The sequence below is a fragment of the Vreelandella sp. H-I2 genome (genome assembly GCF_052959335.1).
In genome coordinates, this window is sequence record NZ_JBRAMC010000001.1 from 858684 (window position 1) to 916186 (window position 57503).

57 protein-coding genes (2 of these 57 cut by a window edge) are annotated in these 57503 nt (G+C 55.7%); 18 read left to right on the forward strand and 39 right to left on the reverse strand.

Features of this window, described 5'->3' with window-relative positions; genetic code table 11:
- Nucleotides 1–802, forward strand: the 3' portion of a protein-coding gene (gene ppx / locus ACUVOF_RS04080; RefSeq protein WP_447043143.1) for an exopolyphosphatase. Its footprint begins 752 nt before the window's first position; only the last 802 of its 1554 coding nucleotides appear in the window; its start codon lies beyond the left edge, outside the window; the stop codon is at nucleotides 800–802.
- On the opposite strand, the gene tilS is transcribed toward ppx, so the two are convergent.
- The 19 genes from tilS to ACUVOF_RS04175 all read right to left on the reverse strand — a co-directional run bounded on the left by tilS (nucleotide 777) and on the right by ACUVOF_RS04175 (nucleotide 21926).
- Entirely contained in the window at nucleotides 777–2075 is a 1299-nt protein-coding gene (gene tilS / locus ACUVOF_RS04085; protein WP_447043144.1) for a tRNA lysidine(34) synthetase TilS, read from the reverse strand. The genes ppx and tilS overlap by 26 nt on opposite strands.
- Nucleotides 2056–3012 (reverse strand): acetyl-CoA carboxylase carboxyl transferase subunit alpha, encoded by a 957-nt coding sequence (gene accA / locus ACUVOF_RS04090; protein ID WP_447043145.1) that lies wholly within the window; start codon nucleotides 3010–3012, stop codon nucleotides 2056–2058. The genes tilS and accA overlap by 20 nt, the downstream gene beginning before the upstream one ends.
- A gap of 101 nt (nucleotides 3013–3113) precedes the next feature.
- Complete coding sequence (gene dnaE, locus ACUVOF_RS04095; protein WP_447043146.1) at nucleotides 3114–6626, reverse strand: DNA polymerase III subunit alpha; 3513 nt, start codon at nucleotides 6624–6626, stop codon at nucleotides 3114–3116.
- A gap of 47 nt (nucleotides 6627–6673) precedes the next feature.
- A complete protein-coding gene (gene rnhB, locus ACUVOF_RS04100; RefSeq protein ID WP_447043147.1) occupies nucleotides 6674–7306 on the reverse strand; it encodes a ribonuclease HII in 633 nt (210 codons plus the stop codon).
- Nucleotides 7296–8468, reverse strand: a complete 1173-nt coding sequence (lpxB, locus tag ACUVOF_RS04105; protein WP_447043148.1) for a lipid-A-disaccharide synthase — start codon at nucleotides 8466–8468, stop codon at nucleotides 7296–7298. Before lpxB ends, rnhB begins: the two co-directional genes overlap by 11 nt.
- A gap of 17 nt (nucleotides 8469–8485) precedes the next feature.
- Complete coding sequence (lpxA, locus tag ACUVOF_RS04110; RefSeq protein WP_447043149.1) at nucleotides 8486–9253, reverse strand: acyl-ACP--UDP-N-acetylglucosamine O-acyltransferase; 768 nt, start codon at nucleotides 9251–9253, stop codon at nucleotides 8486–8488.
- Nucleotides 9250–9693, reverse strand: coding sequence for a 3-hydroxyacyl-ACP dehydratase FabZ (gene fabZ / locus ACUVOF_RS04115; protein ID WP_113268511.1), 444 nt, complete (start codon nucleotides 9691–9693; stop codon nucleotides 9250–9252). Before fabZ ends, lpxA begins: the two co-directional genes overlap by 4 nt.
- 159 nt (nucleotides 9694–9852) lie before the next feature.
- Complete coding sequence (gene lpxD, locus ACUVOF_RS04120; protein WP_447043150.1) at nucleotides 9853–10887, reverse strand: UDP-3-O-(3-hydroxymyristoyl)glucosamine N-acyltransferase; 1035 nt, start codon at nucleotides 10885–10887, stop codon at nucleotides 9853–9855.
- 52 nt (nucleotides 10888–10939) lie between these two features.
- The gene (locus ACUVOF_RS04125) at nucleotides 10940–11440 is read right to left on the reverse strand and encodes an OmpH family outer membrane protein (RefSeq protein ID WP_447043235.1); all 501 of its coding nucleotides are present in this window, start codon (nucleotides 11438–11440) and stop codon (nucleotides 10940–10942) included.
- A gap of 72 nt (nucleotides 11441–11512) precedes the next feature.
- Entirely contained in the window at nucleotides 11513–13864 is a 2352-nt protein-coding gene (gene bamA / locus ACUVOF_RS04130; RefSeq protein WP_447043151.1) for an outer membrane protein assembly factor BamA, read from the reverse strand.
- Nucleotides 13865–13964: 100 nt separating this feature from the next.
- Nucleotides 13965–15323 carry an RIP metalloprotease RseP gene (gene rseP, locus ACUVOF_RS04135; protein ID WP_447043152.1) on the reverse strand — a complete coding sequence of 453 codons (1359 nt, stop codon included), beginning with the start codon at nucleotides 15321–15323 and terminating at the stop codon, nucleotides 13965–13967.
- 49 nt (nucleotides 15324–15372) lie between these two features.
- Complete coding sequence (ispC, locus tag ACUVOF_RS04140; protein WP_447043153.1) at nucleotides 15373–16572, reverse strand: 1-deoxy-D-xylulose-5-phosphate reductoisomerase; 1200 nt, start codon at nucleotides 16570–16572, stop codon at nucleotides 15373–15375.
- A complete protein-coding gene (locus ACUVOF_RS04145; protein WP_447043154.1) occupies nucleotides 16569–17399 on the reverse strand; it encodes a phosphatidate cytidylyltransferase in 831 nt (276 codons plus the stop codon). Before ACUVOF_RS04145 ends, ispC begins: the two co-directional genes overlap by 4 nt.
- Complete coding sequence (gene uppS, locus ACUVOF_RS04150; protein ID WP_113268507.1) at nucleotides 17392–18180, reverse strand: polyprenyl diphosphate synthase; 789 nt, start codon at nucleotides 18178–18180, stop codon at nucleotides 17392–17394. The genes ACUVOF_RS04145 and uppS overlap by 8 nt, the downstream gene beginning before the upstream one ends.
- A gap of 92 nt (nucleotides 18181–18272) precedes the next feature.
- Nucleotides 18273–18830, reverse strand: coding sequence for a ribosome recycling factor (gene frr, locus ACUVOF_RS04155; RefSeq protein WP_447043155.1), 558 nt, complete (start codon nucleotides 18828–18830; stop codon nucleotides 18273–18275).
- Nucleotides 18831–18834: 4 nt separating this feature from the next.
- Nucleotides 18835–19614 carry a UMP kinase gene (gene pyrH, locus ACUVOF_RS04160; protein ID WP_113268505.1) on the reverse strand — a complete coding sequence of 260 codons (780 nt, stop codon included), beginning with the start codon at nucleotides 19612–19614 and terminating at the stop codon, nucleotides 18835–18837.
- A gap of 121 nt (nucleotides 19615–19735) precedes the next feature.
- Nucleotides 19736–20605 carry a translation elongation factor Ts gene (gene tsf, locus ACUVOF_RS04165; protein ID WP_447043156.1) on the reverse strand — a complete coding sequence of 290 codons (870 nt, stop codon included), beginning with the start codon at nucleotides 20603–20605 and terminating at the stop codon, nucleotides 19736–19738.
- A gap of 228 nt (nucleotides 20606–20833) precedes the next feature.
- Nucleotides 20834–21583, reverse strand: a complete 750-nt coding sequence (gene rpsB / locus ACUVOF_RS04170; protein WP_240716930.1) for a 30S ribosomal protein S2 — start codon at nucleotides 21581–21583, stop codon at nucleotides 20834–20836.
- A 136-nt stretch (nucleotides 21584–21719) separates the two neighbouring features.
- A complete protein-coding gene (locus ACUVOF_RS04175; RefSeq protein ID WP_447043157.1) occupies nucleotides 21720–21926 on the reverse strand; it encodes a hypothetical protein in 207 nt (68 codons plus the stop codon).
- A 2-nt stretch (nucleotides 21927–21928) separates the two neighbouring features.
- Here ACUVOF_RS04175 and map point away from each other — a divergent pair, with 2 nt between their 5' ends.
- The 7 genes from map (at nucleotide 21929) to ACUVOF_RS04210 (ending at nucleotide 29698) form a co-directional block, all read left to right on the forward strand.
- Complete coding sequence (gene map, locus ACUVOF_RS04180) at nucleotides 21929–22720, forward strand: type I methionyl aminopeptidase (protein WP_447043158.1); 792 nt, start codon at nucleotides 21929–21931, stop codon at nucleotides 22718–22720.
- The gene (locus tag ACUVOF_RS04185; RefSeq protein ID WP_447043159.1) at nucleotides 22720–25395 is read left to right on the forward strand and encodes a [protein-PII] uridylyltransferase; all 2676 of its coding nucleotides are present in this window, start codon (nucleotides 22720–22722) and stop codon (nucleotides 25393–25395) included. The genes map and ACUVOF_RS04185 overlap by 1 nt, the downstream gene beginning before the upstream one ends.
- An 89-nt stretch (nucleotides 25396–25484) precedes the next feature.
- Entirely contained in the window at nucleotides 25485–26681 is a 1197-nt protein-coding gene (gene dapC / locus ACUVOF_RS04190) for a succinyldiaminopimelate transaminase (RefSeq protein ID WP_447043160.1), read from the forward strand.
- Nucleotides 26682–26723: 42 nt separating this feature from the next.
- Nucleotides 26724–27068 (forward strand): Spx/MgsR family RNA polymerase-binding regulatory protein, encoded by a 345-nt coding sequence (locus tag ACUVOF_RS04195; protein WP_113268498.1) that lies wholly within the window; start codon nucleotides 26724–26726, stop codon nucleotides 27066–27068.
- 59 nt (nucleotides 27069–27127) lie between these two features.
- Entirely contained in the window at nucleotides 27128–28153 is a 1026-nt protein-coding gene (gene dapD / locus ACUVOF_RS04200) for a 2,3,4,5-tetrahydropyridine-2,6-dicarboxylate N-succinyltransferase (protein WP_447043161.1), read from the forward strand.
- Nucleotides 28140–29312 (forward strand): succinyl-diaminopimelate desuccinylase, encoded by a 1173-nt coding sequence (gene dapE, locus ACUVOF_RS04205; RefSeq protein WP_447043162.1) that lies wholly within the window; start codon nucleotides 28140–28142, stop codon nucleotides 29310–29312. The genes dapD and dapE overlap by 14 nt, the downstream gene beginning before the upstream one ends.
- Nucleotides 29309–29698, forward strand: coding sequence for a hypothetical protein (locus ACUVOF_RS04210; RefSeq protein WP_113268495.1), 390 nt, complete (start codon nucleotides 29309–29311; stop codon nucleotides 29696–29698). Before dapE ends, ACUVOF_RS04210 begins: the two co-directional genes overlap by 4 nt.
- Before the next feature lie 110 nt (nucleotides 29699–29808).
- Here ACUVOF_RS04210 and ACUVOF_RS04215 read toward each other — a convergent pair whose 3' ends face one another.
- Nucleotides 29809–30354 (reverse strand): cold-shock protein, encoded by a 546-nt coding sequence (locus ACUVOF_RS04215; protein WP_447043163.1) that lies wholly within the window; start codon nucleotides 30352–30354, stop codon nucleotides 29809–29811.
- A gap of 112 nt (nucleotides 30355–30466) precedes the next feature.
- Between ACUVOF_RS04215 and ACUVOF_RS04220 the strand changes: the two genes are divergently transcribed.
- On the forward strand, nucleotides 30467–30715 hold the full coding sequence (locus ACUVOF_RS04220) for a SlyX family protein (protein ID WP_447043164.1): 249 nt from the start codon (nucleotides 30467–30469) through the stop codon (nucleotides 30713–30715).
- 30 nt (nucleotides 30716–30745) lie between these two features.
- On the opposite strand, the gene ald is transcribed toward ACUVOF_RS04220, so the two are convergent.
- The 7 genes from ald to radC form a co-directional block, all read right to left on the reverse strand.
- Nucleotides 30746–31864: an alanine dehydrogenase gene (ald, locus tag ACUVOF_RS04225; RefSeq protein WP_447043165.1), complete on the reverse strand. Its 1119-nt coding sequence runs from the start codon at nucleotides 31862–31864 to the stop codon at nucleotides 30746–30748.
- A gap of 172 nt (nucleotides 31865–32036) precedes the next feature.
- Nucleotides 32037–32471, reverse strand: a complete 435-nt coding sequence (locus ACUVOF_RS04230; RefSeq protein WP_447043166.1) for an acyl-CoA thioesterase — start codon at nucleotides 32469–32471, stop codon at nucleotides 32037–32039.
- A 32-nt stretch (nucleotides 32472–32503) separates the two neighbouring features.
- A complete protein-coding gene (locus ACUVOF_RS04235) occupies nucleotides 32504–33694 on the reverse strand; it encodes a class I SAM-dependent rRNA methyltransferase (protein ID WP_447043167.1) in 1191 nt (396 codons plus the stop codon).
- Between the two features lie 87 nt (nucleotides 33695–33781).
- Nucleotides 33782–34621 (reverse strand): bifunctional DNA-formamidopyrimidine glycosylase/DNA-(apurinic or apyrimidinic site) lyase, encoded by an 840-nt coding sequence (gene mutM, locus ACUVOF_RS04240; RefSeq protein WP_447043168.1) that lies wholly within the window; start codon nucleotides 34619–34621, stop codon nucleotides 33782–33784.
- Nucleotides 34622–34778: 157 nt separating this feature from the next.
- Nucleotides 34779–34934 (reverse strand): 50S ribosomal protein L33, encoded by a 156-nt coding sequence (rpmG, locus tag ACUVOF_RS04245; RefSeq protein WP_007111734.1) that lies wholly within the window; start codon nucleotides 34932–34934, stop codon nucleotides 34779–34781.
- 53 nt (nucleotides 34935–34987) lie between these two features.
- The gene (gene rpmB, locus ACUVOF_RS04250; RefSeq protein WP_022520205.1) at nucleotides 34988–35224 is read right to left on the reverse strand and encodes a 50S ribosomal protein L28; all 237 of its coding nucleotides are present in this window, start codon (nucleotides 35222–35224) and stop codon (nucleotides 34988–34990) included.
- A 258-nt stretch (nucleotides 35225–35482) separates the two neighbouring features.
- Nucleotides 35483–36157 carry a RadC family protein gene (gene radC, locus ACUVOF_RS04255; protein WP_113268488.1) on the reverse strand — a complete coding sequence of 225 codons (675 nt, stop codon included), beginning with the start codon at nucleotides 36155–36157 and terminating at the stop codon, nucleotides 35483–35485.
- A 170-nt stretch (nucleotides 36158–36327) separates the two neighbouring features.
- On the opposite strand from radC, the gene coaBC reads away from it, so the two are divergent.
- The 5 genes from coaBC to slmA all read left to right on the forward strand — a co-directional run bounded on the left by coaBC (nucleotide 36328) and on the right by slmA (nucleotide 41206).
- Nucleotides 36328–37653 (forward strand): bifunctional phosphopantothenoylcysteine decarboxylase/phosphopantothenate--cysteine ligase CoaBC, encoded by a 1326-nt coding sequence (coaBC, locus tag ACUVOF_RS04260; protein ID WP_447043169.1) that lies wholly within the window; start codon nucleotides 36328–36330, stop codon nucleotides 37651–37653.
- A complete protein-coding gene (dut, locus tag ACUVOF_RS04265) occupies nucleotides 37650–38108 on the forward strand; it encodes a dUTP diphosphatase (RefSeq protein ID WP_113268487.1) in 459 nt (152 codons plus the stop codon). Before coaBC ends, dut begins: the two co-directional genes overlap by 4 nt.
- Before the next feature lie 74 nt (nucleotides 38109–38182).
- On the forward strand, nucleotides 38183–39568 hold the full coding sequence (locus ACUVOF_RS04270; protein WP_447043170.1) for a phosphomannomutase/phosphoglucomutase: 1386 nt from the start codon (nucleotides 38183–38185) through the stop codon (nucleotides 39566–39568).
- Between the two features lie 110 nt (nucleotides 39569–39678).
- Nucleotides 39679–40578 (forward strand): acetylglutamate kinase, encoded by a 900-nt coding sequence (gene argB, locus ACUVOF_RS04275; protein ID WP_113268485.1) that lies wholly within the window; start codon nucleotides 39679–39681, stop codon nucleotides 40576–40578.
- Nucleotides 40579–40597: 19 nt separating this feature from the next.
- Nucleotides 40598–41206, forward strand: coding sequence for a nucleoid occlusion factor SlmA (gene slmA, locus ACUVOF_RS04280; protein ID WP_113268484.1), 609 nt, complete (start codon nucleotides 40598–40600; stop codon nucleotides 41204–41206).
- Nucleotides 41207–41287: 81 nt separating this feature from the next.
- Here the strand turns inward: slmA and rpoH are convergent, their stop codons facing one another.
- The 4 genes from rpoH to ftsY form a co-directional block, all read right to left on the reverse strand.
- Nucleotides 41288–42154, reverse strand: a complete 867-nt coding sequence (gene rpoH / locus ACUVOF_RS04285; RefSeq protein ID WP_447043171.1) for an RNA polymerase sigma factor RpoH — start codon at nucleotides 42152–42154, stop codon at nucleotides 41288–41290.
- 212 nt (nucleotides 42155–42366) lie between these two features.
- Nucleotides 42367–43410, reverse strand: a complete 1044-nt coding sequence (ftsX, locus tag ACUVOF_RS04290; RefSeq protein ID WP_447043172.1) for a permease-like cell division protein FtsX — start codon at nucleotides 43408–43410, stop codon at nucleotides 42367–42369.
- On the reverse strand, nucleotides 43407–44075 hold the full coding sequence (gene ftsE / locus ACUVOF_RS04295) for a cell division ATP-binding protein FtsE (protein WP_447043173.1): 669 nt from the start codon (nucleotides 44073–44075) through the stop codon (nucleotides 43407–43409). The genes ftsX and ftsE overlap by 4 nt, the downstream gene beginning before the upstream one ends.
- Entirely contained in the window at nucleotides 44072–45412 is a 1341-nt protein-coding gene (gene ftsY, locus ACUVOF_RS04300; protein WP_447043174.1) for a signal recognition particle-docking protein FtsY, read from the reverse strand. Before ftsY ends, ftsE begins: the two co-directional genes overlap by 4 nt.
- Nucleotides 45413–45501: 89 nt before the next feature.
- Here ftsY and rsmD point away from each other — a divergent pair, with 89 nt between their 5' ends.
- Complete coding sequence (gene rsmD, locus ACUVOF_RS04305; protein ID WP_447043236.1) at nucleotides 45502–46122, forward strand: 16S rRNA (guanine(966)-N(2))-methyltransferase RsmD; 621 nt, start codon at nucleotides 45502–45504, stop codon at nucleotides 46120–46122.
- A gap of 134 nt (nucleotides 46123–46256) precedes the next feature.
- Nucleotides 46257–46451: a cell division protein ZapB gene (gene zapB / locus ACUVOF_RS04310; protein ID WP_113268479.1), complete on the forward strand. Its 195-nt coding sequence runs from the start codon at nucleotides 46257–46259 to the stop codon at nucleotides 46449–46451.
- 24 nt (nucleotides 46452–46475) lie between these two features.
- Here the strand turns inward: zapB and ACUVOF_RS04315 are convergent, their stop codons facing one another.
- The 8 genes from ACUVOF_RS04315 to ACUVOF_RS04350 form a co-directional block, all read right to left on the reverse strand.
- Nucleotides 46476–46925, reverse strand: a complete 450-nt coding sequence (locus tag ACUVOF_RS04315) for a GNAT family N-acetyltransferase (protein WP_447043237.1) — start codon at nucleotides 46923–46925, stop codon at nucleotides 46476–46478.
- The gene (locus tag ACUVOF_RS04320) at nucleotides 46915–47814 is read right to left on the reverse strand and encodes a hypothetical protein (protein ID WP_447043175.1); all 900 of its coding nucleotides are present in this window, start codon (nucleotides 47812–47814) and stop codon (nucleotides 46915–46917) included. Before ACUVOF_RS04320 ends, ACUVOF_RS04315 begins: the two co-directional genes overlap by 11 nt.
- Nucleotides 47811–48119 (reverse strand): BolA family protein, encoded by a 309-nt coding sequence (locus ACUVOF_RS04325; RefSeq protein WP_113268476.1) that lies wholly within the window; start codon nucleotides 48117–48119, stop codon nucleotides 47811–47813. Before ACUVOF_RS04325 ends, ACUVOF_RS04320 begins: the two co-directional genes overlap by 4 nt.
- Nucleotides 48120–48160: 41 nt before the next feature.
- Nucleotides 48161–49564 (reverse strand): MFS transporter, encoded by a 1404-nt coding sequence (locus ACUVOF_RS04330; RefSeq protein ID WP_447043176.1) that lies wholly within the window; start codon nucleotides 49562–49564, stop codon nucleotides 48161–48163.
- A gap of 216 nt (nucleotides 49565–49780) precedes the next feature.
- A complete protein-coding gene (locus tag ACUVOF_RS04335) occupies nucleotides 49781–50167 on the reverse strand; it encodes a hypothetical protein (RefSeq protein WP_447043177.1) in 387 nt (128 codons plus the stop codon).
- Nucleotides 50168–50250: 83 nt separating this feature from the next.
- A complete protein-coding gene (lysS, locus tag ACUVOF_RS04340; protein ID WP_447043178.1) occupies nucleotides 50251–51762 on the reverse strand; it encodes a lysine--tRNA ligase in 1512 nt (503 codons plus the stop codon).
- Between the two features lie 34 nt (nucleotides 51763–51796).
- Nucleotides 51797–52895, reverse strand: a protein-coding gene (prfB, locus tag ACUVOF_RS04345; RefSeq protein WP_447043179.1) for a peptide chain release factor 2 whose coding sequence is annotated in 2 segments (ribosomal slippage) — nucleotides 51797–52819 and nucleotides 52821–52895 — 1098 coding nt in all. Because the reading frame shifts where the segments join, the coding sequence is not laid out codon by codon here.
- Between the two features lie 182 nt (nucleotides 52896–53077).
- Nucleotides 53078–54385, reverse strand: a complete 1308-nt coding sequence (locus tag ACUVOF_RS04350; RefSeq protein ID WP_447043180.1) for an OmpP1/FadL family transporter — start codon at nucleotides 54383–54385, stop codon at nucleotides 53078–53080.
- A 277-nt stretch (nucleotides 54386–54662) separates the two neighbouring features.
- Here ACUVOF_RS04350 and ACUVOF_RS04355 point away from each other — a divergent pair, with 277 nt between their 5' ends.
- Together ACUVOF_RS04355 and ACUVOF_RS04360 are read left to right on the forward strand one after the other, a co-directional pair.
- Nucleotides 54663–55091, forward strand: coding sequence for a MerR family transcriptional regulator (locus ACUVOF_RS04355; RefSeq protein ID WP_447043181.1), 429 nt, complete (start codon nucleotides 54663–54665; stop codon nucleotides 55089–55091).
- Nucleotides 55088–57503, forward strand: the 5' portion of a protein-coding gene (locus ACUVOF_RS04360) for a heavy metal translocating P-type ATPase (protein ID WP_447043182.1). 170 nt of this gene lie beyond the right edge of the window; 2416 of the gene's 2586 nt are visible here — the first part of the coding sequence; the start codon lies at nucleotides 55088–55090; its stop codon lies beyond the right edge, outside the window. The genes ACUVOF_RS04355 and ACUVOF_RS04360 overlap by 4 nt, the downstream gene beginning before the upstream one ends.

Here is a 57503-nt window from a genome sequence, read left to right on the forward strand (position 1 = left end):
ACGTGGCGGCTTGAAGAAACTGCGCGAGCGCCTGCTAAAGTGCAAACAATTGGATAAAGTCGAGCTGGATGGCCTCAAAGCCGATCGCGCCAAAGTCTTCCCTGCGGGCGTTGCCATTCTCGGAGCGATTTTTGAAGCGTTTGATTTAACCCAAATGCGCTTCGCCGACGGCGCTCTGCGTGAAGGCGTACTTTACGACATGGCCGGGCGCAACAGCGCGGAGGATTCGCGCTCGAAAAGCTTGGAATCACTGAAGCGCACCTACGACGTTGATACCCGCCAAGGGCTCAATGTCGCCGATACCGCCGAGCGTTTGTTTAATCAGGTACGCCATGCCTGGTCGCTAAACCTTGATCAAGGCCGCTATTTACAGTGGGCCAGCCACGTGCACGAAATCGGTTTGGCGATCTCCCACAGTCAGTTCCACCGTCACGGCGCCTATCTGCTGGAGCACTCGGATCTAGCGGGTTTTTCACGCCCTGAACAGCGCCAGCTGGCGTTTTTAGTGCGCGCACACCGGCGTAAATTTCCACTCAAGGAGTGGCAGGCCCTGCCGGAAGCGCAACAAGAGACTACCCAGAAGCTCGCCCGGCTGCTGCGTTTAGCCGTTTTGCTCAACCATTCCCGCCCGGAAAGCGCGCCCTCGCTACCGGAAATAAGCGCTGACAGCGATAGCTTGACGATCACGCTGCCTGCCAGCGATGAACCCACCCTACTGAGTACCGACCTGGAGCAGGAGCAGGCGTTTATGGAAGCCGCCGGTTTTAAGCTAATCGTTAAGCAGGCAAAGTCAGACGGGTAAAGCGAACGCCCTCTGCCTGCCATAGCAGCTGAGCAGGGGGGCAAATCACCCCGATACACGCCTCACCCTGCATGATAACCACCAGCCGTTCTCGCTCCCAGGGCGGCATATCCGCCTCTTGTAGCAACCGCTTGAGATCGCGCCTTCCTCGCTTGGGCAGTTGAATAACCTCGCCGCCCTGACGCCAGGTCACCCTTACTAATGGGGAGTGCGGCTGAGGTAATACCACTTGCCAACCTAGCGGCCCGATGGGCGTCTCCAGCGGCGTTTGTCCATCCCAGCTAGACTCCCAAGCCGGTAGCGGCTCATACGGCACCATCAAATAGAGCCGCTGACGCCATAGGCGCGCCTGGGCGCCCGGCCACTCAACGCACACCTCGGCATCCGCCTTGGCATTCAATTGATTCAGCAGGCTCTCTAAACGCTTCTGGGGCGGTGTTGGCAGGCCTAGCTGTTGGCAAAACGTGCGCACCAGCAGCCGCTGACGGGGGTGGGAACACTCGCCTAACGCGACAGCATCGATGTAATGACCATCGACCAGTAAACGTTGCAGCTCTTCATGAGCGTATTCGCGCAGCAACACATCTGCTTCGCCAGCATGGGCAGCGCTGTTCGCTAGCACGCGATCTGCCTCAGGCCAGCGCTCGCGCATCGCAGGCAGCACCCGGTGACGCAGGCGATTGCGGTCAAGGCTTATATCGCTATTGGTTGGATCTTCACACCAGGTCACGGCGAGTGAATGCGCGGTTTCCTCTAGCGCTGGCCGGCGCACCGTTAGCCAGGGGCGCATCAGGGTAATACCCTGAGCGTCGCGTCGATAGGGCATGCTCGCTAGCCCACGCACCCCGCTGCCGCGCAGGGCGGCAAGCAGGAAGGTTTCCGCCTGGTCGTCTTGGTGCTGGGCCAGCCAGAGCGTATCCCCCGTGGGAATGGTCGCAAAAAAAGCCTCATAGCGGGCATTTCGCGCGGCGCCTTCGATGCCTTCGCCTTGCGTATCTACCGCCACATTGACCACTGATAGCGGCACGTTCAAACGCACACACATATCTCGGCAGTGCGCTTCAAACGCCTGCGCTGCCGCCTGTAGGCCGTGGTTAATGTGGATGGCCCGCAAAGGGCTACCTGCTTGTTCGCAGGCCTGTGCGGCTAACGCGAGCAGCAGACAGGAGTCCAAACCACCCGAGAGTGCCACCCAAATAGAGCGCCCCGGCGGGATTTCCGCCAGGGCGTCATTGAGCAAGTTTTGAAGCGTATTAAGCGGCTGGGGCGCCATAGCTCATCAGACGTTGATAGCGACGTTCCAACAGTGCGTCGGTGTCCATCGCCTGCAGACGCTCCAAGCTGGCGGTCAAAGCCTCTTTGACCCGTTCAGCGGTGGTTAGCGGGTGGCGGTGGGAGCCACCGAGCGGCTCTTTGATCAGCGAATCGACAAAGCCCAGCTCTTTCAGTCGCTCGGCGGTAATGCCCATGGCCTGAGCGGCATCGGAGGCTTTTTCAGCGCTTTTCCATAAAATCGATGCGCAGCCCTCCGGTGAAATCACCGAGTAGGTGGAGTACTGCAGCATTTGCAGCTCGTCGCATACCCCAATCGCCAATGCACCGCCGGAGCCACCTTCGCCCACCACGGTGGAGATAATCGGCGTTTTCAGCCGCGACATGACGGCGAGGTTATAGGCGATGGCCTCTGACTGACCGCGCTCTTCCGCGTCGATACCGGGGTAAGCGCCCGGCGTGTCAATAAACGTCACGATGGGCATTTTAAAGCGCTCAGCCATTTCCATCAGGCGGCACGCTTTGCGATAGCCTTCTGGGCGCGGCATACCAAAGTTGCGGCGCACTTTCTCTTTTACATCGCGGCCTTTTTGATGGCCAATCACCATCACCGGCGCATCGTTTAACCGCGCAATGCCACCCACCAGCGCGGCATCATCGGCGAAGTTGCGATCACCGTGCAACTCGTCAAAGTCGGTAAAAATGTGTTCGAGGTAGTCCAGCGTGTAGGGCCGCTGGGGGTGCCGTGATAGCTGAGAAACCTGCCAGGGAGTCAAATCCTTGAAGATCGATTCCGTCAGCTTGCGGCTCTTCTCTTCCAGCCGAGCAATCTCGTCGGAAAGGTTGACTTGGCTATCGGAGCTGACTAACCGCAGCTCCTCAATTTTTGCCTGAAGTTCGGCAATCGGCTGTTCAAAATCGAGATAATTAGGATTCATCGGCTCTGCCTGTAAGCTGCCTGTCAAAAACAAGCCTGATCAAAATAAGTATTATCGCACCCTGACCCTGCCACGCAAGGTGAGTGCCCTTCTGTCACACTTTATCGATAGCGTAACTGTACGCCTGTCTGGCCCTGGACATCCCGCAGCGCCAGCAGTAAGTCATCGCTCGGTGCGACTTTCCACTCATCGGCGAGTTCCAGCCAAGCCACTGCGGCCGGGTGGCGGTACTGCAGGCGCACCGGCAAGCCCTCTTGATCGCGATAAGGCGTTAGGCTGTCGCGCAGTGTTTCAATTAAGCGACCATTGATCTGCCCCGCGTCCAGCGCTAGTTCCACCGCCTGGCCGTAGCGAATACGCGCCGTCACCATCGGCGTGACGTCTTTACCACGTAGGCGCAGGCCACCAGAGAATTCATCGCTGGAGACCTCGCCCTCAACGATGAGTACCTGGTCAGCCTCAATCTGACCGCGCAGCTGTTCGAATAGCTCCCCAAACAGCGAAGCTTCAATACGTCCGGTGCGATCATCCAGAGTGATAAACGCCATAGTATCACCACGCTTGGACTTCATGGTGCGTACGCCGACCACTAGTCCAGCAACGCGCTGGGGGTCACGAGAAGGTTTTAAATCGCTGATCCGCGTGGAGACAAAGCGCTTTAACTCCCGCTCGTACTCATCAATCGGATGCCCCGTCAGGTAAAGCCCCAGGGTATCTTTCTCCCCTGAGAGCCGTTCGCGATCAGTCCACTCACGGGCGTTGATGTATTCGGCGTAAACGTTGCTGTCACCGTCACTTTCATCCGCCGCGGCGAACGCATCACCAAACATGTCGAGCATGCCCAGATTCTGATTGGCGTGGTTTTGGGCAGCGGCTTTTAGCGCGTCCTCCATCGCTGCGAACAGTACCGCACGATTGGGGCCTAAAGTATCCAGCGCACCGGAGCGAATCAGCGCCTCCAGGGTGCGTTTATTCATCCGTTTGGGATCAATGCGGCGGCAGAAATCAAAGATATCTTTGAAAGGGCCATCTGCCTCGCGGGCTTCGACAATGGCGCCAATGGGGCCTTCGCCCACGCCGCGAATGGCGCCTAGCCCGTAGACCACACGTGCATCGGTATCGACGGTGAACTTGTAGCCACCGACGTTGACGTTCGGCGGGGTCACGGTGAGCCGGAGGTTGCGGCACTCCTCGATCAGCGGTACCACTTTATCCAGGTTGTCCATTTCCGTGGACATGACCGCGGCCATAAAGGGCCCCGGATAGTGGGCTTTCAGCCACGCGGTTTGGTAAGACACCAGCGCGTAGGCAGCCGAGTGAGACTTGTTAAAGCCGTAACCGGCGAATTTCTCTACCAGGTCAAAGATGTTACCGGCCAGGTCTTTATCGATACCGTTGGCGGCGCACCCTTCCATAAAGCCGTCGCGCTGCTTGGCCATCTCTTCAGGCTTTTTCTTACCCATGGCCCGTCGCAGCATATCGGCCTGGCCGAGGCTGTAGCCTGCCATTACCTGAGCGATCTGCATGACCTGCTCTTGGTAGAGAATGATGCCGTAGGTGGGTGCCAAGACAGGTTTCAATAGCTCGTGCTGGTAATCGGGGTGTGGATAAGAGACTTCAGCCCGGCCGTGCTTACGGTTGATAAAGTCATCGACCATGCCCGACTGCAGTGGGCCGGGGCGGAACAAAGCTACCAGGGCGATCATGTCGTCCAAGGAGTCGGGCAACAGGCGCTTGATCAGTTCCTTCATGCCGCGGGATTCAAGCTGGAACACCGCCGTGGTTTCGGCGCGCTTGAGCATCTCGAAGGTCGGCGCATCGTCCAGCGGGATGCTATCAATGTTGAGCGGATCCTGGCCGTTAACGCTGCGCACCTTGTCGACCATCTCTAGTGCCCAGTCGATAATCGTCAGCGTCCTCAAGCCCAGAAAGTCGAACTTGACCAGCCCGGCCTCTTCAATATCGTTTTTATCGAACTGGACCACCAAGCCAGAGCCATCTTCATCGCAGAGCAGCGGTGAGAAATCAGTCAGTTTGGTGGGGGCGATGACCACGCCACCGGCGTGTTTACCTGTACCCCGGGTGGTGCCCTCAAGCTTGAGTGCCATCTCCCAGATCTCTTCGGCCTCTTCGTCGTTGCCGATAAACTCTTTGAGCGCGGGTTCCTGCTCAATCGCCTTGGCCAGGGTCATGCCCACTTCAAAGGGAATCAGCTTGGAGAGCTTGTCGCCCAGCGAATAGGGGCGCCCTTGAGCGCGGGCGACATCACGCACAACAGCCTTGGCCGCCATGGTGCCAAAAGTGACAATCTGGGAGACCGCATTACGCCCGTAGCGCTCGGCGACGTACTCGATCACTTTATCGCGTTTCTCCATGCAGAAGTCGACGTCAAAGTCGGGCATGGAAACACGTTCGGGGTTAAGAAAGCGTTCGAACAGCAGGTCGTAGCCAATCGGATCCAGATCGGTGATCTTTTGCGCGTAGGCCACCAGCGAACCAGCACCGGAACCACGCCCCGGGCCTACCGGCACGCTGTTATCCTTGGCCCACTGGATGAAGTCCATCACGATCAGGAAGTAGCCAGGGAACCCCATCTGGATAATAACGTTGAGCTCGAACTCCAACCGGTCGCGGTAGCGCTGGTCGATCGCCTGGTACTCTTCGCTGTCACGAGGATAGCGTTCAGCGGGAAACAGAAAGTCGAGGCGATCCGTCAAGCCATCGTGGGAGACCTTGCGAAAGAACTCATCCTGGGTCATCCCTTCGGGAATGCCGAACTCGGGCAGGAAAATCTCGCCCAGGCGCACGTCCACGCTGCAGCGCTCGGCGATCATCACGCTGTTTTCCAGCGCTTCGGGAATATCGGCAAACAGCGCCGCCATCTCGTCGGGGCTTTTTAAGTACTGCTCTTCGGTGTAGCGACGTTCACGGCGCGGGTCGTCCAGCGCCTTGCCCTCACCGATGGCGACGCGGGTCTCATGAGCCCAGTAATCGTCGCGCTCAAGAAAGCGCACGTCATTGGTCGCCACCACTGGGGTACCTGTCTCAATGGCCAGCTTGACGCTGGCGTGAACGCAGGCTTCTTCCAGCGGGCGCCCAGTGCGAACCAACTCTAGATAAAAGCGCTCGGGAAATGCCGCCTGCCACTCTTCGAGCAGCACTCGGGCATCCTGTGCGTGATCAGATAGCAAGTGGCGGCCAATCTCACCCTCCCGGGCGCCGGAAAGCGCAATCAGTCCTTCGCTCTGTTCCAGCACCCACTGCTTATCGAGAATGGCCCGCCCCTGGCGCTGGCCATGGGTCCAGCCTTTCGAGATCAACTCAGTAAGATTGCGATAACCAACGTCGTTCATGGCCAGCAGTGTCAGCCGGTAAGGGTGGGACTCGTCATGGGGATTCTGCAGCCATAAGTCGCTGCCAATAATGGGTTTTAAGCCCGCCCCTTGGGCGGCTTTGTAGAACTTCACCAGGCCGAACAGGTTGGTTTCATCGGTCAAGGCCAACGCTGGCATCGCCCGTTCAGCCGTGGTGCTGACCAGCGACTTTAGCTTAACCAGGCCATCGACCAGGGAGTATTCACTGTGCAAACGTAAATGAACGAACGGAAGTGTCATGGGACTCTCAACAAAACGCTAGGCAAACTAGGTGAAGAAAAAATACGTCAAAGCAGCGTCAGTTGACGCTGCACAGGCGCGAAGCTACGACGATGTTCGGCCAGTGGCCCGTGAGCTGCAAGCGCCGTCAAATGCTCTTTGGTCGGGTAGCCTTTATGACGCGCAAAACCATACTCAGGATAGCACTCATCCAAGACGACCATCTGCGCGTCGCGAGCGACCTTGGCCAAAATCGATGCCGCGGCAATGGCACAGTGGCGTGAATCGCCCTTCACCACTGCCTGGCCAGGCAGCAGATGGCCAGGTAACTTGTTGCCATCCACGAGTAGATATTCCGCCGCCGGTGCCAGCGCATCGATGGCTCGACGCATAGCTAAGTGGGTGGCGTGGTAAATATTCAACGCATCCACTTCGGCAGCGCTGGCTTCTGCCACGGCAAAGGCTAACGCCCGCTCGCGAATTTGTGTATCAAGCGCTTCACGCCTGCGCGCCGTCAACTTTTTAGAGTCGGTAAGACCGTCAATCGGCTGAGCGGGGTCGAGAATCACCGCCGCGGCCACCACGCTGCCGATCAGCGGCCCTCGACCTACTTCATCCACTCCTGCCAGCCGCTCGCCGCTATAGGCAATTTCGAGCAGCGGGAAATCCTTGTGCTCGATCAACCAATGCTCAATGGCCATCAACAGTCTCCAGGGGCTGACCTGCGGCCAAAAGGCTAATCGCCTCGGCGGCGCGTCGGCTGGCGTTGCGCTGGAGGGTGGCGTGCATCTCGGCAAAACGCGCTTCCAGGGCATGGCGGCTATCTTCGTCCGCCAGCATGGCGCTGAGCTGATCGGCAATCGCCTCCGGCGAGGCAGCGTCCTGTATCAGTTCAGGCACCAGCGTCTCCTGGGCAATCAAATTGGGCAACGACACCCATTGGGTTTTGACCATCCGCTTGGCCAGCCAGTGGGTCATCGGCGCCATTTTATAAGCCACTAGCATGGTGCGGTGGCACAGCATGGCTTCAAGCGCAGCCGTGCCAGAGGCCAGCAGTACCATATCACTCGCCACCATGGCTTCGCGGGCCTGACCGTCCAGTAGTTCAGTACGCTCCGCCAGCATGGGGTAGTTAGTCAGCAGTGCGCTGATTTCCCGGCGGCGATCAGCGGTGGCCGCAGGAATCACTACCTGCAGCGCAGAGTGGCGCTGACAGAGCAGCTCAGCGGCCGCAAGAAAGGTGTCGCCCAGAAAACGAATTTCATTAGCCCGGGAGCCCGGCAGCAGCGCCAACACCTGACTGTCCGGCGACAGTTCCAGCGCTTGGCGGGTGGCAACACGGTCATTCTCCAGCGGCATTTCGTCGGCCAGGGGATGGCCCACAAAGGCGACGGGCACCCGATGTTCGCGATAGAAGGCGGCTTCAAAAGGGAGCAGTGTGAGCATGCCATCCACCGATTTAGCGATGCCTTTTACCCGCCCCTGGCGCCAGGCCCAGACGGAAGGACTCACGTAGTGGGCGGTGGTAATGCCCGCTTCGCGGAGCTGACGTTCCAAGCCTAAATTGAAGTCAGGCGCATCAATGCCGAGCATAATATCCGGCTGCCAAGCCAACACTTCGGCTTTCAGGATACGCCGCACACGGATCAGTTCAGGAAGGTGCTTAAGCACTTCCACCAGCCCCATTACCGCCAGCGTTTCGAGGGGAAAGCGGCTTTTCATGCCTTCGGCCTGCATACGCGGCCCGCCGATACCACGAAACTCGATGCTTGGATGGCGTGCTTTGAGTTCACGCATCAGTCCAGCGCCAAGAATATCGCCGGAGAGCTCTCCAGCCACGAGGTAGACGCGTTGCAAAGTCATAAGAGCGCTAGCATGGGTTAGCGGGTAATGCCGCGGGTCGAACGCTCAATGGAAGCTGCAAAATGTTCGACTTCGGGTAAATGAAAGCGACTACGCATCTCAGCCAGCGCCTGCTCGGTCGTTAGCCCTTGACGATAAACCATCTTATAGGCAGCGGTTAAGGCACTAATCGCCTCGCGGCTAAAACCACGCCGCTTTAAGCCCACTAGATTGAGACCTCGCGCCTCGGCAGGGTTGCCATTAATCATAATGTAAGCGGGAGTATCTTTGGTGATAATCGAGCCACCACCCGCCATGGCGTGATCACCAAAATGGCAGAACTGATGCACTGCCGCCAAGCCCCCGAGAATGACATAATCACCAATGGTCACATGGCCTGCCAGGGTGACTTGGTTGGCCAGAATACAGTCGCTACCAATCACGCAGTCGTGACCAACGTGGACATAGGCCATAAACAGATTGCGCGAACCAACCGTGGTTTCGCCGCGATCCTGGATAGTGCCACGATGAATCGTAGCGCCTTCACGAATGACGTTATCGTCGCCCATGACTAACCGCGTCGGCTCGCCTGCGTATTTTTTGTCCTGGCAGTCTTCGCCAACGGATGCAAACTGAAAAATACGCGTCCGTTCACCTAATGTGGTGGGGCCTTTCACCACCACATGCGGGCCAATCACCGAACCAGCGCCAATACTGACATCTGGGCCGATGATGCTAAAAGGGCCTACCTCAACATCGTCAGCAAGACACGCCGTCGGGTCGACCAGTGCAGTAGGATGTATCAAGCCACCTTCCTCTCGGCACAAATAATTTCCGCTTCGCAGGCCAACTCACCATCAACCTTGGCGCGGCAGGCAAATTTCCAGATTCCCCGTTTCCCTTTAATAACGTCAGCTTCTAGCGTGAGCTTGTCACCCGGCATCACCGGTCGCTTAAAACGGACGTTATCACTGCCGACCAGATAATAGACGTAGCCATCAGCAGGTAGTTTATTGACCGTTTTAAAACCAAGAATGCCACATACTTGGGCGAGTGCTTCGAGCACTAACACACCTGGCATAATCGGATGATGGGGAAAATGGCCATTGAAGAACGGTTCATTAATGCTGACATTCTTGTACGCAACGATGGATTCGCCAGTGGTCAATTGCGTTACTCGATCCACCAATAAAAAGGGGTAACGGTGGGGCAAGTATTCGCGAATCTCATTAATATCCATAACCATCGTAGCGACCTCTAAAATGACAAAAAACCTGGAACTCATAAAGAGAGTCAGGCAAATACCAGCACGCAGACTGGCTAAAAGGCTGTAGATTATACCTCACTACTGCCTAGTTTTACGCCAGCAGTAGGCACTCCATTCAGCTGTTATCTACTATTCGCACTAATCGCGCTGCTTTTTTTCCAACCTCGCTAGACGTTTAGCGATGTCATCTAGCTGTTTAAAGCGGACTGCATTTTTACGCCACTGGGTATTGGCCATAGCACCGGTACCGGAGGAGTAAACCCCAGGTTCATGAATCGAGTTTGTTACCAAACTCATTCCTGTCACTTGAACACCATCGCAGATAGTCAGATGGCCAGCTAAACCAACCCCCCCGCCTAGCATACAATGCCTGCCAACTTTGGTAGAGCCCGCAATACCCACACATCCCGCTAACGCGCTGTGGTCGCCAATGATGACGTTATGAGCAATTTGCACCTGACTATCAATTTTGACGTCATCGCCAATCACGGTATCACCCAAGGCGCCACGATCAATGCTCGAACAGCTCCCCACTTCAACGTCATCTCCCAGCACGACACCACCCAACTGGGCAATTTTATGCCAGCCTGCGCCGTCATGGGCAAAACCAAAACCATCACCACCGATAACGCAGCCGCTTTGCAATATTCCCCGTTTACCAATCACCACGCCGTGGCACAGAGTAACATTGGCATGTAAACGCGTTGCTTCGCCGATGGTGCAGTCAGCCCCGACAACGCTGCCGGCCCCGATCACCACTCGGTCCTCCAGCACCACACCTGATTCAACCACGGCATGCGCTTGAATGGAGACATCTGCGCCTACCTGCACATCATCAGCGACAACCGCAGTCGGGTGAATACCCACCACGTCGCGAGCGGGTAACGGATCAAACAGCTGCGATAGTTTGGCGTAGCCTAAATAAGGGTTTTCGATCTCAAGGCGCGGTACCGGGCAGTGCTTGCCATGCTCAGGGTGCAGTAATACTGCCGCGGCCTTAGTCGATGCCAAATCTTTCAGATAGGCGCGATTGGCCAGAAAAGCCACTTGATCCGGCTGCGCTTCTTTTAGCGTTGCCAAACCACGTATTGGCTGTTGAGCATTGCTGCTAACGGCAATACCCAAGTGGCGCGCAATGTCTGCAAGGGTAAGGTGATAAGAAGCGTGCGTCATGGGGACCCAGGAAACTTTGGTGTGGCAGGGCCACACCAATCATCGTTTAAAATTAGTTCAAGGTATTAAAGATCTCAGTAACCTCATCGGTCACATTGGGCAGATCAACCCCTGAATGCAGTACGCCCTGGGGCTCGACCAGCACATCAATGCCGTGGCGTTCCAGCACCTCTGCGACGGCTTGTTCCAGTTTCGGTTCAGCACCCTCCAGAAACTGCTGTTCAGAGCGTTGCTGTGCCTGCATGACTTCCTGGCGCAGCTGTTCAAAACGGCTGCCTTTTTGCTGTAATTCACTCATCAGCGATTCGCGCTGAGACTGCGCCATCGTTTCGCCTTCGTTCTGCAGGCGCTGCTGGAGCTGCTGGAGCTCATTCCCCAAGCTCTGGGCTTCACGCTGTTGATTGCCGATTTGCCCTTCAAGACTACTCAGTGACTCTTGCGCAGATTGAGTATTCATCAATGCCGCTCGCCAGTCCAACACTGCTACTTCCGCGGCGTGAGCAGGCAAAATCATCGCGCCCAACAGGCATACAATCGCTGTCAGTTTACGCATCATGTTAACTCCTTAGATTACGCTAGGCGCGCCACCATGGTACGCGGTCTAGCAAAATTAGAACGACTGCCCTTAGAACGATTGTCCTAATGAGAACTGGAAGAACTGTGTATCGTCACCGCTCTCATCGTTTAACGGTTCCGCGACACTAAAGGTCAGCGGGCCCACGGGTGTCAGCCATGAGAGGCCAATACCGGCACTGTAGCGCAAATCGCCTAGATCAACGCCGGAGTTGCACTGCTGACGCCCTGCATCTTCTGCAAGCACATCGTAGCAAGAGGTCAGGAAGGTATTACCGCCATCCAGGAATAGCGATGTTTGCAGCGCGCGCTGATCTTCAATAAAGGGCAGCGGGAAAATGATCTCGGCGCTACCTTCTACTGAAACGTTACCGCCCAGGGTGCGGTCACGACCACCTTCTGTTGCTGGCGTGGTGCGCTGCCCAAGCGTATTCGAGGTGAAGCCACGCACCGAGCCTAGACCGCCCGCGTAGAAGTTTTCATAGAAGGGGTAGGGATCGTTGCCGCCCAGCGTATCGGCATAGCCGACGTTGCCGGTAAATTTGAACGCCCAGGACTCGTCATCGTTAATCGGGAAGAGCTGTTGAGCTCGCGCGCGCAGCTTGTAGTACTCCGCATCACTACCCGGCACACCGGTTTCCAGCGACAAGCGCTGATAGCTACCATCGGTCGGCATGATACCTCTGTTGAGGTTATTGCGCGTCCAACTGGCGGTTAGTTTTAAACTTTGCGCATTTTCACCCTGGTCATCGACGTAACGGCGAATTTCCGAGGCTGTGTCAGAGTAGGTTTTCACCGTCAGGTCTTCAATGCTGGCACCAAAATTGAGGCGAGACAGCTCGCTGACAGGGTAACCGAAGTTGATACCGGCACCGTAGGCGTCCGTGGAGTATGTCGAAATATCCGAATCGGCATAGTCAGTTTCGCGATAAAACAGATTATAACCACGCGAAATCCCGTCCAGTGTCCAGTAGGGATCGGTAAAACCAAAGTTAACGCTGGTGAAGGTATCGCTGCGCTGAGCCCCTACATTGACCCGGTTACCCGTACCCAAAAAGTTATTTTGTGACAAGCCGACGCCGTAAATAACCCCGGCACTCTGGGAGAAACCAACGCTGGCAGAGACCGACCCTGAGGGCTGCTCTTCAACATTATAAGTCACGTCAAGTAAATCCGGCTCACCAGGTACAGGCTGGGTATCCACTTCTACTTGGCTAAAAAAGCCCAGGCGCTCAAGGCGCTGACGCGATTGTGTAATGGCTTCGGTAGAAGCGGGTGCGCCCTCCAACTGAATCATTTCACGCCGCAGCACTTCATCCTGGGTAGTCGTATTACCGTAGAACTCGATACGACGCACGTAGGCGCGTTCACCGGGATTGACGGCAATCACCAGATCGACCGTTTCACCGTCCCCTGCCATTTCAGGCACGCCTTGAATATCAGCAAAGGCGAAGCCTTCGGCACCCAAACGCTGGCGCAGGGCCTCGGTGGAGGCATTCACATCGCCGCGGGAGAAAATCTCTCCCTCTTTAACGGTGAGTAACTGGCGAGCTTCGTTTTCACTGATCTGTAGATCACCCGCGAAACGAATATCACCCACCCGGTACTGGGCGCCTTCATCGACGTTCAGAGTAATAAAGATTTCGGACTTTTCAGGGCCAATCGACACTTGAGTAGAGGTGACATCGAAGTTGACGTAGCCACGATCCAAGTAGAACGAACGCAGCCGCTCAATGTCACCGGACAGTGCTTCACGGGAATACTCATCGCTAGAGAACCAGCCGAAAATGCGCCCGGGCCGATCATTTAGCTCAAATACCTCACGCAGCGTTTCGTCATCAAAAGCCTCGTTGCCGACAATATTGATCTGCCGAATCTTGGCGACTTCGCCTTCATTGATATTGATATTGACCTGTACTCGGCCTTCATCAACTTCTTCAACTTCGGTATCAATACTGGCGCTGTAGCGCCCTTGAGACTGGTAGACACCTTCCAGCTCGCGCTGAATCTCCTCGAGCGTAGAAAGCTCCAGCACCTGGCCTTCAGAGAGACCTGATTCGCGCAAGCCATTGCGCAGGTCTTCTTCAGATATCTGGTCGTTACCGCTAATCTGTAACCGCGCAATGGTTGGTCGCTCAACAACTTGAATAATGAGTACATCTCCCTCGCGTGCCAGAGAGACATCGTCAAATAGCCCAGTGGCAAACAAGTCACGGGCAGCGGCAGCCAGCTGCGCTTCGCTGACGCGCTCATTGGCACTCACAGGGAATGCATTGAAGACCGAGGCGGCGGAAACCCGCTGCAGTCCTTCCACTCGAATGTCAGAAACATCAAAGGATTGTGCTTGAGCGCCGCTAGCGCCCATCAGCAAGAGTGCCGCCATTCCAAGGGTCTTGATTTTCATGCAGTCAATTCGCTCGCGTTGGTCTGCCTATTATTCCAGAAAGGCACCATATACATTTGTGCAGGCAGATGACAAGGCATCCTGCGCGCTACACGCGTCATTACCACAGGCGCATCAGATCAAAATAGAGGGCCATCAACATCAGGGTGCCGACCATGGCAAGCCCAATGCGTAACCCTACGGCTTGGGTTTTTTCAGATACTGGTCGTCCACGCACGACCTCCATAAAATAATAAAGCAAGTGACCACCATCGAGCACGGGTATAGGCAGTAAGTTAAGCACCCCAAGGCTGATGGAAAGATACGCTAGAAAGCCGACAAACGCTTCCATTCCTGCACGGGCTGAATCGCCTGAGACCTGCGCAATGGTAATTGGCCCCGACAGGTTGGAGGGCGAAATAAGCCCAACCAACATCTTTCGAATAGCGTCGATAGTGAGTAGCGTCATCTCACCGGTGCGCGAAAGCGCCTGGCCTACCGCTTCGATAGGGCCGTAACGGATTTCACGCTGGAATTCTGCTGGCCACTCGACCTGCTCAGCGCCTGCACCGATATAACCAATTTCAACCCCGGTTTCCAAGCGGTTACGCCCAGGCGTTAAATTAACGGTTTCCTGCTCGCCATCACGCTCGTAGGTGAGTTGCAGTGTTTCGCCAGGACTACCGCGCACGATATTGACGAAGTGCATCCAATCATCCACTGGTTCGCCATTAACCGCCACCATCCTATCGCCAGCTTCTAGGCCTGCCTGTTCTGCGGCCTCCCCGCTCACGACTTGGCCTAAGATAGCCGGGAATTCCGGCTGCCATGGGGTAATACCGAGCGTTTGTAATGGCTGTGGCGGGTCTTGGCGAACCAAATAATCATTGACGGGCAACCCATAGCGCTGCGCGTCACTCGCGCCTTCAGGGCGGGCGTCGATATCCAACTCACCACTGAAGCCAATAATCGACACCAGCTTGAGGTTAACATCTTCCCACGAGCGCATCTCATCGCCCTGAATGGCGACAATTTCATGACCTTCGACAAGCCCTGCCTCCGCGGCGGGAGAGTCAGGCGCAACACTGCCTACCATCGGCGAAACCACCGTGGTACCGGCGACAAACAACGCCCAGTAGGCAAAAATCGCTAGCAAAAAATTGGCGACAGGCCCCGCGGCCACTATTGCAATGCGCTGCCAAACGGTCTTGCGGTTAAATGCCTGATCGAGCTGGCCTTCTGGCACAGGCGCCTCGCGCTCGTCCAACATCTTGACATAGCCGCCCAGCGGAATCGCCGCTATCGCATATTCTGTGCCTTGCCGGTCCACCCGCGACCACAGCGGCTTGCCAAACCCCACCGAAAAACGCAGCACTTTGACACCGCAGCGCCTAGCCACCCAAAAGTGCCCAAACTCATGGAAGGTCACTAACAAGCCCAGCACTACAATGACCGCTAAAATATTTTGTATCAGGCCCACTCCACTGTACTCCTTAACGCCCCGCTTTTACGACCAGCCCAGCGAATGCTTAAGCGGACCATCGTTTTACCAGTTCCAGCGACTGATGCCGCGCCCATTGATCGGTAGCTAAAACGCTTTCAAGGCTGTCGACACGACCTTCATAAGGCCGCGACAGGACTTCGGCCACCAGTTGCCCAATGGCTGTAAAGCCGAGCTGACGTTGGAGAAAAGCTTCAACAGCCACTTCATTGGCCGCGTTTAACACAACAGGTGCCATCTCCCCCTCCTGCATTGCTGCACGAGCAAGCCCCAAACAGGGGAAGCGGGCTTCATCAGGAGGTTCAAAATCGAGCCGTGCCACTTGGAAAAGATCCAGCGTTTCGACCCCGGCGTCAATTCGTTCAGGCCACGCTAGCCCATAGGCAATAGGGGTACGCATATCAGGATTACCTAACTGCGCAATCACCGAGCCATCGTGATACGCCGCCATGGAATGAATCACGCTTTGCGGGTGCACCACTACTTGTATCTGCTCAGGTGTTGCATCGAATAGCCAGCACGCTTCAATCAGCTCTAATCCTTTGTTCATCAGCGTGGCGCTATCCACTGAGATTTTACGCCCCATTGACCAGTTAGGATGAGCGCAAGCCTGTTCGGGAGTGACATTATTGATGTCAGCCTGGCTCCAAGTACGGAACGGCCCCCCAGAAGCCGTTAGTAGCAGTTGAGATATGCCGTGACGTGCCAAGCCACCACGATGCTCCGTAGGTAGACACTGATAGATGGCATTATGTTCGGAATCAATTGGTAATAGCGTTGCGCCCGCGCGCGTAACAGCATCCATAAACAGTGCGCCGCTCATTACCAGGGCCTCTTTATTGGCTAATAGCACGCGCTTTCCCGCCTCAGCGGCTGCCAGCGCAGGCAGTAAGCCCGCGGCGCCCACAATTGCCGCCATCACACAGTCTACGCTAGCGTCTCGAGCAACCTCGCAAAGTGCCTCTTGCCCTACGCTCACCTCGGTGGATTGGCCAGCACGCTTAAGCTCATGGCGCAACCAAACGGCATCGGCCTCCTCATTCAACACAGCGACAGCGGGTCGATGCGCCAAACACTGAGCAAGCAGCGATTCTTTCGAGGTGTGCGCGGTCAAGGCATGGACACAATAGCGGTCGGGGTGACGACTAATCACATCCAGCGTGCTTGTGCCGATAGAGCCTGTCGATCCGAGCACCGTCACGCGTTGCTTATTAGTGAGTTGGCTCATAGTGGCGGCACCCGAGCAAACACCTCAACCAGGACTTCCACATAAAACAGTGCAAACAGCGGAATCGCCGCCGTCAGGCTATCAATGCGATCCAGCACCCCGCCGTGGCCGGGGAGCAACTGGCTCGAATCTTTGATATTGCGATGGCGCTTGAGCATGCTTTCCAGCAGATCCCCTAGCACAGAGGCCAAGGTGACGACGGCGGTGATGAGTATCAGGGTAATGCCGCCAGCTAGGCCCAGCGGCAACCACAGTGCAAAGAGCATGGCCAAGATAGTGGTCGCAACTAGGCCACCAAACACGCCCTCCCATGATTTGCCAGGACTTACGTGGGGCGCCAATTTGCGCTTACCCCAATTACGTCCCACAAAGTAGGCGCCTATATCCGCGCACCAGACCAACAGCAGCACAAACAACAGCCAAGCCACACCAATATCACGCAGAACGTTAAAGCCCACCCAGCAGGGCAACAGCACCCATAGGCCCATCGCCAACCGCCGTCCAGTGGCCTGCCACTGGCCACCTGCTGCAGGGTAGCGGGTTACCCAGTAGAGATTCACCAGCCAGCCAGCGGCGGAGAGCCAAAGCGGCCATATCGATGTGGCCGCCCCGGTCAGCCACATGATCAGCATTAGCGCCGCCATCACGGCCACTAGCTGGGCACGCTGCGCCGTAACGGAAACGCCCGCCAGATTGGCCCACTCCCAGGTAGCAAGTAGCACCATCAACGCCGTAAATAGCGCGAAAGCGCCGCCGTCTAAACCAAACAGGCCAACCAGCACCAGGGGTGCTAGCCAGGCTGCGGTGATAATCCGCTGTTTAAGCACCCTGCGCCTCTATTTGTTCATCCGTCATGCCAAAGCGACGACGGCGCTGACAGAAGTCGTTTAATGCCGCATCAAACGCATCCGCACCGAAATCCGGCCATAGCAACGGGGAAAAGTGCAGTTCCGCATAGGCCAACTGCCAAAGCATAAAATTGGACAGCCGCTGCTCACCACTGGTACGTATACACAAATCTACAGGTGGCACATCATTCATACCCATGGCGGTATCAAAGCACGCCTCGTCAATCTCTGAAGGTGCTAATTCGCCGGCCGCCACCTGCTCCGCTAACGTGCGCGCCGCACGGGCAATCTCCCACTGTCCACCATAATTGGCGGCAATGACAAGGTGCATACCTGTATTGTGGGCAGTTAACGCTTCAGCACGCTGAATATGCTTTTGAATCGCGTGGGAAAAGCCGCGCTGTTCGCCAATAATCGAGAGACGAACATTACGCTCATTGAGCTTTTTGACTTCCCGTTTCAGCGCCATCAAAAACAGCTCCATCAATGCATTGACTTCCGCCGCTGGGCGTTTCCAGTTTTCACTAGAGAAAGCAAACAGGCTCAGCGTTTGCACATCGCGCTCGGCAGCTCGCTGAATTACCGCGCGAACGGTTTCGACGCCTGCACGGTGTCCGCGCACTCCCGAAAGCCCACGTGCGCGCGCCCAGCGGTTATTACCATCCATAATGATGGCAACGTGCGACGGCGGCGCCTCCCCTGTATGAGAAGGCAAGTAGGCGTCGTCCGGCTGCTCCCCAGGAAGCTGCGGTGACGTCATGGTTTCTCGTCCCAAAGATCAGTCATAAAAAAACCAGCCAGAGTGTGGCAAAACGGGCAGCATAAGCTGCCCGTGGCTGAATTAAATACAGTTTAAACCTGCATGAGATCCTGCTCTTTTGCGACCAGCGCTTTATCGATTTCAGCAATATATTTATCGGTCAGCTTTTGGATCGCGTCCTCACCTTCACGCTGGTCGTCTTCGGTAATATCTTTATCTTTCAACAATGATTTGAAATCACCATTGGCATCACGGCGCACGTTGCGCACAGCCACACGCGCATTTTCGGCTTCGCTACGCGCTTGCTTGATGTAACCTTTGCGAGTCTCTTCGGTCAGCATCGGCATCGGCACACGAATCACGTTGCCTGCGCTGGCCGGGTTCAAACCCAGATCCGAAGTCATGATGGCCTTTTCAATTTTCTGCACCATGCCCTGCTCCCACGGCGCAATCGTCAGCGTGCGGGCATCTTCTACGTTGACTGAGGCCACTTGGCTGAGAGGCACTTGGCTGCCGTAATAGTCCACAGTCACGGCGTCTAAAATGCTCGGATGAGCACGGCCGGTACGAATTTTATTAAAGTTACTGTGCAGCGCCTCAACGCTTTTTTTCATGCGCGATTCGGCATCTTTCTTAATATCGTTGATCACGTCATTACCCTCTGTATATCAGCGTGCCTTCCTTGCCCCCTACAACCATATTCAGTAGGGCACCAGGCTTATTCATATCAAATACCCGCACCGGCATATTATGGTCACGTACCAGGCAGATAGCGGTCAAATCCATAATGCCCAATTTTTGATCCAGGGCGTCATCGTAAGAGAGCTGGTCATACTTCACAGCATCGGTATTTTTTACCGGGTCTTTATTGTAAACACCATCGACTTTGGTCGCTTTAATCACCACATCCGCATCGACTTCAATACCACGCAAACAGGCAGCGGAATCGGTGGTAAAAAAGGGGTTACCTGTTCCTGCAGAAAACAACACGACGTCCCCGGAGGTTAAATAACGGATAGCGGTACGCCGATCATAGTGTTCTACCACGCCGCTCATCGGAATGGCCGACATGACTCGCGAACGAATGTTTGAGCGCTCTAAGGCGTCGCGCATCGCCAGCGCATTCATTACAGTCGCCAGCATTCCCATATGGTCGCCGGTAACACGGTCCATGCCCGCTTCATTGAGTGCCGCACCGCGGAACAAGTTGCCACCGCCAATCACGATACCCACTTGTACCCCAATGCCGACGAGCTGGCCAATTTCCAACGCCATACGGTCAAGTACCTTCGGGTCAATACCAAAATCATGCTCACCCATCAGCGCTTCGCCAGAAAGTTTGAGCAAAATACGCTTGTATTTTGACTTTGAACTCTCAACGTTGCCTTTGCTGGGTGCTACGTGGGGGGTAGGCTCTTGAACATCACGTGACATAGCATCTCTCCTGAGGCAGACCTGAACATAGGCAGGTGGGGCAGCCCCACTTTATACAAGGGCCGGATACGCGAAGGCGTGCGCTTACGCGCACGCCATCTTTTTACTGAAACCTCTGACCTCAGCGACGGCCAGCCTGTTCCATAACTTCTTTGGCAAAATCAACTTCTTCTTTCTCGATGCCTTCGCCAACTTCAAAGCGTGTGAACCCAACCACTTCGCCGCCCGCCGCTTTGACGAATTCAGCTACGGTCTGGTTCGGGTCTTTAACAAACGGCTGCTCGGTCAGGCTGTTTTCAGCCAGATACTTTTTCAAGCGGCCCTGAACCATTTTCTCAGCGATCTGCTCCGGCTTACCAGCCATATCAGGCTGTGCCAGGATAATCGCTTTTTCCTGATCCAACTGCTCTTGCGGCATGTCGGCAGGATGGGCAACCGCAGGATTGATCGCGGCTACGTGCATCGCAACGTCTTTCGCGACTTCCGTAGTACCGCCTGTCAGTACGGTCAGAACGCCAATGCGACCGCCGTGAACGTATTCACCGACCAAGCCACCGTCAGCAGCGTTAACAACAACGGCACGACGTACGCCGATGTTTTCACCGATTTTCTGTACCAACTGCTCACGCGCCGTTTCCAGCTCGCCCGCCATCACGGCGGCGACATCTTCGCTTTTTGCAGTGAAGAAAGCGCCGGCGATCTTGTCGGCAAAGGCGATGAAGTTGTCATCACGAGCAACAAAGTCAGTCTCGGAGTTGATTTCGACCATTACGCCGTAGCTGCCGTCTTCCGCTACACGTGTTACCACAACGCCTTCGGCGGCGATGCGGTCGGCTTTCTTAGCCGCTTTTAGGCCTGAGCTTTTACGCAGGTTTTCAATCGCAACTTCGATATCACCGTCGGTTTCGGTGAGTGCTTTTTTACACTCCATCATGCCGAGACCGGTACGTTCGCGAAGTTCCTTGACCTGAGAGGCGCTGATAGCTGCCATGAGAATTCACCTCTGAAATGGTTCTATGAGAGTTAAACGCAACACAGAGTATAGGCATGATAAATGACCATCATGTATCACGCTGCCCTATGTCTCTCTGTATTGCGGGGCCGGTATCGAGTGCCGGCAAATTCTTCCGCCCAGGCGTTTCACCTTTCGCGGGAAAAAGGGGGCATAGCCCCCTTTATCTTGATGCGGCACATCTGCTTACCGCACCCACTGCTGCGATTACTCGGCAGCCGTGTTGTCTTCAGCTGCAGCGGCCTCTTCGGTCACTTCAACGAACTCTTGAGCATTGCCTTCTTTGGCACGACCACACGCATCCGCAATCGCTTTAACGTAAATCTGGATAGCGCGGATAGAGTCATCGTTGCCTGGGATTACGTAATCAACGCCATCGGGGTTGGAGTTAGTATCCACCACGCCGATAACCGGGATGCCCAGCTTGTTGGCTTCGTTGATCGCGATGCGCTCGTGGTCAACGTCGATCACGAAAAGTGCGTCCGGCAGGCCGCCCATGTTTTTGATACCACCGATAGAACGCTCAAGCTTGTCCTGCTCGCGAGTCGCCATCAAGACTTCTTTCTTGGTCAGCTTCTCGAACGTGCCGTCTTCGCGCATGGTTTCAAGATCACGCAGACGCTTAATCGACTGACGAATGGTCTTGAAGTTAGTCAACATGCCGCCCAACCAGCGATGGTTGACGAACGGCTGACCAGCACGGTTAGCTTCTTCTTTAATTACCTTGCTTGCGCTGCGCTTGGTGCCAACAAACAAAATTTTGTTGTTGGATGCCGCCATCTTCTCGACCACATCGATCGCTTCGTTCAGCGCCGGAAGGGTGTGCTCAAGGTTGATGATGTGAATCTTGTTGCGCGCGCCGAAGATAAATTTGCTCATCTTCGGGTTCCAGTACTTGGTCTGGTGGCCGAAGTGAGCACCTGCTTTAAGCAGGTCACGCATATTAACGTGAGACATGGTAAAACTCCTGAAACTCGGGTTAGGCCTCCACGCACCCCATGGATCCGACCGTTGACCACGTTAGACGCTGCCAGCGGCACCCGGGACCATGTGCCGGTGCATGTGTGTTTTTAAGGCTTGATGTTTTTAGTGATTAATCAAGCAGCGTAGCTCTTGAAAGGCACGCTGCGGATTCATCGCCCTGCCCTACTGCGTCCTTCCCAGCCAAGAAGCTCGGAATCACGATTGCAGGAAAGCGCGCGGCTTTATACCATAGATCATTGCCAAGATGAAGTCGCACCCGGTTTGACGGTCTTAAATTGCGCCATTCAATTTTCCATTCTGCATTCATATCGAGCATTCATGAACGTTCCTATCAAGACGCCTTCTGAAATCGAACACATGCGCGAAGCCGGGCGCCAAGCGGCTAGCGTGATTGAAATGATCACACCCCATATCCAGGCAGGCATTAGTACGGGGGAAATCGACCGTCTCTGTCATGAGTATATTGTTAACGAGCTGGGCTCGACCCCTGCACCGCTGAACTACCATGGTTTTCCCAAAGCGACCTGTACGTCGATTAACCATGTGGTATGCCACGGCATCCCCGACGACGCCAAGAAGCTCAAAAATGGCGACATCATGAACCTGGATATCACCGTTAAGACCCAAGACGGCTATCACGGCGACTCCAGCGTGATGTTCGTAGTAGGTGAGACGATTCAGGGCGAACGGCTGTGCCGTATTACTCAGGAGTGCCTGTATAAAAGCATTGAGTTGGTGAAACCTGGCGTGCGCCTCTCGGAGCTTGCTCGCGTGATCCAAAAGCATGCCGAAAGCAGCGGCTACTCCGTCGTTCGCGACTTCTGTGGCCATGGCATCGGTGCCGAATTCCACGAAGAACCACAGTTTCTACACTATGATGGCTACGCACCGGATGCCGACATCAAGCTCGCCGCGGGCATGTGCTTTACCATCGAACCGATGATTAACGTCGGCGGTTATAAAACCAAGGTACTACGCGATGGCTGGACCGCCGTCACCAAAGATCGCAGCCTTTCTGCGCAATGGGAACATACGCTGCTGGTGACCGAGGGCGGTGTCGAAGTACTGACCGCGCGCGGCGATGAAGACCTCAGTTTTCTAACCAAATAATGCTTCTCCACCACCACCGGTTTCAGCCGGACACCACGCTTTTCGACTTAGACCTGTTCCGTACCGAGCTTGCCGGTTCGCGCTCGCCAGTAGCGCCCTTTAAGGCCGCGCTGCGCGAGCTACAGGCGCGCCTGGACGACCAATTTCGCGCCGGTGCGGACATTCGCGACCTTGTACGCGGCCGTGCCTGGTACTTGGATCAACTGCTAGCGATTGCCTGGGCGCAGCATGAGTGGCCCGATGACGGCATTGCACTGGTGGCGGTTGGCGGCTATGGCCGTGGTGAGCTACACCCCCACTCGGATATCGATCTGCTGCTACTACTGGAGCAGGACGACGACACCGCCTACCGCGAACCGTTGACCGCTTTTATCACATTCTTATGGGATATTGGCCTAGAGATCGGGCATAGTGTGCGCTCGCTCAACGACTGCGAACGGGAAGCCGAAGCGGACGTGACCGTGATTACCAACCTGCTCGAATCTCGCCTGATTGCGGGACCAGAAAGCCTGCGCGAAGCGATGCGCGAACGCCTCAGTGCCGAGCACATTTGGCCCGCCGACCGCTTCTTTGAGGCCAAGTGGCAGGAGCAGATCTCGCGCCACTACCGCTATAATAACTCCGAATACCACTTAGAACCGAACCTCAAAAGCTCCCCCGGCGGGCTACGCGATATCCAGATGATCGGCTGGGTGGCCAAGCGCCACTTCGGCACCGAGCAGTACACCGATATCGTCGCCAACGGCTTTATGAACGATGCCGAACTGCGCATATTGAGCCAGGGGCAGGCTTTTTTGTGGCAGGTGCGCTATGCCCTGCACGTACTTACCGACCGCGCCGAAGACCGCCTGCTGTTTGACCACCAGCGCACCATCGCCGAAATGTTTGGCTTCCGCGATACGCCGGAACGTCTGGCGGTCGAGCAGTTTATGAAGCGCTACTACCGGCATGTCACGGCCCTCGCGGGCCTCAACGACATGCTGCTGCAACACTTCGACGAAGTGATCCTACGTGGAAAGGAAGCGCTGGAGACCATCAAGCTGAATGAGCGTTTCGAGACCAAAGGCGGCTATATTCAGGTCCGCTCACGCAATCTGTTTCGCGAGCGGCCTGCCGCTATGCTGGAGCTGTTTTTGCTGATGGCCAAGCACCCCGAGATCGAAGGGGTACGCGCCGACACCATCCGGCTGATTCGCGACCACCGCCACCAGATTGACGACCACTACCGGGAAGACCCGCGGCACCAGCGGCTGTTTATGGCCATTATGCGCGCGCCCGGCAACGTGCCGCGCCAGCTCCGGCGCATGAACCGCTACGGCATTTTGGGCAAATACCTGCCCGAATTTGGTCGCGCCGTAGGCCTAATGCAGCACGACCTGTTTCATATCTATACCGTCGATGCCCACACCTTGCGGCTACTCAAGTTTCTGCACGGTTTCCGCAAACCGGAGGCAAAGGGTGATTTCCCGGTGGCGGCAGCACTGATGCAGCAGCTTCCCAAGCTGGATCTACTGTGGATGGCCGGCCTGTTTCACGACATTGGCAAGGGGCGCGGCGGTGACCACTCGGAAATCGGCGCCCGGGACGTCGAACAGTTCTGCCAGCGGCATCACGTTTCGCCCCACGATACCAATCTGGTCAGTTGGCTGGTGGAGCACCATTTATTGATGTCGATGACCGCGCAAAAGCGCGACATTAGCGACCCCGATGTGATTCGTGATTTTGCCTTGGTGGTGCGGAATGAAACCCGCCTCGACTACCTGTATGTACTCACCGTGGCCGACATCAACGCGACCAACCCGACACTATGGAACGGCTGGCGGGCGTCGCTGCTGCGCCAACTGCACGCTGAGACCAAGCGTGCATTGCGCCGTGGTCTGAATAACCCGCCCGACCGGGATGACTGGGTGCGGGAAACGCGCACCGAGGCACGCTCTTTGCTGCTAACCATCGGCGTTAATCGTGAGCAAATCGATCATCTCTGGGAATCGTTAGGGGAAGACTACTTCCTGCAGTACGCGCCCAGCGAAATCGTTTGGCAGACCCAGGGCATTCTCAATCACAACCAGTCGCCGCTGCCGTTGGTGCTGATCAGCGCGCCGACTGCGGACATGTCCGAAGGCGGCACCAAGGTATTTATCCATACCCGTTCGGTGGATGATCTGTTCGCCGCCACCGCCGCTGCCATGGAGCAACTGGGGCTGTCGATCCACGACGCGCGCATCGCCACCTCCCACAACGACTGGACACTCAATACTTTTATTGTGCTCGACAGCCACGGCCAGCCGATTCGCGATCCTGCGCACATCGAGGAGATGCGCCTGCACTTGGTCGAAGAGCTCGATGATCCCGATGATTATCCAGATATCGTCACGCGCCACACGCCGCGCCAGCTCAAGCATTTCAAAGTACCCACGGAAGTGCTGATTGAGCAGGACCCGGCCAATGAGCGCACCATGCTGGAACTAACGGCCCCTGACCGCCCCGGCCTGCTGGCTCGCGTGGGGCGAATCTTCATGGAGCAGGATATCTCGCTTTCGGCGGCGAAAATCGCCACCCTTGGCGAGCGGGTGGAAGACGTATTTTTCATTACCACCAAGGCAGGCGAACCACTGACCGACCCTGAACGCCAACAGCAGCTACGCGAGCGGCTGATTGAAGTGTTAGGGGTTTAAGTCTCTTCGCAACCCCGGTTAGGTTTGAGCCTGTACCGGGGCTTGCCTATAATCGTCGGTTTACGTCGCCAGCCATCAACGGACACATCATGAACGCCGATCTTGACGCCCTGCATCCCTACCCGTTTGAAAAGCTGGCCGCGCTGAAAGCCGAGTTAACGCCACCCACTGACTTAGCGCCTATTCCGCTGACCATCGGTGAGCCTCAACATGCTCCCTATTCCGCAGCGCTGGAAGCATTAGTAGCGCACCAATTGGAAATGTCCCGCTACCCCGCCACCAACGGTTTACCTGCGCTACGTGAAGCCATCGCTAACTGGGCAACCCAACGCTTTCAGCTACGCGAACTCGACAGCGAACGGCACGTCGTTCCGGTCAACGGCACCCGGGAGGCAATCTTTGCCTTTGTACAGGCAGCCCTGGATCGCACACAGCCAGCTAAAGTCGCGGTACCCAATCCGTTTTATCAGATTTACGAAGGTGCAACGCTGCTGGCAGGCGGCGAGCCGCTCTATTTGGACTGCACCGCTGAGAATAATTTTCGACCTGACTTTAGTGCGGTGCCTGCCGCTACTTGGCGCGAGGTGCAGATGGTGTTTATCTGTTCACCGGGCAACCCCACCGGCGCAGTGACGCCTCTTGAGGAGTTCAAGCAGCTCATTACACTGGCCGATGAGCACGACTTTATCATCGCCTCAGACGAGTGTTATTCGGAGCTGTATTTGGACGAGACCGCTCCGCCGCCCGGGCTATTACAAGCCTGCGCCGAGCTGGGTCGCGATGACTACCGTCGCTGCGTCGTGTTTCACTCGCTCTCCAAACGCTCTAACTTGCCCGGCCTGCGCTCGGGTTTTGTGGCGGGCGATGCCGCCCTGCTAACGCCGTTTAAGCGCTACCGCACCTACCATGGCTGTGCCATGTCGCTGCCTATTCAGCATGCGTCTATCGCCGCCTGGCAAGATGAGCAGCATGTGCGCGCTAATCGCGACGCCTACCGGGAGAAATTTAGCGCGGTGACCGATGTGCTGGCGCCTGTCATGAGCTTCCCTGCGCCTCAAGCCAGTTTCTATCTCTGGCCCGCAGTACCGGGCGGCGACGACATTGATTTCACCCAGCGCCTGTTTGCCGAACAGCATGTTAGCGTGCTGCCCGGCAGCTTAATGGGGCGCACGGGAGCAAACGGCAGTAACCCGGGTGCTGGGCGCGTGCGGCTAGCACTGGTGGCCGAATTGGCGCCTACGCTGGAAGCGGCACAGCGTATTCGTCATCTGATTGAGCACGGCTAGCTGAATAGCCGAATCCGCTCACCCGTTCTTTAAGGAGGCTGTATGCTGACGCTCTATAGTATTAATACCTGCGACACCTGCCGTAAGGCGCGAAAAGCGTTGGAAGGCAAAGGTATTGCGTTTAAGACCTACGACCTTCGAAAAGATGGCCTTTCGGCGGGTCTGCTTGAGCATATTTTAGAACGTGTACCGCTTGTCGATGTCGTCAATAAGCGCAGCAAAACCTGGCGCGACCTCCCTCAAGAAGAGAAAGACGCCTTTGATACGTCTGCCCGCCAGATACTGATGAAACATCCCACGCTACTGAAGCGACCGCTACTGGAAGTAGACGACTCGACCATTTTGGTTGGCTACCGCGACGGCGATTACGACAAGCTGAGCGGTTAATCGCTTAGCCGCTCTCACTCTTTATTCTCCCCCGACTGATCACTACAGGAAACTCTATTATGTTGAGCTTTGCGCTTGGAATCGGCACCCAAAACACCCAGGGCGACTGGCTGGAAATCTACTATCCGGCACCACTGCTCAACCCGTCGGCAAGCTTGGTGGAGGCCGCTCAGCAAGCCCTGGACGCTCCCCAAGGCAACGCCGCCATTAGCTTTTTGCCAGAAGACTGCACACGCTTAGCAAAAGCGCTAGAAGCCACTGGACACTCTGCCCAGGCGGAGCTTGCTGAAGCGCTTTCTGCTAGCCAGCGGCCGTTGGTTGCCATGTTCCTAGAAACCGACCAGCCGCCACAAACGGCCCCCGAGGTGTATCTCAAACTGCACCTGCTCTCCCACCGTTTAGTGAAGCCCCACGGGCTGGATCTGACCGGCATGTTTGGCCTGTTGCGTAATATTGCCTGGACCAACGAAGGCGCGATTGATATTGAAGAGCTGCCCGCACGCCGGTTGAAGGCGCGCATGGCGGGGCGCGCACTCTCCGTGGACTGCGTGGACAAATTCCCCAAAATGACCGATTACGTCGTGCCTACCGGTATCCGAATTGGCGATACCGCCCGCGTGCGGTTGGGCGCTTACCTGGGCGAGGGCACCACCGTAATGCACGAAGGCTTCGTCAACTTCAATGCAGGCGCCGAAGGCCCGGGCATGGTCGAAGGCCGCATTTCGGCGGGTGTGATGGTGGGTAAAGGTTCGGATCTCGGTGGCGGCTGCTCGACCATGGGCACGCTCTCCGGCGGCGGCAATATCGTGATTAAAGTCGGCGAAGGCTGTTTAATCGGCGCCAACGCGGGCATCGGCATTCCGCTAGGCGACCGCTGCACGGTGGAAGCAGGCCTTTATATCACTGCAGGCTCCAAAGTGACCCTGCTGGATGACCAGGGCCAGGAAGTGAATACCGTCGCCGCTCGCGAGCTTGCCGGTCAAGATGATCAGTTGTGGCGCCGCAATTCGCAGAATGGTCGCATTGAGTGCTTGACCAACAAGAGTGCTATCGCCCTGAACGAGGCGCTGCATGCCCATAACTGAGCCTGAAGCGCTGTCACCCACGCTGCAACTTGCCTTTGAGCTACTACGCCGACCCTCGGTAACGCCGGATGACGAAGGCTGCCAGGAGCTCATGATTGAGCGCTTAACAGCACTCGGTTTTCATATTGAGCGGCTGCCGTTTGGTGATGTGAAAAATTTTTGGGCAATACGCGGCCATCATGGCCCCGTTGTGGCTTTCGCGGGTCACACCGACGTGGTGCCCAGCGGCCCCTATATCAACTGGCAGTACCCACCGTTCGAGCCCTGTATCGATGACGAGGGAATGCTATGTGGGCGCGGTGCTGCCGACATGAAAGGCAGCTTGGCCTCCATGCTGACCGCCGTTGAGCGCTTTGTGGCAAGACACCCGGCGCATGATGGCCGTATTGCCTTTTTGATCACCTCCGATGAGGAAGGCCCAGCGATCGATGGCACCCGCGCAGTGGTTGAGCATCTACGCGAGCGGAATGAACGCCTTGATTACTGCATTGTCGGCGAGCCATCCTCGACCGCGCGCCTGGGCGATGTGATCAAAAACGGTCGCCGCGGCTCGCTAGGGGCTACGCTCCATATCAAGGGCATACAAGGCCACGTCGCGTACCCGCATTTAGCGCGCAATCCTATTCATCAGGCGATGCCAGCACTCGATGCGCTGGTTAACGAACACTGGGATGCGGGCAACGACTTTTTCCCCGCCACCAGTTTTCAGATTTCCAACCTACGGGCAGGCACCGGGGCTACCAATGTGATCCCGGGCGATGTGGAAGTGGTATTTAACTTCCGCTTCTCGACCGAAGTGACCTCTGAAGAGCTCAAAGCACGTACCGAGGCTATTCTCGCGCACCATGGCTTGGCATATCAGATAGACTGGACGCTTAACGGCGAGCCTTTCCTGACCGCTGAAGGCGAGCTTGTCGACGCCGCTATCAAAGGCGTTGAGGCCGTGACGGGGCAACGCCCGATGCTCTCTACCAGCGGCGGCACCTCGGATGGTCGCTTTATTGCCACCCTGGGTGCTCAGGTGGTCGAACTAGGCCCGCTCAACGATACCATTCACAAGGTCAATGAACGCGTTCGCGCCAGCGATCTGGACGATTTAAGCCGGGTTTACGAGGCAACGCTGCAAGCACTGCTCACGCCCGGCGAGGTAAGCGTATGATGGAGCGTTACCCCGATATAGAAATTTACCTAGCCAACGTTTCGTTAGATGCCCTTAATGAGTGGCTAAAAAGCACGTTAATAGCGCCACCGCTTAGCCCAGCAGGCAAAGGCAAATGGCAAACCCGGGGTCAGTATCAGGGCGACTGCGTACCGGTGTTATTAGTAGACAAAGCCGCCGATGGATTTGCCAGCCTATGGTTTGATAGCAACCACACGCCTTGGTTGACCGATCAAGAGTGTGCCCAACAAGCCGCTGAGGCACTGCAGACCGAAGTGCGCTGCTCGTTAGGCGGCTGGAACCCTGGCGATGACCCCGACCGTTTCTGGCAAGTGCTGCCCGGCGGCAAGGAAGGCGCCATAGAGTGGCCTGATTCAGGTCGCTAAAAGAGCTTCCTATAAACGTAAACGACCCCGCCGAGGCGGGGTCGTTTGCTATCCAACTGTCAATAATATCTCGCAATGCTAAGCTGGCAATACCAAATTAGATCGTTAGTTTACTCAATAATGCTGACATCGTCGGCCTGCAAACCACGCTCATTTTTAATCACGTGGTAACGCACAATTTGGCCTTCAGCTAACATACGCGGGCCACGACCACGAATGGCGCGAAAGTGTACAAAGACATCTTCACCATTATCGCGAGTGATAAAACCGTAGCCTTTGTTGGTATTGAACCACTTTACTTCCCCCTCTTCACGGCCATCATTGGGATCGATAATGTCTTCTTCCTCATCATCGTCCACAGGAGCAGCCGCTTGAGGCTGGCGTGATGCTGGTTTAGAACGGGCCACTACATCGGACGCTACCACTACCGAAGGCGCAAAAGCAGCAGACGCTAATGTGCCGACACAAAGAACAATAAAACAACCTATCGCAACGGCAATATAGACACCGCTAGCTCCACTTATTGCCAGCTCGGCCATCCAAAGCTCAGCGAGGGCACTATCGGTTAAATGAATAATCCCCGCCAGCAGAAGTGGCGTGGGGGCGGCAAGTAATACACTGATTAAGAAACAGCGAAACACAACTTTTGGGTTCATAGAAAATAAAAGCTCTCTTGTTGTATGGGTAACAGACGAAGGACAATACCCGCACTATCAGGCCCATTCCCAATAGCACCGGCATACTACTACATAAGGTTGCAATGTTATCATGACCAACGAATTATCGCCTGCTGAGCTAACCCAACTCGTTGAATCGCTAGAAAGCCGCATAGCCCATCAAGAGCACTGGCTGGACACACTGGACCAAGCCGTGGTTCAGCAGGAACGCCGTTTGGAAAAACTAGAGCAGTTGAGTGGTTTGATGCGCGAACGCCTGCGCGAGCAGCATCAGGCACTCCAGGCAAGCGAACCCCAGGGCGGCCAGCGTCCTGAGGATGATGTTCCGCCACACTATTAAGCTAATGATAGCGCCAACAAGTGGTATTAATTAGCTTCGAACAACACTCGCGGGATCGCTGCTTTCCAGCCCAAAGGCGTCTGCCACTGCTTGGTAAGTAACCTGGCCAGCATGCACGTTAAGACCTGGCAGGAAATGTGAATCATCACGCAACGCCTGCTGCCAGCCTTTATCCGCCAGCGCGAGTACAAAGGGCAGCGTGGCGTTGGTCAGCCCCTGGGTAGACGTACGTGCTACCGCGCCAGGCATATTCGCTACGCAGTAGTGCACCACCCCATCGACAATATAGGTCGGCTCGGCGTGAGTCGTGGGTTTGCTAGTTTCGAAACAGCCACCCTGATCGATCGCTACATCCACCAGCACGCTCCCAGGCTTCATATCAGCCAGCATACTGCGAGTGATTAATTTTGGCGCAGCGGCACCGGGCACCAGCACTGCGCCAATGATCATATCCGATTCGCGCGTGGCAATTTCAAGCGCGTCTGCCGTGGAGTAAACCGTTCTGATACGCCCTTGATAGCGGTCATCGAGCACTTCCAGCCGCGCCAATGATTTATCCAGAATGGTGACCTCTGCGCCTAACCCCAACGCCATACGGGCGGCATTTTCACCCACCACACCACCACCAATGACGGTCACTTTACCCGGCGCCACACCGGGCACACCGGGCAGTAGCACATCCGCGCCGCCCTGAGCTTTTTCCAGGCTGTGAGCACCCGCCTGAACAGCCATACGTCCTGCAACGGTACTCATGGGAGCGAGTAGCGGCAGGCCACCCCTGGCATCGGTAATCGTTTCATAGGCAATACAGGTGGCACCGCTTTCCATCAGGCCACGAGTAAGGTGTTCTTCAGCGGCGAGGTGCAGATAGGTGAACAGTGTGTGCGCTGGGGTGAGCCGCGCCACCTCGTCCGGCTGCGGCTCTTTCACCTTAAGGATTAGCTCGGCATTGCGCCACAGAGCGTCCACATCGGCTTCGATCTGCGCGCCAGCAGCTTGAAAATCAGCATCGGCAAAGCCAGCGCCGTCACCAGCGCCCGACTGAACGCTTACCTGATGACCGCGACCGGTTAACTCCCGTGCGCCAGTCGGCGTTAAGGCCACGCGATATTCGTGATTTTTAATCTCTTTGGGAACGGCGATTTTCATTGGTCTTTCCTTTGCTTCTAAAGGTCAGTCGTCTTATTAAGCAAATTACAGCACAGCTAACGTTGACCACCACCCCGGAAATGCAAAACAAAAAAACGCCGGTTAAGGCGTTTTTTAGGAGAAAAATCTAACGAATGCCGGTTCTGCACGAAAAAATTCACTTCGCTCAGCGTCACTCGGCGATAACCGCGCCGCCATAGATACGTCGATACTCGTCGGGTAAACGCTTGGGCCGCCCCGTTGAGAGCGCCACGCAGGCAAACCGCGTGCGTGCATAAAGCAACGTTTTGGCATCGCGGGGGCGCATTAGCTGAAAACGTCGCGTTAGACTGAAGCGCTCATCGCAATCGACAATCCAGGTCGCCAACTGTAGCTCATCGCCTGCAAAAGCAGGCGCGAGGTAATCCAGCTCGTGGCGGTGAACCACCATGGCCCGGTCAAGCTCTCGGTAGCGCGCAAGCGAGAGACCGAGCGCTTCCGAGTGAGCCCAACTGATCTGCTCGACCCAGCGCAGGTATTCGCTGTTGTTAACATGCTGATAAGCATCGATCGCCTCATCAGCCACATGAATATCGATCACAAAAGGATCGGGCAGCGCCCACTCCATCCTTGGCTCCTCTTTATCCTGATTCTCGTGAACTAGTCGCGGAACACGCGCACTCCCAACGCTTTCAGATAAGACGTTTCAGGAATAGCCGGATGGACGGGATGATCAGGCCCTTGGTGGCCTTGAAAAATCACCTGCCCATGACGATCCTGATGGCGCACCGCACCACGCACTACGTCCATCAGCCGTTCAGGTGCCAGGTGCATCGAGCAGGAGGCCGACAACAATAGGCCATCACGCCCCAGCAAGCGCATCGCTTCTCGGTTCAAGCGGGCATAGGCACGCTCGCCGTTAGGGATATCCTTGCGCTTCTTAATGAAGGCGGGTGGGTCAAGAACGACCACATCAAACTCTTTGCCGTCGGCTTTCAAGGCTGCCAAGGCTTCAAACGCATCGCCCTCGCTAACAGCCACCTTATCCTGCACGCCATTAAGTTCAGCATTGCGTGCGACTTGTTCTAGCGCTGGGCCTGAAGAGTCCAAGCACATTACCTCTTGCGCGCCATGAACGGCGGCCTGTACACCCCAGCCACCCACGTAACTGAATACATCCAGCACACGCTTACCGGCCACTTGGCGATTGAGCCATTCGCGGTTAACACGGTGGTCGAAGAACCAACCTGTTTTCTGGCCATTGAGCACCGGCACGACAAAGCGCGCCCCGTTCTCTTCCAATACCACCTCGTCAGGTAGCGTACCTTTAATGACGTCAACGTGGGCTTCAAGCCCTTCCTGACGACGACCACCGGTATCGTTACGGAAGACGATGACTTCCGGTTTGATCACTTTTTCCAGTGCATCAACGATCTCATCGGCCAATGCCTGCATACCTGCGGTATTAAGCTGCACCACCACGACATCGCCAAAACGATCAATCACCAAGCCTGGCAGCAAATCACCTTCGCCATGAATCAAACGGTAATACGGCTGCGCATAAAGACGCTGACGCAGGGCAAGCGCTTGATTAAAGCGGTGTACAAACAGCGAGCGATCCAAACGCATTTCAGGGTCACGCGACATGACCCGGGCAGCGATGAGCGAGTGAGGGTTAACGTAAGCCACCGCCATGACTTTCCCGTTGGAGGCTTCTACCAGAGCGGTTTCGCCTGCTGCAAAATTTTTCAGCGGCGTCTCTTTAATATCCACTTCATTGGAGTAAATCCATAGATGGCCCGCTTTAAGGCGGCGGTCAGCATTTTTATTCAGGCGCAGGCGTTGGGTCACAACAATCTCCAAAAAACGTAGGCAAAGCAATCACATATAAGAAACAATCAACATTAATAGCGCAAGCGCCGTTTTTAGCAGCCGCCATCAACGCTGGCAGCCAGGGCAAAACACGCTGGCGCGCTGGCCTAGCGTAATGCGGCGTAGTTCAGCGCCACAGCGTAAACAGGGCTGGCCGTGGCGGCCGTAAACATTCAGCCGCTGGGCAAAGTAACCGGGCTCGCCCTGGCCACTGACAAAGTCTCTCAGCGTAGTGCCACCTTGCGTAATCGCCGCCGCCAACACTTCTTTCACGGCACGGGCTAAAGCGTCGTAGCGAGCGCGGGAAATTCGTCCCGCTGCACGGCGGGGATCGATGCCCGCCATAAACAGCGCTTCTGCCGCGTAGATATTACCCGCCCCCACCACCACCTGGTTATCCATCAGAAAGGGCTTTACCGCCACTCGCTTGTTGCGCGAGAGGGTGTAAAGCCATTTGCCGTTAAACGCATCAGACAGAGGTTCAGGGCCTAGATGTGCAAGGCGCCTGTCCTGAGTCTCGTCATCGGCCTGCCAGTCAACAAAACCAAACCGACGAGGGTCGTGATAGCGCAATACATAACCGCTGGCAGTGACCACATCGACGTGATCATGCTTTTTAGGCAAATCACCCACGTTAGCAATGCGTAAACTGCCCGACATGCCCAAGTGCCACAGCAGCGTAGAATCAGCACTGCCAGATGGCGGCGTGGAGTGAATGGGTATTTGCAGGTATTTAGCACGCCGCTTCAAGACACCAATGCGCGCGCCCACCAATCGCTCAGCCAAGTCATCCGGCACGGGCACACGCAGCCGCGGCTGGCGCACCAGCACTTCGGTGATTTCTTGACCTTCAATATAAGGGGCAATCCCGCGTCGGGTCGTTTCAACTTCGGGCAGTTCGGGCATAGTTGAGCATCGTAACGGCTTGTGATGACAGCCTAATGAAGATGGATTAACTAAGCATGCTGCGCATAAAAAGCATGCATGCAAAAACCCGGCTTGGGGCCGGGTTTTTGAACAGGCACTCGCCTGCAGAGAAAGCCGATCATTATCGCAAAAGCGATTACTTGATCTTGGCTTCCTTGTAGATTACGTGCTTACGGACAACCGGATCGAATTTTTTGAATTCGAACTTATCCGGGGTATTCCGCTTGTTTTTATCAGTGGTGTAGAAATGGCCTGTACCGGCACTAGACACCAGCTTGATTTTATCGCGCATGGTTTAACTCTCCCAAAAGGCTTGGCCCAAAAGGCTTGGCCAAAAATGCTGGCTTAGATAGCGTCGCCGCGCTTACGAATAGCGACCAAAACTGTGTCGATACCTTTCTTGTCGATGATGCGCATTCCTTTAGTGGAAACGCGCAGCTTGACGAAACGGTTTTCAGACTCAACCCAAAAACGATGGGTGTGCAGGTTTGGCAAGAAACGACGACGTGTCTTACGCTGGGAGTGTGAAACGTTATTTCCAGTTACCGGACGCTTGCCGGTAACCTGACATACTTTGGACATTAGAGCCTCCAACTGCTTGGCCAGGATATGATTACCTGAGTGTTCAAAACTGTCGGGCAAACCGGAGCAGGGAAGGTATCGGCGCCGTTAACCGCCAAGCTTTATCCAAATCCGTTATTCAACCCAAGTTTAAAGGTGGCACTTTATACCAGAGCACTTAGCTGACAGCAAGCAAAAGGGGCTAAAAAGGCCAAACAAGGGCCTGTTAGCTCATTCTACTTAGACAATATAGCGTAACGCACTACGCGTCGATGCTGGTTACAGCCAGCCACGCTCGGCAAAAGAAACCACTTCTCCATCCCCCACCACGAAATGATCCAACACGCGCACTTCAAACAGCGCAAGCGCGTCTTTTAAGCGTTCAGTGATACGGCGATCAGCATCGCTTGGCTCTGCCACACCAGAAGGATGGTTATGCGCCAGGATGACGGCGCCAGCGCTAAGTTCTAACGCACGCTTGGCAACTTCGCGGGGATAAACAGATGCGCTGTCTAGGGTACCGCGAAACAGCGATTCATAGCGAATAATTCGGTGCTGGGTATCCAAAAAAAGCACCGCAAATTCCTCATGTCCTAAATGACGTAGCTGCGAGCTCAAGTAATGGCGCACTAATGCCGGTGATGTCAGCGCATTGCCACGGGCCAACTGGCTAGCCAAATGGCGCCGCGACAACTCAAGCGTAGCCTGGAGCTGGGCATACTTAGCAGTGCCTAACCCATGGGCAGCGCAAAAGCTTGCTTGGTCCGCCTCCAGCAGTTGGCGCAAGCCACCGAAATTACTGAGCAAATCCCTCGCCAAATCAACCGCCGAACGGCCCTGCACGCCGACGCGTAAAAAAATCGCTAGCAACTCTGCGTCTGAAAGTGCCTGGGCACCCGTATTTAATAACTTTTCCCGAGGCCGCTCACCCGCTGGCCAGTGATTGATTCCCATCGCACCTTCCGCCCTGCCCGCCTTGGTAATTAACACTAACTGCCGACAAATCAGCCCACCACAATTAACCTCAGTAAACCTAGCTTAACCTTGTTTGCCCCCAATATGCCAAATTGATGGTGCCAGTGGTATGGTAAGCCTCCTCACGAACGCTAATGTGGATCACTGCCATGGCTCCTGTTGTTGATACAACAAGTACCCCGACAACCGCTTTCTCAAATACACCGCTACTCGCTGGCAAACGGGTGCTGCTCGGGGTTAGTGCAGGTATTGCTGCTTACAAAAGCGCTTTGCTTGTACGTTTGCTCAAGCAAGCGGGCTGTGCAGTACGTGTGGTGATGACCGATGGCGCTCAGGCCTTTATTACCCCGCTCACGCTTCAGGCGCTTTCCGGTGAGCCGGTGCGCACCTCCTTGCTCGACCCCGAAGCAGAAGCAGGCATGGGCCATATTGAGCTGGCCCGCTGGGCAGATGTGGTGCTGATCGCCCCGGCCACCGCTGACTTAATCGCCCGTTTGGTACACGGCATGGCTGACGACTTGCTCACCACGCTCTGCTTAGCGTCAGAAGCACCTAAGCTGATTGCCCCAGCCATGAACCAGGCCATGTGGCGCCACCCTGCCACTCAGCGCAATGTTGATCAGCTTCAAGACGACGGCTGGCACCAGATAGGCCCTGCCGCGGGCGATCAGGCCTGCGGCGATGTCGGACCTGGCCGTATGAGCGAGCCTGAAGAGATATTTAGCGCTGTGACGGCAATATTGTCAGTGCCATCTCCTCCTCATTCAGGCGCCTCCGCTAGTGCTCCTCATATAGTGATCACCGCCGGACCTACTCGGGAACCACTGGACCCCGTCCGCTATATCTCCAATCACAGCTCAGGAAAAATGGGCTTTGCCTTGGCAGCAGCGGCAGTGGCTCAAGGGGCCAAGGTGACGCTGATTAGCGGGCCGGTGAATTTACCCACCCCTAAAGGCGTTACGCGAATTGACGTCGAGTCTGCCGAGCAGATGCACAGCGAAGCGCAGCGGCTAGCGCCCCAAGCGGCACTGTTTATCGGCTGCGCGGCGGTCGCTGACTATCGCGCAGCAGCCCCCGCCAAGCATAAACTCAAAAAGCAGGACGGCAGCGACACGCTCACCCTGACCCTGATTAAAAACCCCGACATTATCGCCAGTGTCGCGGCGCTGCCCGCTGGTCAGCGCCCGCTAGTGGTAGGTTTTGCCGCTGAAACCCAAGAAATTGAGCGTTATGCACGCGATAAATTACAGCGCAAAGGGCTGGATATGATCGTCGCCAACGACGTGTCCCAGACAGGCCTTGGTTTTGGCAGTGACCAGAATGCCGCCTGGTTGCTCTGGCGCAGCGCGGAAGGCGTGGAGAGCCGAGCGGAAGCGCCTCAGCCGAAGACCCAACTGGCCGCGACCATTATCCAACAAGCGCTCACGCTGCTATCGACCAAAACACCTAATAACCCCTTTGGAGAGTCCTTATGAGTACCCGCCCCCAGCTGCAGTGCAAACTGCTGGATGAGCGTCTGAAAGACTATTTACCTCAGTACGCAACAGAAGGTTCGGCGGGAATGGATCTTCGCGCGCTACTGGATGAGCCGCTCACCTTAGCGCCCGGTGAATGCCAGCTCGTACGCACGGGTATTGCGATCTATATTGAAGATCCGGGTCTGGCGGGCATGATCCTGCCACGCTCAGGCTTGGGGCATAAACATGGCATCGTGCTGGGTAACTTAGTGGGTTTAATCGACTCGGATTACCAGGGAGAACTAATGATTTCGGTCTGGAACCGTGGTCAAAGCGTGTTTACGCTAGCTCCCTTCGATCGGCTGGCACAGTACGTGCTTGTCCCTGTTGTCCAAGCTGAACTCAATGTGGTGGATACCTTTGAAGACTCTTCGCGGGGCAGCGGTGGGTTTGGCAGCACCGGCAGTCTGTAGCCATTAGCATTAGCGATTGGCAAGACATGGTTGTGAAACCTATTAACGGAAACGTCTGTTTAACTGGGAAGCCTATGAACGCACAGACCGTACCCGCCTCGATTTTTCGCGCCTACGATATCCGCGGTATCGTGGATGACACGCTCACCGAAGAGACGGTGGAAATGATCGGGCGTGCCGTGGGCTCGGAAGCCGCCGCGCGAGGCGAGTCCAGCGTGGCTGTAGCGCGAGATGGTCGTCTTTCCGGCGCTAGGTTACAAGCTGCCCTGATGCGCGGCCTTAACGCTGCAGGATGCGACGTGATCGACATTGGCATGGTACCCACGCCGGTGCTCTACTTTGCCACCCATATACTGCCAAGCACGCAGTCAGGCGTGATGGTTACCGGTAGCCACAATCCACCAGACTATAACGGCTTTAAAATCGTGCTTGGCGGCGAGACGCTCTCCGGCGATGCCATTACCGCTCTATTTGAGCGCATTCAGTCAGATAATTTGGAAACTGGCCAGGGCAGCATCACTCAGCAGGATCTCCGAGAAACCTATTTAGCGCGCATTTTAGGTGACATTACAATCAACCGGCCGATCAAAGCGGTGGTAGATTGTGGTAATGGCGTCGCAGGCGAATTGGGCCCACAGCTCTTAGCGCGGCTTGGGATTGAAACGGTGCCGCTCTTTGCTGAGATCGATGGCAATTTCCCCAATCACCATCCGGACCCTGGCAAGCCGGAAAACATGCAGGACCTGATACGCAAGGTGCAAGACACCGGTGCTGATATCGGCCTTGCCTTTGACGGAGACGGCGATCGTTTAGGCGTCGTTACGCCCACAGGCAAGCTGATTTATCCCGACCGCCTGCTGATGGTCTTTGCCACCGACATGCTCACTCGTCAGCCTGGCGCCAAAGTCATTTTTGACATCAAGTGCACTGGCAACCTAATCAAAGTGATCAGCGAGGCAGGCGGCGAACCAGAGATGTGGCGTACCGGACATTCGCTGATCAAGGCACGCATGAAAGAGACGGGCGCGCAGTTGGGCGGAGAGATGAGTGGCCACATTTTTTTCCAAGAGCGCTGGTACGGTTTTGACGATGGCCTCTACGCTGCCGCTCGGCTGGTAGAGATTCTCGCCAACCAGCCCAATGATGCAGATACTTTTTTTGCGGACTTTCCCCAAGATGTGAGTACCCCGGAAATTAATATTGCCGTTACCGACGATAACAAATTTTCTCTGATGGATAAGCTTGCTCGCGAGGGCGACTTCGGCGAAGGTATCAAAACTACGTTGGACGGTATTCGCGTTGACTACCAGGATGGCTGGGGGCTGTGTCGCGCTTCAAACACCACGCCTGCGCTCGTGATGCGCTTTGAAGGTAAAGACGATGCCGCTCTAGCACGTATCAAAAAAGTTTTTAATAACGCGCTACAGCGCGTCGCGCCGGAAATAGAGCTACCCCACTAATCAGGATAGCCAGGCGCAGAAGGGATCGCGCGCACTTAGAAAGCGCGGCCCTCACTACACCATCAGCATAAACGTTATCAGCATAATAAACGTTCGCAAGGGACAACCTCATGAGTTCAGCCAGTCGCGACCCCCAGGTCGTTGTGGAGGTGCTTTCCGAAGCTCTTCCCTATATTCAGCAGTTTTCCGGTAAAACCGTGGTGGTCAAATATGGCGGCAATGCCATGACCGAAAGCACCCTGATTGACTCCTTTGCCCGCGACATCGTGTTAATGAAGGAAGTCGGCATCAACCCAGTAGTGGTGCACGGTGGCGGGCCGCAGATCGGTGATTTGCTCAAAAAGCTCAACATCGAATCGCGCTTCGTCAACGGCATGCGCGTCACCGACTCGCAAACCATGGACGTGGTTGAGATGGTACTGGGCGGCTTGGTCAATAAAAGCATCGTCAACCTGATCAACCAAAGCGGCGGCAAAGCGATTGGTTTGACCGGTAAGGACGGCGCACAGATCCGTGCACGCCAGCTCAAGGTGGAGCACCAAAGTCCTGAAATGACCGCTCCAGAAATTATCGACATCGGCCATGTGGGCGAAGTGGAGTCGATCTCGACCGAGCTGATTGAGATGCTCGCTGCGCGTGATTTTATCCCGGTCATCGCACCGATTGGCGTCGACGCTGCAGGCCATAGCTATAACATCAATGCTGATCTGGTGGCGGGTAAAATTGCCGAGGCGCTCAACGCAGAAAAGCTGATGCTGCTCACCAATGTCGCTGGCTTAATGAACGCCGAAGGCGAGGTGCTCACCGGTTTAACCACCACGCAAGTCGACGCATTGATCGAAGACGGCACCATCTATGGTGGGATGCTGCCCAAAATTCGCTGTGCCCTGGATGCCGTCAAGGGCGGCGTCAATAGCTCGCACATTATTGATGGCCGTGTCCCCCACGCGGTATTGCTGGAAATTTTTACAAATGCTGGGGTAGGCACCCTAATCACAGACGCGAGCTAACCGCGACGGAGGGCACATTATGAGCGAAGATCGTAAACCTCACCGCCGCGAGCAGATTCTCCAAGCACTGGCATTAATGCTTGAAGAAGATAGTGGCAAGCGCATTACCACAGCCGCTCTCGCTCGCCAGGTTGGCGTTTCAGAAGCGGCACTCTACCGACACTTCCCCAGTAAAGCGCGTATGTTTGAGGGGTTAATTGACTATATTGAAGAGACTATTTTTGCCCGCGTTACGCGCATTTTAGAAGACGTACCCGATGCTACTACGCGCTGCGGCACGATACTTGCGCTGCTGCTCGGCTTTGCCGAAAAAAACCCAGGTCTGGCTCGTGTGATGGGTGGCGACGTGCTCACCGGTGAAACTGCGCGGCTACGCCAGCGGGTCAATCAACTTTTTGAGCGCCTGGAAATGCAGCTCAAACAGATCCTGCGTGAAGCCGAACTGCGTGAAGGCCGGCGCCCCACGATTCCTGCCTCTGCTGCTGCCAATTTACTAGCGGCCCAGGCGGAGGGGAGAATCTCACAATATGTGCGTAGCGATTTCAAGCGCTTGCCGACCGAACACTGGGAAGATCAGTGGTCACTGTTATCGGCTCACTTACTGCGTGCCGCGGTCCAGCCCGCTTAAACCAAGCTGCGGTTGTACGTTGCAAAAAAAACCGGCTCCCAGGGGCCGGTTTTTTAATACAACAAACAATACGCGGATAGCTTAGGCCACCATGGGTTCACCCATCTTCTGACGCAGCTTTTTCATTGCATTTTTTTCAAGCTGACGAATACGCTCAGCGCTGACTCCGTAGACATCAGCTAAGTCGTGCAGTGTCTCTTTGCTATCGGCTAGCCAGCGGCGCTGCAAGATATCCCGCGAACGCTCATCAAGCCCTTCAAGCGCAAGCTGTAAGCGACGCGTTGAGTCTTCCTCGAAGTTGCTATCTTCCAACTGCGTGGCAGGATCTGATGCCGCATCGTCCAAAAAGTGCACCGGCGATTGATAAGTACTCTCTTCATCGTCGCCTGCCGGGGCATCAAAGCCTGCATCGTAGGAAGAGAGACGCCCTTCCATATCGCGCACGATTTCAGGCTTAACATCGAGATCTTTAGCGATGGCGTCGACTTCGTCGTTATTCAACCACGCCAAACGCTTTTTCGCGCTGCGCAGATTAAAGAACAACTTACGCTGCGCCTTGGTCGTGGCAATTTTAACGATTCGCCAGTTGCGCAACACAAATTCATGAATTTCAGCTTTAATCCAGTGCACGGCGAAAGAGACCAGGCGAACGCCTTGATTAGGGTCGAAGCGTTTGACGGCTTTCATCAAACCGACGTTACCCTCTTGAATCAAATCTGCCTGGGGTAATCCATAGCCGGAATAACTACGCGCGATGTGAACGACAAAGCGCAGATGCGACATTACCAAACGCCGCGCGGCCTCCAGGTCACCCTCGTCGTAAAGACGGTGCGCCAGTTCACGCTCTTCATCGGCACTTAAAACCGAAATTCCATTGACCGCGCGGATATAACCGCCCAGATCGCCGCCTGGAGAAAGTTGCCCAACCGGTAGAAGACTAGTGCTCATGTGCAGGTGGTCTCCCCTGTAACCCATCGTGGTTGACGTAGCACGTTATCAATAACCTATTACAATAACTCTGTATTACTAAGACCTTATCGCGAGGAGAAGGTTCCTACGAAGCTGCACTGACCTGCCTATCGCCCCGCCCTATCGTGTACACAAAGTACTTACACTAAATGCTTACACAAAGTACTCGCGTCGCTAGCTACTGTGCCAAATTATCTTGGCCGAATACTTGAGAGGTGGCGAGTTACCGCCAACCAAGCACCCAACCAGCCCAGTAGTGTACTGCAAGATAGCAGAATTGTAGAGCCTGTCACGTCGAGTTGGGGCAATGAGAAACTAGCACCATAACTCGCTGCTAACGCAGCCACGGGTAATGATAGCCAATGATTGCCCATACTCAATAGTGCCAACGCCAATAAACCGCCACCAACGCCATACCAAGCACCGCTATATAGGAATGGTCGCCTTACAAAAGCATGGGTAGCGCCAATCAGCATCACCACTTCGATTTCCCGGCGACGGCTCTCCACTGACAGTCGAATAGTATTGCCGACCACCAGCAATACCCCTAGACCAAACAACGCGCCCAGCGCCAGCGCAACACGCCGGCCCAGTTCGGCCAGATTCCTTAACCGTTCAACCCATGCCAGATCAACGCGTACCTCATCGACCCCTGAAAGCCCTTCCAGCGTAGTGGCTAATTGCTCCATGGCCGCCGGATCGATGCTAGCCGGGCGCACCACGATACTGATGGGCAGCGGATTGCTTTCCAGCCCTGCTAAGGCATCATCGAGCCCCAAAGACTGCTGAAACTCTGCCATGCCCTGCTCAGCACTGATCATCTGTGTCTCAAGTACACTCGGCTCGGCGCTGACTGCCTCTTCGATACGGCTTGCCTGAGCGTCATCTGTGCTCAGCTCCAGGTAAACCGTCAGGGTAGCACTCTCATCGAGTTCGGCATCCAGTAGGCGGGCACTGTCCAAGGTCAACCACAGCGCAGCGGGCAGCACCAACGCAATGGCGATGGCCAGCATGGTCAGCAGATTACCTAACGGGTAACGTATCAGACGATGAAAGCTATCCCATGCCATGCTGCGGTGATGACGACCCCAGGCACGCAGGCGGCTGGAAAATCGTGTTTGCTGTGACCTTGCGCCCCGCTGTGAAGCCTTTTCGACGGCTGGCTTGGCAGCGGCTTTACGCGGCGCTTTTAGTGCAGCTCCCTGTCGGCGCTTTGGTGTGGCAGACATCCTCATACCGCCCCCTCATCAGCCACCAGCCGACCATCGCTTAAACGCAGGATCCGATGGCGTAACCGAGCAATAAGGGCCAAATCGTGGCTGGCAATCATTACCGTCGTACCAATCCGGTTAAAATCTTCGAACAGCGCCATAATATCCGCAGATAGCTGGGGATCGAGGTTGCCTGTGGGCTCGTCAGCAAGTAGCAACGCAGGCTTATTGACCACTGCGCGGGCAATACCAACGCGCTGTTGCTCACCACCAGACAGCTCTATAGGCAGCGCTTTTTCACGATGCAGCAATCCCACCTTATCCAAGGCGGCGCGCACTCGACGGGCAGCTTCACGGGGCTCAACCCCCTGGATCTCCAACGGCAGCGAGACATTGTGAAAAATATTGCGATCAAACAATAGTTGATGATCCTGAAAGACCACACCAATTTGGCGTCGATAGAAAGGCACTTGGCTGGCGTGCAGTTGAGCAATATCGTGCCCCGCCACGACGACTCGACCGCGGCTAGGCTTTTCAAGACGCATAACCAAACGCAGTAGTGAGCTCTTCCCTGCCCCCGAGTGGCCAGTAAGAAACACCATCTCGCCACGGGCAACACGAAAATTAAGATGCGCTAATGCTTCAAAGCGGCCGCCGTAGCGTTTTCCTACATGCTCAAAGGCGATCATGCGCTAGCATCGTCCCCTTGGCGGTCAAACAGTGCGTGGACAAAATCATTGGCCTCGAAGGGGCGTAGATCGTCGATGCCCTCCCCCACGCCGATAAAGCGAATGGGTGTTTCCAGCTGTTTAGCGAGCGCAAAAATAATGCCGCCTTTGGCAGTACCGTCTAGCTTGGTCAGGGTGATCCCGCTGACCGGCACAGCGTCATTAAAAGTGCTGGCTTGGGAAATAGCGTTTTGCCCGGTGCCCGCATCCAGCACTAGCATCACTTCGTGAGGCGCGGTGTCATCTAGCTTTTGCATCACGCGGTGGACTTTTTTCAACTCCTCCATCAGGTGGCTTTTGTTATGCAGCCGCCCGGCGGTATCGGCAATTAACACATCAACACCACGCGCCTTAGCAGCCGCTACCGCGTCGTAAATAACCGATGCACTATCAGCGCCGGTGTGCTGGGCAATCACCGGCACGCGATTACGTTCACCCCATACTTTGAGCTGCTCTACAGCGGCCGCACGGAAGGTATCACCGGCAGCCAACATGACGCTTTTGCCCTCACGCTGAAAGCGCTGGGTGAGTTTGCCAATGGTGGTCGTCTTGCCCACACCGTTAACACCGACGACTAAAATGACAAACGGACCTGTGCCTGCCTTCTCAAGCACAAGCGGCTTGGCAACCGGTGCCAGCATTGTGGATAACTCTTCTTGCAGACCACGGTAGAGTGCTTCGGGGTTGTTTAGCTCTTTGCGCGAGACGCGCGCTTCCAAGCGCCCGATAATCTCGGTAGTCGCCTCAATACCGACATCGGCTAATAATAGCTGCGTTTCCAGATCTTCCAACAACTCATCATCAATCTGCTTTTTACCTAAAAACAGATCGGCGATACCGTCGGTGAGATTAGCGCGGGTTTTCCCCAAGCCTGATTTGATACGCGCAAACCAGCCTTTCTGCTCACCCTTGTCAGCCACTGGTGTCTCTTGAGGCTTAACGGGCTCTGGCTCTACTTCGGGCTTAACGGGCTCAGGCTCCACCTCAGGCTTAGTAGGCTCGGGCTCTACTTCGGGCTTAGTAGGTTCGGGCTCTACTTCAGGCTTAGTAGGTTCGGGCTCTACTTCAGGCTTAGTAGGTTCGGGCTCTACTTCAGGCTTAGTAGGTTCGGGCTCTACTTCAGGCTTAGTAGGTTCGGGCTCCACTTCAGGCTTAGTAGGTTCGGGCTCCACTTCAGGCCTCGTAGGCTCAACTGTGGGCGCCTCTTCTGGAGAGCTAGGTAAATCGCTAGGGTCCCGCTGATCTTGTGGCTTTTCCTGAGAATCGTGCTTTTTTTTACGTTTTAAGAAACTAAACATGGGGGCATCCAACTAAAAAGGTGAACATTGTGACCATCCTACCACCGCCAACCAAGACTTTGGATAAACAGCCCGCTACAATCCACAGCATGACAAAACAACGCTCCTCCCGTTCATCCTCTTCCCGACGCACAACTGCTCACCGGGCGGGCAAACCACTTGGTAAGTTACGCATCATCGGCGGTGAGTTCCGCCGCCGTCAGTTGCCGGTGTTGGATAGCCCAGGCTTGCGTCCAACCCCAGACCGCGTGCGTGAAACGCTGTTCAACTGGCTCGGGCAACAGCTTTACGGCCAACAGGTACTGGATTTGTTTGCTGGTACTGGCTCGCTTGGCATTGAAGCAGTCTCCCGCGGCGCGGCGTGTGTCGATTTCGTCGAGCGCGACCCGCGGGTAGCGGCGCAGCTGTCGACCAATCTGGCATCGCTCAATATTACCGCAAGCGCAGTGCATATAAACGATGTTCAAGCCTACCTGTCGCGCCCAGCCAAGCCCTATACGCTAGTATTTCTCGATCCGCCTTTTCATCAGCAGCTGGCCGACCCCTGTTGCTCTGCGCTAGAGGCTAGCGGCTGGCTAAGCGAAGATGCAATGATTTACCTCGAAACCGAGACGTCGCTGTCACCAAATGTGCCCGCCAATTGGCAACTACACCGGGAAACCCAGGCTGGCGAAAGCACTGCACGGCTTTATCAACGCCACCCGCTGTAAACAGCGCTTGCCGACACGCGACGGTGGCGTTACGCTCGCCTCATTCGTTCCTATTGGCAAGCTTTTGGCTTGTTTTTTTGGGCACTTTTTTTATTACCTATTTTGGTTCTCATTTTTACGCTATGGAGGCATACATGAGCCTGGAACTCTTTAATCAGCTTGAACAGAAAGTCACTGATACCGTTGACGCGCTGGAAATGATGAAACTGGAAAATGAGGAGCTGCGCGGTGAAAACGCCAAGCTCAAAGAGGAGCGTGAAGAGTGGGAGCGCCGCCTCAATGGCCTACTGAGCAAATTTGAGAGCCTGGAAACCTCCAGCACGTCCTAACCTCAGGACAAATGCGCTGCTGCCCTAAAGCACCTGGGACATCAGCAGCGCATCCTCACGTCCGGCTGCGGCTTGCGATGGTAGCGGTGGATAGTAGCCCTTGCGGATCCCATCTTCGCTAAACCCGCTGCGCTTATAGAGTCGAATAGCGCTCAGATTACCCACCCGCACTTCAAGCAATAGCCGCTCACTTGACCAGCATTCAGCCTTCGCTAAAACGGCTTCCATCAACGCAAAGCCCGCGCCACTTCGCCGGCATTCAGGCAAGACCCCGATCGCCTGCAGTTCTGCTTCAAACGGTAACCTTGTCACAATGGCATAGCCCTGCAAGTTCCTATTCTGCCACCAGCCCAGCACACAGACATCGTCATTACCCAGCGCTTCAAGCATTTGTGAGTCGGAGGTGCCGCTTAGCGCCTGACGCTCAAGTGCCGTTAGCAAGCCTAGATGCTCAATGCTCAGTTCAGTGACCATCAACTGTTGGCTCAGCGGCTGTCGGATTATCATTCTTCCATTGCTGGCTTAGCGCTTGCAGTGCTGGCCACAGCTCACGCTTACTAATGGTACCGTCAAGCAGCGAACCAAGGGCTGGCCCCTGCCATACGGGTAGCGAGAGCGTATGGCTCTGGTCTTCGCTCACGTTCAGTATACGATCCAGCGGCGCTTGCTCAGCGCCTAGTTCTCCCCACCAAAGTAGCCGCTCAAGCTGCCAGTCCTGACGACTAACACGACCCGCAATAAAGGCCGCTAGGCCTTCACGTGCTTCATCAAGCGGATCCTCAACGGCAAAGGCATTGGCCATTTGCGGCCACGTAAAGTGCGCTACTTCTGGCAATTCGCCCTGCTGAATACCGGCGGCCTGTAGCAGGTTGGCAAGTAGCTGCTGTTCAAGCGAACTCATTTCGCCCGCCTGCAGTACCAACCAGCGGCCATTAAGGCATAGACAGGAAAGGGAGAACTTAAGGGGCTTGGCTGGTGCAGCGGGTGTTGCGTCAGCAGCGGGCTCAGCTGTAACAGATTGAGCATCAACCTGCTTGGCTTGGCTTTGTTTGACGTGGTTCTGTTTTACCTGGCCCTGTTTTTCTGAACCGGATTTATCATTTAACTCATTCAACAACAGCGCGCGTACCGCCGAGGGCGAGGCGATAGCCTCGGCTGGCTGAGACTCAGGCGCTTTTCGCCTTGGCGCAGGGGCATCATCCAGCAATGCCTGAAGCCGTTCCCGTGGGGGCATCGGGGCAGACGTAGACTCCTCCCACTCACAGGCTTGGGTAGGCAGCGCATTAGGCAACTGGTATTTCGAGGCCCAGGCGGTAATGCCCATGGCCTCCAAATAGTGGCGCCGAATAACCTCCTGGTTCACTTTCCGCCGCCGCGACAGTTAGGGGAATTAGGTCGTTCACCGCCACGTGCCTGCCACTCGCTAGGCGTATAGAGATGCATCGCCAAGGCATGTACCGGGCCTGACAGCTCATCGGCCAACAGTGCATATATCTTTTGATGGCGTTTGACCGGCATCAGGCCGTCAAAGCTATCGCTCACCAGCGTCACTTTAAAGTGCGTTTCAGAATTGGCGGGCACATTGTGCATGTGGCTTTCGTTTTCAACCTGCAGCACGTCGGGCGCTAGTGCCGCTAACTTCTGCTCAATCTGTGTCTGCAGCGTCATGGGGTTCTCCTTGAGATCACAAACCGTTTTATTGTACGCGCTTACTGCCCAGCAGACGATGCCCGACGAGCGTGTAATGCACGCTTTGCCAGCGGCATACGTGCCACGCTTGCCAGAAGCGCCAGTAGCGTCGTGCCCGCCCCCAGCCAGAGTGTTACCTGGACAGGCCACCCCAGCGCCAGCGCTGCACCGACCAAGGCAACGCCGAACGACTGCCCCACGGTGCGAGTAGTGCTCATCACGCCAGAAACGTTGGCGCTGCGCTCCGGCGGCAGACTGCCCATCATTTCGCGGTTATTGGGTGGCTGGAACAGCCCAAACCCAATGCCGCATAGCGCGGTGCGCCATAAGCTCCCTGCCACCCCGATCGACTCATCGACTAGCGCCAGCGCAACCAGGCCAACGATCAGTAGCCCAAGCCCTGTGCTGGAGAGGATACTGGGATTGATATGGTCGGCTAGGCGCCCCGCGACAGGGCCAACGAGCATGATCGCCAGCGGCCATGGGGTAAATAGCCAAGCGGTTTCCAGAGGTGAAAACCCCATCTGCTCCTGGTAGAAAAACGACAGCGTCACAAACGTAAGACCCTGGCCAATAAAGGCGAGCCCAGAGGCAGAGACCGCCAACGTAAAGCGCGGCTCGGCAAACACACTTAGCGGCAGCAATGGATAAGGCGCCCGACGCTGGCGAGCAATAAACCCGCCACAGGCCAGCACCGCCAGTAGCGCCCAGCCACCGCTTTGCCAAATGGGCGCCGCGTGACTGACGGCGTCCATGGCGATAAAAAAGCTCGCCAGCATAACGATTGAGAGCAGCGCCCCTGCCACATCGAAGCTGCCTTGCCTACGCGCCTCTTGCGGCAAGGCACGCTTGGCCAGCCATAGCGAGCAGAGCCCCAGTGGCACATTTAAGGCAAACAGCCAGGGCCAGTCGGCGAATGATAGAATAACACCACTTAACGTGGGCCCGGCAGCGTAACCGCCAGCAACCACCAGTGCACTTAAGCCCAGCGCGCTGCCCAGCAGGCGCGAGGGAAAAATAGCCCGGTACAGCGACGGACCGATAGAAAGCGTGGCGGCAGCTCCCAGCCCCTGAAAGGCACGGAATACCAGCAGCGTTTCCAGATTGCGCGATAGCGCTGCTCCCAGTGCCGCAGCGACAAAGGTGGCTAGCCCAAATAGGTAGAGCCTACGACGCGTGATCAATTCACTGATGCCTGCAAATACGAGCAAAAACGCGGCACAGACAACCTGAAAAAGGTTAGTAATCCAAACGGCACGGGAGGCCGGCACGTTTAAATCCGCGGCGATGGTGGGCAGGGCTAAATTGATCATGGTGGTGTCGACCACCGCCATCAAGGTGCCGGTCACTAGCGCCAGCACGGCCAAGGCACGTTCTGGCCCAGGCAGACCATCGTCACCGGGACGGGTTTCAAACAGTCGCATGCAAAAGTTCCTAGGCAGGCGTGTTGCTAAACGAAAACGGTCAACACAATCTTCTTCCAACGATTGATTTTAAAAACAATCACTTGCAAAAAATTGCTTTCAAAATCATTATTTTTAAAACAAAGAAACCGGCCTAAGCCGGTTTCGAAGTACGCTCGCTAACTGTCATTAAACAGCCGCGCAGGCAGAAATTAGCTTGCTTAAAATATTAGCACGCTAATCCTGTTCATTGTCGAGTAGCAGGGCATCATCGACTTCAGAAATTTCAAGGGCTGTTTCGTCGTCCAAATCGATCGCTAGATAGCTATGCTCAACGCGCACAAATTCTTGAAACAGCGCCCAATCGATCTTATCTGGCCACTGGCGCTCATCCTCTTCCCAAGCGCGTAGTTCAGTCTCGAGAATTTCCACGTAGCGATCACGCACAAAGGTTTCCAGCGCTTCCGGGGTATCCATCTCTGGAATCAGGTAAATGGTACTTTCACGTTCGACGTCGTCCAGGGTCAGGTCGTCGTCTCCCATGGTGGGTTCCAGCGCGTTGATCCAGTCCACAAAGGGCTGGGTCGGCCTGACGCTCAGTGCGGAGCGGTTAAGCAGTTTCATGGGATTCTCCTCGCCGTCGAAACGTTGACCATTATGGGCGCTATAACGCGCCCTTACCAACTTTTCATCCGCTATTGAATGGTTTAACCCAATTCAGGGCGCATCGCTGGGAACAGCAGTACATCACGAATGGAAGGGCTGTCGGTAAACAGCATCACCAGGCGATCAATCCCAATACCCTCACCCGCCGTCGGCGGCATACCGTACTCCAACGCACGCACGTAATCCGCATCGTAGTACATCGCCTCCAGGTCGCCAGCGTCTTTTTCCGCTGACTGGGCGCGGAAGCGCTCTGCTTGGTCTTCGGCGTCATTGAGCTCCGAGAAACCATTAGCGATTTCGCGACCACCGACAAAGAACTCGAAACGGTCGGTGACGAAGGGGTTAGCGTCGTTACGCCGCGCCAGAGGGCTCACTTCAGCCGGGTATTCGGTGATAAAAGTCGGCTGGTCGAGCTTATGCTCGGCCACCTCTTCAAAAATCTCGGTTTGCACCTTGCCCAGGCCCCAGCTCTCTTTGAACTTGATGCCCAGTTTCTCAGCGGTGGCTCGCGCCGCCTCCAATGAATCCAAATCACTGTCGGCAATGCCTTCACCGTGATCCAGTATCGCTTGGCGCAGCGTCAAACGGGCAAACGGTTTGCCGAAATCGTAGCTCGCGCCCTGGTACTCGATCACCGAGCTACCGAGGACTTCTTCAGCGGCGGTGCGCAGCATCGCTTCGGTCATATCGAGCAGGTCGCGGTAATCCGCGTACGCCCAGTAAAACTCCACCATGGTGAATTCTGGATTGTGGCGCGTTGATAACCCTTCGTTGCGGAAATTGCGATTAATTTCAAAGACTTTTTCAAAACCGCCCACCACCAAGCGCTTGAGATAAAGCTCCGGCGCAATACGCAGATACATGTCGATATCCAGCGCATTGTGATGGGTGATAAAGGGGCGTGCCGCTGCGCCGCCAGGAATCGGCTGGAGCATCGGCGTTTCGACTTCCATAAAGCCGCGCGCTTCAAAGAAGCGACGCATGGAGCTGATCACCGCTGCACGAGTTTCAAACACCTTGCGCGACTGCGGGTTCATGATCAGATCCACATAGCGCTGGCGATAGCGGGCTTCCATATCAGTGAGGCCGTGAAACTTATCCGGCAGCGGGCGCAGGCTCTTGGTGAGCAGTTGAGCCTCTTTCATCATCACGTACAGATCGCCCTTGCCGGATTTATGCACCGGCCCGTGGGCGGCGACGATATCACCAATATCCCAGCTCTTAACGTCTTCAAGCACCTCAGGGGGCAAGCCTTTTTTATCCACGTAGAGCTGGATTTGGCCGGCCACATCCTGAATAACAATAAAGGGGCCGCGTTGGCGCATCACGCGACCTGCCACCGAGGCGTGGTGATCCAACGCTTCAAGCTCGGCTTTGTCTTTATCGCCAAAGGCGTTTTGCAGCTCAACGGTTAAGCTGTCGCGGCGAAAATCATTGGGAAACGCACTCTTTCCCTGCTCAGCGGCACGCTCGCGACGAGCCGCCAACTTGGTACGGCGCTCGGCGATCAGGTGGTTTTCGTTGTCTGCAGCAGACGCGTCTTGGTTAGCCATGGGGCACCCTGTTCATGTTCAAACGCTAAAAAGATTACAAACCTTGCTTCAAGCTGGCGACGATAAATTGATCAATATCCCCGTCGAGCACTTTATCGCAGTTACTGGACTGCACGCTGGTACGCAGATCCTTGATGCGCTGATCATCCAGTACGTAAGAGCGAATCTGGCTGCCCCAGCCGATATCAGCCTTGGAGTCTTCAGCCTCCTGCTTGGCGGCGTTGCGCTTTTGCATTTCGTGTTCCCACAGCCGCGCTTTTAACTGCTTCATGGCAAAGTCGCGGTTAGCGTGCTGGCTACGCTGCCCCTGGCAGGCCACGACAATGCCTGTCGGTTCGTGGGTAATCCGCACTGCTGAATCGGTAGTGTTAACGTGCTGGCCGCCCGCGCCACTTGAGCGGTAGGTATCAACCCGCAAGTCCGAGGGATTAATTTCGACCTCGAAACTGTCATCGATTTCCGGTGACAGGAATACCGACGCAAAAGAAGTATGCCGACGGCCACCGGAATCGAACGGGCTTTTGCGCACAAGGCGGTGCACACCGGTTTCGGTGCGCAGCCAGCCAAAAGCGTAGTCGCCCTGAACGTGTACCGTCGCCGACTTGATGCCCGCCACTTCGCCCGCCGAGATCTCGGTGATATCGGCTTTGAAGCCGTGGCTCTCCGCCCAGCGCAGATACATGCGCAGCAAAATATTGGCCCAATCCTGGGCTTCGGTACCACCGGAGCCGGACTGAATATCCAAATAAGCGTTATTTTGGTCCATATCACCGGAGAACATGCGCCGAAACTCAAGCTTTTCTAACGCGGCCTGCATGCTATCCAGTTCTTGACGTACTTCTTCGACAGTGCCTTCGTCCTCTTCCATTTCAGCTAGCTCCAACAGATCCCGGCTGTCGCCCAGGCCCTGCTCCAGATCATCAATGGTGGCCACAATGGCTTCGAGGGAGGCGCGCTCTTTACCTAACTTCTGCGCGTAGTCTGGGTCGTTCCAGACATGGGGGTCTTCCAGTTCGCGGGTGACCTCTTCTAGCCGATCTTTCTTCTCGGCATAGTCAAAGATACCCCCTAAGAACGTCTGTCCGCTCAGACAGGTCCTTGAGCTGGTTGTGAATCGGATTGGTTTCCAACATGGGATCGCCCTAGCTTGGTCTACATCGGATCATACAGCCTACAGAGGTGTACGATTCGAAAAGCGCCTAGTGTAACGAAAGCCAACACGTCCCGCATCTAATGGCCCACTCCTAGGCAATAAAAAACCCGACGGTTGCCGGGTTTCATTGGAGATAAGCTTTTAGTGCTTATCTATTAAAGCTTAGAAGCGATAGGTTAGCTGTGCGCCGAAGCCGTGGGCTTCGTTTTTGTAGTCGGCTGAGTAGGTTGCTCCACCCGCCCCGCCTAGTAAATCAGCACGGCTTTGGTCAACCGTTGTTCCACGCTCGGTCAGGTAGGAGTAAGCAACATCGACGGTCAAATCAGGTGTAGGGCTCCAGCCTGCTCCTAATGAAAAAATACGCCGATCATCCGAAGGAATACGCACGCTACGATCTTCATCGTTGGACGGCGTAAAGTCTAAACTTACCCCGGCACGGAGCGCTAATGTGTTCGTTAACTGATACTCACCACCGGTGGCAAAGGCCCAGGCATTCTCGTAGTTTTGAAGTTCCTGGGTAATGCTAGGAATAGTGTCTCCGGTGACAGTAATGTTATCGAAGTGACTCCAACGTACCCATGATGCCCCGAACATCAGTTTAAGACGGTCAGTCATCTGCTGGGTTAGCGAGAAATTGATCGTTTCCGGAGTAGTCAAGTCAAGGTTGGCGGAGTCTGACAGGACCACATTCCCCAACGGGTCAGTAGCACTGAAATCGCCTTCCAGTTCATAGTCAACTTTCGAACGGTAAGTCAGGCCCAAGGTGGTTTCGGGTATCGGCCGATAGATAACGCCTAAGTTATAACCCCAGGCTTCGTCTTCACCGTCCACGCGAGAATCAATATCAGTAGCAGGATCATAATCAAGACCACTTGGAATTTGACGGCGAAGCTCACCTTCTACTTGATTGTAGGTAACACCAACACCTACTGACCACTGGTCATTAAAGCGGTAAGAGACAGTAGGCTGTGCACTGACCACTTTAACTTCGGTATAGTCGCCAAAATAGCGTCCCTGGAAATCATCTTCGTAATCAGTTTTTGAACCAAATGGCGCATATACGCCAAAACCAAAAGCCAGCTGATCAGTCACAGGATGCGCATAGAAAGCAAAGGGAATGGGGGTGCCCGGAACCATATCGCCTTCGTTACCACCAGGAATGGCGCCTACTGGCACTTGGGCACCCGTGGGTGCTAATAATGTGCGATTAGCTTCCACATTAGAAATATCACTATTCACGTTTAAATACGTAGCACCCGCCGTAAACTGCGCACGGTCTAAAAACGACATCCCTGCCGGGTTGCCGTAAACAATCGTGGCATCATGAACGTTTGAGCTGCGTCCTGCATGGCCGTAGCCCTGCCCACTCACGCTCTGCTCATTGATTTGATACCCGCCCGCGTGGGCTTGGCTGGCGAAGGCGGCTGTGATGGCAGCCGCCAGGGTGAGCTTATTAAATTTATTATTCATAGTGGGCCTCTCTTCCCGATGATCCGGTGGATATCGTCGATCCACCCCTCGTTATTTTCTACATGACTGTTTTCTCGCAACTGCGCCAAAGGATCAAGGGCAAACGTTCGTTTTATTTCATTTTTACCTTATACATTAGTCGCACGGTCGTTTTAAATCAGTGTTTTAGTCATTTTGGCTTACAGACTACCCGACGGTCAAAAGCCACTTGACCTATGGGTTACCCATAGGTTTTACACTTAATCGACTATTATTTAACCGGTCAGGAGAATAGGCCATGAAAGTTAACGAGCTTGCAAAACGGGGCGGTGTTACCGCTGAAACCGTGCGCCATTACGCTCGTGAGCAGCTTCTTGCCCCCCAGCGGCACCCTGATAATGGCTACCAACTTTTTTCAGACACCGACTTAGAGCGGCTGCGCTTTATTCAGCGGGCACGCAAGCTAGGCTTTAGCGTGGCTGAAATTCGCGACATTCTGACCCACGCCGACCAAGGCGATTCCCCGTGCCCATTAGTACGTGATCTACTCACCAGTCGACTGCCCCAGATTCGGGCGCGCATTGCTGAACTTGAGGCACTCGCCGAACGTATGGAGCACGCGCTGACCAGTTGGCAGCATATGCCTGACGGCACCCCCGACGGGCACAGTGTGTGCCGCTTAATTGAAAGCTTTCCTGACACAACGCCTACCAAGGAGACCCCATGAGCGACTCCTCTGGCCTGAACACTACCAACCCAATCACCCCTGGCGTCGCCACACGGACCATTCCAGGCATGAGCTGCCAAGGTTGTGTTAAGCGCATGCGCGAGGCGATTCAGCATTTCGACCCTGACGCCGAGGTGATCGGCACACCTAGCGAAAAACGCCTTGAGGTTACATCAACGTTAACCGACGCCGATCTTGATCAGCGTTTGAAAGATGCTGGTTATCCGCCAGCCGACATGACGGCAGAGGAAGCAGCCTCAAGCGAAGCGGCTAACAAAGCAAATCCCGCAGCCTTCGATACTGAAACTGATACTGAAAAAACCGTCGGTGCCCGTTCCCTTTTTCAAAGGCAAGGCAAGAAACAGCGGCTGGCAATTAGCGGTATGACCTGCGCCAGCTGTGTCAAAAGTGTTCAGAAGGCGCTTGAGCGCACGGAGGGTGTCGATACCGCCAGCGTGAATTTTGGCAGTCACTCTGCCCAGGTGTTTGGCAGTGCCGACCCTCAGGCATTGATCGCCGCCGTAAAGGCGGTGGGCTATGAGGCAGAACCGATTGTGGATATGCGCGAAGCCGAACGCACCCGCGCAGAACAGGATGCTAAGACCTACCAGCGCCGGCTACGCGGCAGCGCAATTTCGCTGGTACTGGCAGTTCCGCTGATGTTGAGCATGTTCTTTTTCCACCCTCACCCGATGGGGCTGGGCCGCCTCTACTGGTTAACCATTGGCCTGCTCACCCTGGGCATTCTAGCTTTCCCGGGGCGCCACTTTTTCGTCAATGCCTGGAAGAACCTTAAACACCACCAAGCCAATATGGACACACTGGTCGCCATGGGCACCGGTACAGCTTGGTTGTACTCCATGGCGGTCGTGCTGTTCGCGCCATGGCTGCCGGACGTCGCCCAGGGCATCTATTTTGAAGCCTCCGCCATGGTGATTGGGCTAATTCTGCTCGGCAATGCATTGGAGCTACGCGCCCGAGGCCGTACCAGTAATGCCTTAAAGCGCCTGCTTGATTTGCAAAGCCGAACCGCACGGGTGATTCGCGACGGTCATGAGCAAGAGATTGAGATTGATGCCGTGCGTACGGGCGACCACGTTCGCGTGCGTCCTGGCGAACGCCTGCCCGTGGATGGCCAAGTGATGGAAGGCCAAAGCCATATCGACGAGTCGATGCTCACCGGTGAACCATTACCGGTCGCGAAGCGTGAGGGAGATGAGGTCAGCGCGGGCACGGTGAATGGCCGCGGGGGGTTGGTATATCAAGCAACACGGGTAGGTACCGACACCCGGCTGGGGCAGATTACCGAACAGGTAGCCAGTGCTCAGAACTCACGCCCACCGATTGGCGAGCTAGCCGACCAGGTATCCAGCGTGTTTGTGCCTTCGGTAATGATCATTGCCGTACTGACGGCGCTGGCATGGTTCAACCTGGGACCTGCTCCCCAAGTCATCCATATGTTGGTCACGGCGACCACCGTGCTGATTATTGCCTGCCCCTGCGCACTGGGCTTGGCCACGCCCATCTCGACCATGATCGGCGTTGGCAAAGCCGCCGAACACGGGGTACTGGTACGCAGCGGCGAGGCGCTGCAAACCGCCAGCAAACTCACCACGCTGGTGGTCGATAAGACCGGCACGCTTACCCAGGGCAAGCCAAGCGTCACCGACGCGCTAATGTTTGGCGTCGAGCAATCCACCGCACTCAGTTTAGTGCATGCACTAGAGCGTGGCTCTGAGCACCCCTTGGCGGCGGCGCTGATGACTTACGCCCAGGAAAATAATGTCCCAGCTGCTGACATAGAGCATTTCGATAGCGTGACCGGCGGCGGGGTGAAAGCCCAGACGCCTGATGGAAAAGCACTGCTGCTGGGCAATGCACGTCTGCTTAAGGAGGCAGGGGTCGATCTTAACGCAGGTGAAGATCAAGCCCGTGCCCTGGAAGCACAGGCACGTACGCTGGTGTACTTAGCGGTGGACGGCAAGCTGGCCGCGCTTTTTGGCATCAGCGACCCGCTGCGCCACGACACGGTGGCCGCGATAAAACGCCTACAGAAAGACGGGTTAACCATCGTTATGCTAACCGGTGACAATGAGCACACCGCCAAAGCCATTGCCCAGGAAGTAGGCATTGATGAGTATCGGGCGGGCCTGTTGCCTGAAGACAAACACGCTGAGATCGAGCGCCGTCAACAGGCAGGGGAAGTCGTTGGAATGGTGGGCGACGGAATCAATGACGCCCCTGCGCTGGCCCGAGCAAATGTGGGCTTTGCGATTGGCCAAGGCACCGATGTAGCGATCGAGAGCGCTGGAATCACGCTCATGCGCGGCTCGCTGCACGGGGTGGCGTCAGCCATTGAGATCAGCCGCGCCACATTGCGCAATATTAAGCAGAACCTGGTGGGGGCGTTTG

Coding starts and splice junctions, on each gene's coding strand:
- tilS (WP_447043144.1), bottom strand. CDS start 2,075: ATGGCGCCCCAGCCGCTTAATACGCTTCAAAACTTGCTCAATGACGCC.
- accA (WP_447043145.1), bottom strand. CDS start 3,012: ATGAATCCTAATTATCTCGATTTTGAACAGCCGATTGCCGAACTTCAG.
- dnaE (WP_447043146.1), bottom strand. CDS start 6,626: ATGACACTTCCGTTCGTTCATTTACGTTTGCACAGTGAATACTCCCTG.
- rnhB (WP_447043147.1), bottom strand. CDS start 7,306: ATGGCCATTGAGCATTGGTTGATCGAGCACAAGGATTTCCCGCTGCTC.
- lpxB (WP_447043148.1), bottom strand. CDS start 8,468: ATGACTTTGCAACGCGTCTACCTCGTGGCTGGAGAGCTCTCCGGCGAT.
- fabZ (WP_113268511.1), bottom strand. CDS start 9,693: ATGGTTATGGATATTAATGAGATTCGCGAATACTTGCCCCACCGTTAC.
- lpxD (WP_447043150.1), bottom strand. CDS start 10,887: ATGACGCACGCTTCTTATCACCTTACCCTTGCAGACATTGCGCGCCAC.
- ACUVOF_RS04125 (WP_447043235.1), bottom strand. CDS start 11,440: ATGCGTAAACTGACAGCGATTGTATGCCTGTTGGGCGCGATGATTTTG.
- bamA (WP_447043151.1), bottom strand. CDS start 13,864: ATGAAAATCAAGACCCTTGGAATGGCGGCACTCTTGCTGATGGGCGCT.
- ispC (WP_447043153.1), bottom strand. CDS start 16,572: ATGAGCCAACTCACTAATAAGCAACGCGTGACGGTGCTCGGATCGACA.
- uppS (WP_113268507.1), bottom strand. CDS start 18,180: ATGACGTCACCGCAGCTTCCTGGGGAGCAGCCGGACGACGCCTACTTG.
- pyrH (WP_113268505.1), bottom strand. CDS start 19,614: ATGTCACGTGATGTTCAAGAGCCTACCCCCCACGTAGCACCCAGCAAA.
- tsf (WP_447043156.1), bottom strand. CDS start 20,605: ATGGCAGCTATCAGCGCCTCTCAGGTCAAGGAACTTCGCGAACGTACC.
- rpsB (WP_240716930.1), bottom strand. CDS start 21,583: ATGTCTCACGTTAATATGCGTGACCTGCTTAAAGCAGGTGCTCACTTC.
- ACUVOF_RS04175 (WP_447043157.1), bottom strand. CDS start 21,926: ATGCTCGATATGAATGCAGAATGGAAAATTGAATGGCGCAATTTAAGA.
- map (WP_447043158.1), top strand. CDS start 21,929: ATGAACGTTCCTATCAAGACGCCTTCTGAAATCGAACACATGCGCGAA.
- ACUVOF_RS04185 (WP_447043159.1), top strand. CDS start 22,720: ATGCTTCTCCACCACCACCGGTTTCAGCCGGACACCACGCTTTTCGAC.
- dapC (WP_447043160.1), top strand. CDS start 25,485: ATGAACGCCGATCTTGACGCCCTGCATCCCTACCCGTTTGAAAAGCTG.
- ACUVOF_RS04195 (WP_113268498.1), top strand. CDS start 26,724: ATGCTGACGCTCTATAGTATTAATACCTGCGACACCTGCCGTAAGGCG.
- dapD (WP_447043161.1), top strand. CDS start 27,128: ATGTTGAGCTTTGCGCTTGGAATCGGCACCCAAAACACCCAGGGCGAC.
- dapE (WP_447043162.1), top strand. CDS start 28,140: ATGCCCATAACTGAGCCTGAAGCGCTGTCACCCACGCTGCAACTTGCC.
- ACUVOF_RS04210 (WP_113268495.1), top strand. CDS start 29,309: ATGATGGAGCGTTACCCCGATATAGAAATTTACCTAGCCAACGTTTCG.
- ACUVOF_RS04215 (WP_447043163.1), bottom strand. CDS start 30,354: ATGAACCCAAAAGTTGTGTTTCGCTGTTTCTTAATCAGTGTATTACTT.
- ACUVOF_RS04220 (WP_447043164.1), top strand. CDS start 30,467: ATGACCAACGAATTATCGCCTGCTGAGCTAACCCAACTCGTTGAATCG.
- ald (WP_447043165.1), bottom strand. CDS start 31,864: ATGAAAATCGCCGTTCCCAAAGAGATTAAAAATCACGAATATCGCGTG.
- ACUVOF_RS04230 (WP_447043166.1), bottom strand. CDS start 32,471: ATGGAGTGGGCGCTGCCCGATCCTTTTGTGATCGATATTCATGTGGCT.
- mutM (WP_447043168.1), bottom strand. CDS start 34,621: ATGCCCGAACTGCCCGAAGTTGAAACGACCCGACGCGGGATTGCCCCT.
- rpmG (WP_007111734.1), bottom strand. CDS start 34,934: ATGCGCGATAAAATCAAGCTGGTGTCTAGTGCCGGTACAGGCCATTTC.
- rpmB (WP_022520205.1), bottom strand. CDS start 35,224: ATGTCCAAAGTATGTCAGGTTACCGGCAAGCGTCCGGTAACTGGAAAT.
- radC (WP_113268488.1), bottom strand. CDS start 36,157: ATGGGAATCAATCACTGGCCAGCGGGTGAGCGGCCTCGGGAAAAGTTA.
- coaBC (WP_447043169.1), top strand. CDS start 36,328: ATGGCTCCTGTTGTTGATACAACAAGTACCCCGACAACCGCTTTCTCA.
- dut (WP_113268487.1), top strand. CDS start 37,650: ATGAGTACCCGCCCCCAGCTGCAGTGCAAACTGCTGGATGAGCGTCTG.
- ACUVOF_RS04270 (WP_447043170.1), top strand. CDS start 38,183: ATGAACGCACAGACCGTACCCGCCTCGATTTTTCGCGCCTACGATATC.
- argB (WP_113268485.1), top strand. CDS start 39,679: ATGAGTTCAGCCAGTCGCGACCCCCAGGTCGTTGTGGAGGTGCTTTCC.
- slmA (WP_113268484.1), top strand. CDS start 40,598: ATGAGCGAAGATCGTAAACCTCACCGCCGCGAGCAGATTCTCCAAGCA.
- rpoH (WP_447043171.1), bottom strand. CDS start 42,154: ATGAGCACTAGTCTTCTACCGGTTGGGCAACTTTCTCCAGGCGGCGAT.
- ftsX (WP_447043172.1), bottom strand. CDS start 43,410: ATGAGGATGTCTGCCACACCAAAGCGCCGACAGGGAGCTGCACTAAAA.
- ftsE (WP_447043173.1), bottom strand. CDS start 44,075: ATGATCGCCTTTGAGCATGTAGGAAAACGCTACGGCGGCCGCTTTGAA.
- ftsY (WP_447043174.1), bottom strand. CDS start 45,412: ATGTTTAGTTTCTTAAAACGTAAAAAAAAGCACGATTCTCAGGAAAAG.
- rsmD (WP_447043236.1), top strand. CDS start 45,502: ATGACAAAACAACGCTCCTCCCGTTCATCCTCTTCCCGACGCACAACT.
- zapB (WP_113268479.1), top strand. CDS start 46,257: ATGAGCCTGGAACTCTTTAATCAGCTTGAACAGAAAGTCACTGATACC.
- ACUVOF_RS04315 (WP_447043237.1), bottom strand. CDS start 46,925: ATGGTCACTGAACTGAGCATTGAGCATCTAGGCTTGCTAACGGCACTT.
- ACUVOF_RS04325 (WP_113268476.1), bottom strand. CDS start 48,119: ATGACGCTGCAGACACAGATTGAGCAGAAGTTAGCGGCACTAGCGCCC.
- ACUVOF_RS04330 (WP_447043176.1), bottom strand. CDS start 49,564: ATGCGACTGTTTGAAACCCGTCCCGGTGACGATGGTCTGCCTGGGCCA.
- ACUVOF_RS04335 (WP_447043177.1), bottom strand. CDS start 50,167: ATGAAACTGCTTAACCGCTCCGCACTGAGCGTCAGGCCGACCCAGCCC.
- lysS (WP_447043178.1), bottom strand. CDS start 51,762: ATGGCTAACCAAGACGCGTCTGCTGCAGACAACGAAAACCACCTGATC.
- ACUVOF_RS04350 (WP_447043180.1), bottom strand. CDS start 54,385: ATGAATAATAAATTTAATAAGCTCACCCTGGCGGCTGCCATCACAGCC.
- ACUVOF_RS04355 (WP_447043181.1), top strand. CDS start 54,663: ATGAAAGTTAACGAGCTTGCAAAACGGGGCGGTGTTACCGCTGAAACC.